The sequence below is a fragment of the Piscinibacter sp. PDB1-1 genome (genome assembly GCF_056675995.1).
This window is the reverse complement of record NZ_JBWVZJ010000003.1, coordinates 1-57,211: the sequence shown is the minus strand read 5'-3', so window position 1 is coordinate 57,211 and position 57,211 is coordinate 1. Positions and strand designations below refer to the sequence as shown.

The following is a 57,211-nucleotide window of genomic DNA, read 5'->3' as shown; positions in this document are numbered from 1 at the left end:
CACAGGCGAGGCTGCGGACAACGCGCTCAGCCTGTCGCAGGATCAGTTGCAGGCCTTCATCGGCCTGACGGATGTGCTGCTTCAGGGCGCCGAGGAATTGCGTCGATGCCAGATGGAAGCCGCACACCAGGCGCACGAGCGGCACGAGCAAGTCCAGGCGCTGGTGGCCAAGGCGCGCAAGCCCGCCGATTTGTACGATTTGCAAGTTGAGCTGTTGCGCTTCGATCTCGACGCATCGGGGCGGTATTGGCAGCGCGTTGCAGCGATCTGCGCCGAGACGCAGAGCAACACCATGACCCTTCTCAACCAGGCCGCGAACACGCTGGGCGGTGACGTGGCCAAGCTGCTTCCTTCCGCTGCAAAGGTGTCAGCCCCACCCCGATCGGCCGAAAGGGCCGCCGCGGATGCACCGCCGATTGGCGATGTGAACCAGCTCTGGAACCAGTGGATCAATGTCAGCAAGGACCTGGGCAAGCAGTGGACGGACATGATGTATCGCGCCGAAGGTTCGCTCCACTGAGCTGAAGGCGCGGCCACGGATGCTGCAGCGCAGCGCACCTGAGAACCTTGACAGGTGTGCGGCGCGCTGCCTGCTGTTTGAATGGCGGTGAGGACCCTCACCGCATGGCCCGCATCCTGATCATCGAAGACGACGCTTCCAACCTGGAGATCGCGCAAGTCCTGCTCGAACACAGCGGGCACCGCGTATCGGTCGCGACCGACGGCCGCGCCGGGCTCATTGCGGCCCGGCGTGAGCGGCCAGATCTCATCATCTGTGACCTGCACGCTCCCGCTCTCGAGGGCTTCGGCATGCTTGAGCAACTCAAGCTCGATGCTGCGTGCGAACGCACCCCGATCGTCGCGGTGATGACGGCCGAGGTGCGGCAGACAGAACGCGCCGCCGCCATGTCGGGCTTCGACGCCTACTTGGCGATGCCGATCCCGCCGGAAGCCTTCGTGGCGCAGATTGAATCGCTGCTGCCCCTCGGGCGGGAGGGGGCCGCGTAGGGTGCGTGTCCCCCCGGGGGCGGTTCTCCGGAACGCCGACTCAGCGGGGTGCTGACGCGGCAAGCGGTGCCAAGGCGGGCGGGCCAGCAGCCGGTGCGCTCGCCGCGCCGGAAGACGCGGACGAAGCAGACGACGCATCGAGCCCGAGCGTGGCGTCGATGGTGGCGCCGCCGCTCTCCTTGGCCTGCGCCTCTTCGATTCGAACGACCGCGGGCGACAGCCCGCGCGTCACCAACTCCGCCTGGATCGCCTGCCCGCGTTGCGCACCGAGCGCACGCAGCTGGGCATCGTCTACCGCATCGGCTTCCAGAAGCCGCTGCGCCATCAGCGAGTAGATGTCGGCACCGCGCAGCCGGGCCGCATCGGCCTCGCTCAGCGGAGGGGAGTCCTCTTTGAACATCGACTTGAACCTGGACAGCATGCGGCCGCCCGCACCGGCCGGCTCGGCCTGAGGGTTGGCCTGCGCGTGCTGCTGTCGAAGCGAGGCGAGAGCGTCGGCGCCGAATCGTTGGCTGTAGAGCTTCTCGAGTGCTTCGCGCGTGGCGGGCTGAGCGGTACTCACCGGGCCTGGGTCTTCATCGGGACCCATCTGGCGGCCACTTTGCTGGGCGATGGCACGGCGCAGGCGCAGCTCCTTGATGGCCTTGCTGTCCTTGTTAGGGTCGTAGGCACCTCGAACCGTCACCACCAACCCGGGCCGCTTGGCAAGCGCCGGCGGCAGTTTGGCGAGCTTCTCGCGCTCTGGTGGCAGCAGCGCGGACCGGCCGGGTTCGAAGGCGATGCTGTCCATCGTCTCTGCGCTGCCGCCGAGCAGGGAGCCCAATGCGCGGAAGGGCGCGGTGACGACCTTGGTGATCACATTGACGATTACCTTCCAGATGAGTGCGCCGTAGCTGAACTTCGGGTCATCCAGGCTGCCCGAGACCGGCAGGCCCAGGTCGATCACGCCATCGGAGTCGCGCAGGAGTGCCAGCGCCAGATCGAGCGGCAGCTTGGTGGCAGTGGGGCTGTCCACGTTGTCGCCCAGCACCAGCTTGTCCATGATCACCTGGTTGTTGCCGTCAAGCTGGCGATCCTTGATCTTGTATTCGAGATCGAGCGAGAGCTTGCCCGACTGGATCTTGCGACCGGCGAAGGTGGCCGAGTAGGGCGTGAGCGAGGTCATCTCGACGTTGCGGAATACCACGCGCAGGTCGGTGTAGCCGGTCGGGTCGAACACGTTGATCTGCCCGGCCGCGCGTGCGAGGCCGTACTTGTCGACCTGACCGTCGAGTTCCACCTGCGCGGCACCGCCCGGCTTGCTCGACAGGCCGTTCACATGCCCGTTCAGTTCGTGGATGAGCGCGCCGAAAGGCAGGGCCAGCGAGAGGTCGGCAAAGTCCATCTTGCCCTTGGCGACCTTGATGCGATCGATGTCGACCTGGAACGCCGGCGCCTGCCCCCCCGAAGCCTTGGCGGGGGGCGCGCTTGCCGCCGCCGCCGGCCCGGCCAGTGGCGAGCTGGGCTTGAGGAGCTTGGCGACGTTGATGGAGCGGTCTTTGTAGATCACGAGCTTGGCGTCGACGCCGTCGAGCAGCAGTTCGCCGATCCGCACCCGATCCTGTGTGAGGCTGAGCGAATTGCTCGACAACGACTTCCATGCGAGGAAGCGCTCCTTGCTCGTCTCTTCGTTGAGCAGGAGGTCGCGGATCGCAAAGTTGCCGTCGTAGCGCAGCTTGCTGTCCTGGTAGCGCAGGCGCCCCTGCGTGCTCGCCTGACCGCCCGCAAGCACCACGTGGGTCCGCTGCGCCACATAGGGCTGAGCGGGCGTGAAGGCCAGATTGCTGAGCTTGATCTGCAGGTCGGCCGCCGGCGCCGCCGGTGCGACCTTGCCCACCGCCTCGAACTGGCCGCCGTGATGCAGCTTCGTCTTGAGCTGCATCGGCACCATCGCCTTCGGGTCGTCGCTCAGGCCTTCGGCGCTGGCGCTCAAGTCATCCAGCGCCATGCTGGCCGCGGGCTTGATCGATTCGTCTGTCATACCGACGTTGAAGTCGCTCAGCTCGAACTTGGCTACCTTGTAGTGCAGCGGCTTCTTGGGTGGTGGGCTCGGTGGCCCGGCACGCCCCATGGCCTTGGCCAGCGGCAGTTCGCCTTGGGCGTCGTGCACCAGTTGGATTCGGCCACCGGACAAGGCCACGCGGCCCAGCGCGAGGTCGTTCCTGGCAAGCGAGAAGCGCCCGTCTTCCACCTTGACGCTGCCGAGCTCGAACCACGCCGGATCGATGCCTGCGCTTGCCAGCCGCACCGGGCCGACGCTCGCGCCCAGCGCATCGACATTCAATTCCAGCGGGCCGGCGCCCGATTGGCCTTCGAGCTTGAAGCCTATCTGCGCCTGGTCGATCTCGGCGGTGAGTGGGGCGGTGAACTGGCGCGTGACCACGCGCACGGCGAGCTTGTCGACGCCGGCGTTGTTGACCGCAAAGCGCCAGGGTGCCCCGGTGTCAGCGCCGCTTGCGGCCGGCGCAGGAGAGGGGGGCGGTATGGGTGGCGATGCAGGTGCGGCCGATGCAGGTGCGGCCGATGCAGGTGATGAGGCCGGACCGCCGGGCGGTGTGGCTGCAGGAGGCTCGGAAGCAACAGCAGGCGCAGCCGCGGCAGATGTCGGCAGCCAGGCCATCACATTCGGGTTGCCCTGTTCGTCGAGTTCGAGCGCGAGCTTGCCGCCATCGATGGCAAAGCTTTCGAGCGTCGCCTCGCGCTTGCCCAGGTCGAGCCGCCCACCCTTGAGTCGGATGGCATCGAGCGCGATGGAAGGCTGGCTCTCCTTGGCGCCTTGCAGCACCAGCTTTTCCAGGCTGGCATCCACGCCATCGAGCTTCAAGTCGAACACCTTGTTCTCGTAGGTGGCGCGGTAGCTCAGCTTGGAGGCGAGCTTGCCTTGCGGCGGCGCGATGCGCAGGCGTTGCCGCATGTAGGGCCAGAGGCGGTCCAGGAACACGTCGTCGAGCGACACGTCTCCACTCGCCACCACGGGGTTCAAGCCGAGTTCGCCCTTCCACTTGACCTTGGCCCCAATGCCGGTGACGGCTGTCAGGCTGTGTTCACCTCGGTCTTCGGGCAGGGTGGACAGGTGAGACAGGTCCAGGTTGAGCGGGTTGATCTGGGTACGGAAACCGCCCTCGACCAGTTCGTCGATCAGGTCGATCCGGCCGGCTTCGATCAGCAGCCGGCGCAACAGCAAGCGTGTGGGCTCCGAGGGCTTGGGTGGCCCGGGCTCGGCCTTGGCGGCGAACGCATCGGCCACGTCGAGCCAGTTGAGCCGCCCGTTCTTCTGCAGCTCGACCGTCACTGTGGGCTGGCTGATGCGCAGCTCGTCGAACACGAAGGCGCGCTTGAAGATGCTGCCGGTGCTGTCGAAATCCGCCAGCACGTGCTGGACGCGCACGAGTGGCTTGCCGCCGGGGTCGGTGAAGGCAATCCCTTCAAGATTGACCGCCAGCAAGAAGGGGTTGAAGCGCGCCCGCTCGATGCTCAGGTGATGCCCGCTCTTGTCTTGAACGATCTTCGGCGCCAGCCATCTCACGAGGGGCTCGAAGCCGAGCCAGGCAAACAGCAGATAGAAAGCGACGAGGCCGAAGACGATGAGGGCCGGTACGCTGAGCGCGAACTTGCGAAGTGAGGCGAGCATGGTGCGAGGTGCTGTGGTTCTTGTGCCGCGCAAGCGTGGAGTGTGCAGCGCGCTCACGATTCTGTCTGCGTCACCGCCTGCATGCTGCGAGGGCTTGACGATGCATGACCCGTCGTGTCAACTTCGCCGGCGATAAAACAACCCCAGAAACTTTTGGAGCCATTGATGAACAAGTTCCCTCGCGCTACCCAGGTCTTCGGTGCATTGATCTGCGGTCTTGGGCTGTTGTCCGCTGGCGCGACCATGGCTCAGAAGGCCACCGTGGCGGTGGCCCAAGGCTCGGCCGATGGTGGCAAGACGCAGGCCAAGGCCGGCGAAGTCGAGGTGCGCGCCAAGGTGGTCGAGTTGGATCAAACCCAGCGGATCGTCACCCTGCGCAAGCCGAATGGCGAACTGGTGTCGCTCGATGTGCCCGCGGATGTGAAGAACCTGTCTGTCGTGCGCGTGGGCGACGACCTGGTGCTTCGCTATGCAGTGGCCGCCGTAGTGGCGCTGGAGCCCACCTCCACCAAGTCGGGCATCCGCGAGCGGGTTGAATCCACGTCGGCAGCGTCGGCCGCAAGCGGAAACATGCCGGCCGTGGCAGCGCGCCGCCGGGTCGACGTGCTGGCCGTGATTCAGTCGCTCGACAAGAAGGCTCGCAAGGCCACGCTGCGCGGCCCGAAGCGCTCGATCGAGGTCGATATCCCGGCCGACGTGGACCTGAGCAAGGTGAAGGTCGGCAGCGAAGTCCGGGCCACGCTGCTCGAAGGCGCGGTGCTCAGCGTCGAGCACGCCGCCGACAAGGGCAGCAAGAAGTGATGCGCACCCCCACGCGGCTCCTGGCCGCCGTGTTGGCGCTCGGCTTCGCGTGGCCGCTGGGTGCGTCTGCGCAAAGCGGCCTGGGTTACCTGAAGAACTCGCCCATCAGCTACTTCAACAGCGAAGACGTGAAGCTGATGAAGTCGACCGCCGACAAGTTGCTGAATTCGGGCGACGAAGGTGCCAAGTCGGAATGGAGCAACCCCAAGACCGGGCACTCCGGCGAGGTCGAGGTGCTCAAGAGCTACACCGCCGGTGGCATGCCCTGCAAGCGCATGCGCGTGGAGAACCACGCCAAGGGACTGTCGAGCGACGCGACCTACCCGCTGTGCAAGTACCCCGGCAAGGGGTGGCGAATCCACCAGGAGTAGAGCTCCCGGTGACTGATCGGGAGCCGCTCCCGCCGGGAGGCTGCGGCGGCTCTCTCTCAACCGTGTGACCTTCGGTCAGGGTTGCGGGCGCGCCGCCCTGCCTTTGTCCCGATAACGGCCCCCAGCTTCCCGAAACCCTAGGCACAGGGGCCCGCCCGCAGCCTAGATTTGAAGGGCGAGGGCGCCCTTCGGGCGTGATCGCGGCGGCCTCGATCCAGCAGGCCGCCCAGGCAGCGACACGGGGGCACATGGGTGAGCTTCTGAGGCAGCACGTCTTGATCGTCGACGACGACCAGGGCATGCGGCGGGCGATGAGCCGGTTGCTTGGCGCGGCAGGCTATGCCACGCACGCTTGCGGCCGCGCGGAAGACGCCACGCTCGATGAGATCACCCGCGCCGATTGCCTGGTGATCGACGAGCATCTGCCGGGGCAGTTCGGCTCTGACTGGTACGAGGCGATGAGCGAGCCACGCACGCCGGCCGTGTTCGTGACGGCGTTCGACGGGGAGCACGTGCATGCTGCATCGCGCCATGGGGGCGCGCTCATCGTGTTGACCAAGCCCTTCGAGGGGCGTGATCTCATCGGTGCGGTCGAGGCTGCCATCCGCAGCGTCATTTGAGTCGACATGCCCGAAGGGGCAATTGAAACACCCCGATCGGGGGCATATGCTGGCCCGACCACAAAGGGGGCAAGGCCCCGGGGGCGCGGATGTCACCGCTGTTCTTGTTGCTCGGCGTGTTCGTGTTGCTGTTCGGGGCGGCGTTGGTTCATGTCGTGCGCCTGAATGGCGCGCTGCGCCAGGCGCGGCAAGCACTGCGGGAGCGTGGTGCCGAGTTGGCCCACGCCGGGCGCCTTGTGGCCGCGGGCCAGTTGAGCGCTTCCATCGCGCATGAGATCAACCAGCCACTCGGCGCGATCCTCAGCAACGCCGACGCGGCAGAGATCCTCTTGCAGCGCCCTGATCCGCCGCTGGCCGAACTGCGATCGATCCTCGCCGACATCCGCGCGGACGACCTGCGTGCCCACGAGGTCATCCGGCGCCTGCGTTTGCTGCTGGAGCGCCGCGAACTCGAACTGCTCGACATCGACCTGCGCAGTGTGCTGAACGACGTGGCGCATGTGCTGTCGGCCGAGGCGCAGCGCCGGCAGGTCGACCTGCAGGTGCGCACGGGGCATCTCCCGCTCATGGTTCGGGGCGACGCGGTGCAGATCGAGCAGGTGCTGCTGAACCTCGTGCTCAATGCGATGGATGCGATGGCCGGCGAGCCGGCTGGCGCGCGCAAGGTGGTCGTCACCGCGCAGCCGGCGGGAGCGTGGGTGGAGGTCGGCGTGGCCGACACCGGCAGCGGCCTGAGTGAGCACGCGGCGCAGCACATGTTCGATTCGTTCTACACCACCAAGAAGAACGGCCTGGGCCTGGGCCTGTCGATTGCGAAGTCGATCGTCGACGCGCACCGCGGCGTGATCACGGCCAAGCCGGGGCCGGACGGGGGCGCGGTGCTCACCGTGCGCGTGCCGCGGATCGGTGTCGCTTTGACCGGTGCGGGCGGATGCGAGTCGAGCCTGGACGAAGCGGCTGCCGGCGCGATATCGGGTACCCAGGTGGCGCACCATGTCTGAGGCCCAGAGCGCCGTGGTGCATGTGATCGACGACGATGCGTCGATGCGGGCAGCATTGGCTCGCCTGCTGGGTGCTTCGGGCTACATGGCCCGGACCTACGACAGCCCGGCCGACTATCTGCTCAGCCCACCCGACGCCCGCCCCGGTTGCCTGCTGCTCGACCTGAACATGCCCGGCCAGAGTGGCCTCGCACTGCAAGAGGCGCTCAGGTGGCACCCGCTGTACGCCAAGCCGGTGATCTTCCTGAGCGGGCAGGCTGATGTGCGCTCCAGCGTGCAGGCGATCAAGGCGGGAGCGTGCGACTTTCTCACCAAGCCGGTTGACTGCGTGGCCCTGCTCTCGGCGGTGGCCTCGGCCCTGGAGCGTGGGGCTGCGGCACGTGCGCGGCAGGCCTGGCAATCCGCGATACGGGAGCACATGAACGAACTAAGCCCGCGCGAGCGCAGCGTTCTCGACGGCGTGGTTGCCGGCAAACTCAACAAGCAGCTGGCGCATGAACTCGGCGTGACCGAGCGCACCGTCAAGGCCGACCGCTCCCGCGTGTTCCACCTCTTCGGCGTGCGCCGGGTGGCAGAGTTGGTGCCGCTCATGGCCGAAACAGATGCGGCCGCGTCGTTTCCCCAGCAATTCCCCTCAATCGTTCCACTCCCACCATAAGGAAAACACCATGAACTTCCGTCTGTTTGCTGCCGTTGCCACCGTGGCGCTCACCACCGTCGCGTGCTCGAGCACCCAGTACATCATCAGCACCAAGGACGGCCGCATGCTCGAGGCCTACGGCAAGCCTTCGCTGGACGACAAGACCGGCATGTACATCTACGAAGACGCCGCGGGCAAGAAAGCCTCCGTCTTGAAGAGCGATGTGGTGCAGGTGCTGGAGCGCTGAGCGGGCGCGGGCTGAGCGCTGAGCAGCTGTCCTACAGGCGGCTGCAGCGCCGGCCGATAGCCGGCGTTACGGCACAGGGGCACATTGGAGTCACACCCCAACCCGCCGTGCCGAGGCTGTCATGAAGCACCACATCTTTTCCGCAGTTGCATTCACCCTCACCGTGGGTGGCTTGGCGGTTTCCTCGGCGAGTTGGCTCGCCGGGAGTTCGGTATCGGCGCCCGATACACACGAGTTCGGCGAGGTGATCAGCTGGCCTGATCGGGGAGAGATCCCCTGGCCGTCGCACTCGTACCGGACTGCGGCAGCGCGGAGCGAATCTCAGCCAGCAATTGCTCGGGAGACGTCGGCTTGGGCAGGACCCGAAAGCCGCCCTCAGTCGCTTCGTGCAGTTGCTCTGCGTAACCCGTCGTGAGCAGCACGGGCAGGTCGGGTGACCTGCGCCGCAACTCGAACGCCAAGCCGATGCCGTTGATCGAGCCAGGCATGGCGATGTCGCTCAGCACCACATCCGGCCGTTCAGCAGCCGCGCTCAGGTAGGCGAGGGCGGCATCGGCGCTGGCAGCGCGGTGCACGTCCAGCCCAGCCGTTCGCAGCAGCACCTCGGTGGTGCTCGCGAGTTCTTCGTTGTCTTCGACCAGCAGCACCCGGCCCGTGAGGCGAACCGCACTCTGCGGTGGCTCGGCTTCGGCGTTGGTGGCGCGTGCGTCTGACGCGGGGAGACGCATGCACACCGTGGTGCCCCGGCTCTCTTCGCTTTCGATGTCCATCATGCCGCCGGCCTGTGCGCAAAAGCCATGGACCTGGCTCAGCCCGAGGCCCGACCCGGCCCCCTTGTGGCGAGTCGTGAAGAAGGGCTCCATCACCCGATTCAGCAGGTGCGCCGGGATCCCGACACCGGTGTCGACCACGGACAGCAGCACCGCCCGTACTTGGCCCGGCAGCCGCTTCTCGGCATTGCCGGCCTTCACCGACACGGTGCCGCCTCCTGGCATGGCGTGACCGGCGTTCACGACGAGGTTGATGAGGGCCAGTTCCAGCTCGCCCGGGTCGACCATGACGGCGTCGGTATCGGGCGCCACGCGCACCTCGAGGTTGACCCCCGCCGGCAGCGCCACCTTCAGCAGGCTCTCGATGGCTGGAAGCCAGCTTTGCAGGCTGACGAGCTCGGGGCGAAGCGCCTGCTTTCGTGAGAACGACAGCAACTGGCGGGTGAGCCGCACGCCGGTCTGGATGGCGCGCGTCATGGCGGTCACCTGCTTCTGGTCTGCCAATTCGGGGTTCTGGCGCTTGAGCACGTGCAGGCTGGTGCTGACGATGGCCAGCAGGTTGTTGAAGTCGTGTGCCACGCCGCCCGTCACCACCGCCAGGGTTTCGAGCTTCTGGGCTTCGAGCATGCTCTTCTCGGCCTTGGCCCGCAGGCGGCTTTGCTCTTGCAACTCGAGCATGGTGCCTTGTTCACGGCGCGTCTTCTGAAGCGCAACCCACGACACGTACACCAATCCCGCGGTGACGGGCGCCACGATGGCTGCCAGCAGCCCCACGAAACGGATCCAGCCGGCCAGCATGCTCTGCCCGTCGAATGCGGCCATCACGTAGACCGGGTAGCCGTCGACCCGCTTGAAGGCGACGATGCGGGCATCGGTCTGGCCGGTCGCCGGGAGCCAGAGCGTGCCGGCGTAGACGCCGTTGTTGAGCCGCTGCTGCACCGGGTCGTCGGATGCTGTGCGCGATGGAGCGCCTTCGTCACCCTTGGGCCACCGTGCGACTGTCTCGCCGTCGAGGCGCACCAGCGCAAACTCGCCCAAGTGAGGCCCTTCGGCCGACAAGGACCGGTAGTAGTCGCGGAAGTAATCCGGCTTCATCGACACGGCAATCACGCCGCGGAATTCGCCCTGCTCGGACGACCTGCGAACAGTCGCATTGACCAGTTCGACGCCGGTCTGGCGGCCAATCAGCACTTCGCTGATGCCCAATGAAACCGGTGTCTCCTGCTGCTCCCGGAAGTAGCGCCGGTCGGCGACAGCGGCCTCGCGGTTGACGGGGTAGGCGTCGCTACGAGCCAGGGGGCGGCCGGTGCGATCCCACACGTTGACATTGACCACCGACGCCTGACCGGTGGCGATGTCGGCCAGCCGCTGATGGATGCCGCGCTCCTGCTCGCGGGCGAGCGCGTCGGGCATGGCGGTGATGGCATCGACTCGCCGCGCGATCTCGGCTGCGGTGCCCAGGGTGCGCCCGGCGTGCTCGTAGGCCAGGTCGACCGAATGGGACGCGGCGGCGGCCGCCTCGCGTTCGGCATTCTCGAAGCCCCACCACGCGGCGATCACGAAGGCGGTGATCGGGATCAGGAAGGCACCCCACAGCACCGCGCGCAGCCAGGCCGTGAGAGGGGTCTCGATGCGCGCCGCAGTGCCGCCCGAGCCGTCCAGGCCGATCGAATGTGCCCGCCCGAACTGGCCGCAGAGCAGGGCGATCACGATCGACGCGAGCATGAAGGCGCCGACCTCTAGCGGGCGAGCATCGTCGTCGATGTCCGGCGGGATCGAGGGTACCGCTGCGGCAATCGCGCACAGCACGGCGGTCAGCAGGCCCGGCCCCGTGCCCCACATCACCGAGGCGAGCACGATCAGCGGGAAGGCGATGACGAACGGAAGGCGGTCGTCCAGGAAGGGCATGGCCATCACCCGCAGCCCGACCGCAAGCAAACCCACCAGGGCGGCCCACGCCCAGTTGCGGATCAAGGAAGGTCTCACTGTGGGCATGCAGGCCTTGGGCTTGGTCGATGGGCGGGCTGGTCGATGGGTACGGGCGAAGGGTGCCCTATGGCGAGCGTGCCAGGCCGACGGATTCGGCATTCATTCATCTTAGCGGCCGGCACCCGAGGCAGGGAGGGCTGCGCCGTGCCTGCAAGTCTGCCCCAGAGGGCAGCCCCAAGCGCTTGTATGCCGAGTCTTTCGTGACAAGAATGCACCGCGCCCTCGGGAGACTTCAAACCATACAGGAGGAGGCAGCCGTGATTGCCGAAGCGATCGACATCCTAAGAAGGCACCCGGAGATCACCTTGTTCCTGGTGCTTGCCATCGGCTATGCGGTCGGGCAGATCAGGTTCGGCCCCATTCAGCTGGGCGGCATCTGCGGCACCTTGATCGCCGCCTTGGTCGTGGGCCAGTTGAACATCCAGATCGAGGCCAGCGTGAAGAACACGTTCTTCATGCTGTTCATATTCGCGTTGGGTTATGCCGGTGGGCCGCAGTTCTTTGCCAACCTCAATGCCAAGGGTTTGAGGATTGGCCTGCTTTGCCTGATCGAAGTGGTGGTGGTGCTGACGCTGGTACTCGGCGCCACGCATTTCATGAGCCTCGATCCCGGCACCGCAGCGGGCCTGATGGCCGGTGCGGCCACCGAGTCTGCCGTGGTCGGCACGGCCACCGATGCCATCTCCAAGCTGGCCCTTCCACCCGATCAGCTCAAGCAACTCCAGGCCAATGTGGTCACGGCGTACTCGATCACCTACATCTTCGGCCTCATCACCATCGTGGTGGTGACCAGCCAGATCTTCCCGCTGATCCTGCGCGTGAACCTGCGTGAGGAAGCGCAGCGCCTGTGGCAATCGATGGGTGGGCAGGACGACGACCCCGGCCGCCTGGGTGCGGTGCCCGAACTCGTGGGCCGCGCCTACGAGGTCACCGGCGGCGGCAGAGCCTTGGCAGACCTGACGGCCGAGCTGAAGCATGGCGGCAGCGTTCTGGGCCTTCGCCGCAATGGACAGGCGCTCCCGCTCAAGCCCGACACCGTATTCGCCCCCGGTGATCGGGTGCTGATCGTGGGCTACCGCCAGACGGTCCTGGACGTGGCTCAGGTATTCGCCGGCCGTGGCCGTGAAGTCGGTGACGCGGCCGAGTTTGGCGTGGTGCTCGAGGGGAGCGATCTCGTGCTGCGCAACAAGGCGGCGCACGGGCTGACGTTGCGCCAGCTTGCCACGCCGCAAGGCAATGGCGGCGCGCCGCTGGCGCCCGAGGGTGTTCTGGTGGCCCGCGTGGAGCGCGGCGGCCAGAGCATGCCGGTGCTGCCCGACCTGAAGCTGCAGATGGGCGACAAGCTGCGCCTCTTCGGGCCGGCCGAAGCGCTGGGTGCGGCGCAGAAGAGCCTGGGCGAAGTGGCACTCAAGTCGACCAAGAGCAACCTCGCGCTGGCGTCGTTCGGCATCGCGTTGGGGGTGTGGATCGGCATGTTCAGCGTCTCGGCCGGTGGCGTTGCGCTGTCGCTGGGCACGGGTGGCGGCGCGCTGCTGACCGGCCTGGTGTTCGGCTGGTACCAGGCCAAGCACCCGAGCCGCCTGAGCCTGCCGCACGACGCACTCGATCTGCTCAAGGACCTGGGCCTGGCCACCTTCATTGCCTGCGTCGGGCTGGCGTCGGGGCCCCAGGCGCTGGAGCTGGTTCAACGCTACGGCATCTCGCTGCCTCTCATGGGAGTGGCCATCGCCGTCTTGCCCGCCACCGTCTCGCTGATCGTCGGGCGTTACTTCCTGAAGATCGAGACACCGGTGTTGCTCGGCGCCATTGCCGGGCAGCAGTGCAGTACACCGGCCTTGAGCGCCATCCAGAGTGCCGCCGGCAACACCACGCCCCTGCTGGGCTACACGATCACCTACGCCATCTCCAACGTGATCCTGCCCCTCATGGGCCCGGTGATCGTGGCGATGGCGGCCGCCGTAACCGCGCACTGACGCAAGGGATTCGGATTCATTCCGATTGCTCGACAACCAAGGAGGCAGACGATGGAATTGCTACATGACATATTCAAGCGATCGCCAGAGATCGCACTGTTCTTGTCGCTGGCGCTGGGCTACCTGATCGGCAAGATCAAGTTCGGCAAGTTCCAGCTCGGTGGCGTGGCCGGCTCGCTGCTGGTCGCATGCATCGTCAGCCAGGTCGGCGTACAGATCGATTCAGGCGTGAAGTCGGTCCTGTTCGCGCTCTTCATCTACGCAGTGGGCTACGAAAGCGGGCCGGATTTCTTCCGCTCGCTCGGCAAGCAGTCGCTCAAGGAGATCCTGCTGGCCTTCGTGCTAGCAGCCTCCGGCCTGCTCACGGTCGTCGTCTGCGCCAAGCTGTTCGGGCTCGACAAGGGGCTGGCGGCGGGCGTGGCCGCCGGCGGCCTGACCCAGTCGGCCATCATCGGTACGGCTGGCGATGCCATCACGCGGCTGGGGCTGACGGCTGACGAAACACAGCGGCTGCAGGCCAACGTCGCCATCGGCTACGCGGTGACCTACGTGTTCGGCTCGTTCGGCGCCATCCTCGTGTGCGTCAACGTGCTGCCATGGCTGATGCGGCGGGGCATCCGTGACGACGCCATCGCCGCGCAGGCGGCCATGGAGACTGGCGCGCAAGTGCTGGGGCCGGATCAGCAGGCTGCCGCACCCGATCTGGTGGGCCGCCTGTTCGAGGCTGGCCCGGCCCAGGGCCGCACGGTGAACCAGATCGAACTGGCCGACCCGGCATCGCCGGTCACCATCGAGCGGGTCAAGCGAGGCGGCAGCTTTGTCGAACTGGCGCCTGATCTGGTGCTGGCGGCCAGTGATGTCGTGCTGCTCGTGGGCCGCCGCGCCGCGGTGTTGCGCACCGCCGGGTCGCTGGGCAAGGAGGTCTATGGCATTGATGGCATGGAGCTCACCTTGCAGCGCCGCGAAGCCGTGGTCACCAGCAAGGAGCTGGACGGCAAGACGGTCGACGAAATCCGCCGCAGCACCGCACACGAGGTGCGCCACGGCGTCTACGTGCTGGAGCTGCGCCGCGGCGGGCATGTGATGCCGATGACGCCGCAGCAGGTGGTCAAGGCAGGCGACACCCTCACGCTCTTCGGCGCCGAGAACGATGTGCAGCGAGTCGCCGCGCATGTCGGCCCGGTGCTGGTGCCCAGTACCAAGACCGACTTCGTCTTTCTCGGCGCTGGCCTGGTCGTCGGTCTGCTGGTGGGCCTGCTCACGGCCAAGATCGGCGGCATCCCGCTCACCTTGGGCAGCGGCGGCGGTGCACTGCTCGCGGGCCTTGTCTTCGGTTGGTGGCGTTCACGCAAGCAGACCTTCGGCAACCTGCCGCCCGGGGCCGTTCAGATCCTCAAGGACCTGGGTTTGGCCGGCTTCGTGGCCGTGGTGGGCCTGCAGTCGGGCCTGCAAGCGGTGACCACGGTGCGCGACCAGGGCGTCACGCTCTTCCTGGTGGGCGTGATCGTGACCATCGTGCCCTTGCTCATTGCCATGCTGATCGGGCGCTACGTGCTGCGCTACGACAACGCGGCCATCTTTGCCGGCGCCTTGTCTGGCTCGCGAAGCGCCAACCCGGCCTTCGGTGAAGTGCTCGACAAGGCCGGCAACTCCGTGCCCACGGTGCCGTTCGCCGTGACATATGCGCTGGCCAACGTGCTGCTCACGCTGCTCGGCCCCCTGATCGTGGCGTTTGCCTGACGCCACGGCTCTCACAGTCCCTTCTACACAGCAGACATAACGAGGAGAATTCCATGGACTTCAGCGATGTTGAAAAGCTCGGCTCCCTCAGCCCCTTCGAACTCAAGGACGCCCTGATCCAGGTCGCCAAGGAGAGCAGCCGCTCGATGCTCAACGCCGGGCGCGGCAACCCGAACTTCCTGGCGACGCTGCCGCGGCACGGGTTCTTCCAGCTCGGCCTGTTCGCGATGACCGAGGCGGAGCGTTCCTACCAGTACATGAAGAACGTCGGCGGTTTCCCGCAGCGCGACGGCATCGAGGAGCGCTTTGCGATCTACCTGCACCGCCATAAGGGGGTCGAGGGCGTGGAGTTCCTGGGCGCAGCCGTCTCATACGTGCGCGACCAACTCGGGCTGTCGGCCGGCGACTTCCTCTACGAGATGTGCGAGGCCATCCTGGCCTGCAACTACCCGGTGCCCGACCGCTTCCTGCGTTTGTCGGAGGTCGTGGTGGGCAAGTACATCCATCGCGAGATGATCGGCACGCACCCCTTCGTGGGCAAGTTCGACATGTACGCGGTCGAGGGTGGCACCGCGGCGATGACCTACCTCTTCAACAGCCTGAAGGAGAACCACCTCATCAAGGCGGGCGACACCATCGCGCTAGGCATGCCGATCTTCACGCCTTACATCGAGATCCCGCACCTCAACGACTACCAACTGGTCGAGCTCGAGATCGATGCGCCGGCGGAAAACAACTGGCAGTTCACGAAAAAGGAGCTCGACAAGCTGCTCGACCCGAAGGTCAAGGCGTTCTTCTTGTGCAACCCGAGCAACCCGCCGTCGGTGCGACTGTCTGACGAGGTGCTCGAACACATCGTGGGCATCGTCAAGAAGCGGCCCGACCTGATCATCCTGACGGACGACGTGTACGGCACCTTTGCCGACAACTTCGTATCACTTTTCGCCATGTGCCCGTACAACACCATCCTGGTGTATTCGTACTCCAAGTACTTCGGCGCGACCGGTTGGCGCATGGGCGTGGTGGGCACGCACGAAAACAACGTGCTCGACGACAAGATTGCCCGGTTGCCAGAACCCGTGCGCAAGGAGCTGGACGAGCGCTATTCATCGATCACCACCGAGCCGCGCAAGCTGAAGTTCATCGACCGCCTGGTGGCCGACAGCCGCACCGTGGCGCTCAATCACACCGCGGGCCTGTCCACGCCGGTGCAGGTGCAGATGGTGTTGTTCTCGTTGTTCTGCCTCATGGATGAGCGTGACGACTACAAGAACGCCATGAAGCAGATCGTGCGCCGCCGCAAGGAGGCGCTGTACCGCGAACTGGGCCTGCCCGCGGAGGATGACGCCAACTCTGTCGACTACTACCACCTCATCGACGGCGAGAAGATCTCCTCGAAGTTGTTCGGGCCGGAGTTCGGCAAATGGATGGCCGGGCGCTTCAGGCCCAACGAGTTGCTGTTCCGCATCGCGCAGAAGAGCGGCGTGGTGATGTTGCCGGGCAAGGGCTTTGGTACCCAGCACCCGTCCGGGCGCGTGTCGCTTGCCAACCTCAACGAGTACGACTACGCCAACATCGGGCGTGCGGTGCGCGAACTCGCGACCGAGTACTACGACGAGTACGTGAAGTCGGGCAAGGCAGGCGGCAAGACGGCCGCGCCCAAGGCGAAGAGCGGCAAGGCCGGCAAAAAGAAGTAGCAGCCGCCGGCGCGCAGCGGCGCGGCGTCAGAACGGCTGACCGAAGCGGAGATAGAAGCCTCGGTTGCCGTCCTTCCCTTGGGCGAACTCGGCGCTCACGAGCATGTTCTGCTTCGGCTTGAGGATGTAGAACGCGCCCACGCCGCCCATTGGAAAGAGCTGATCGCTGTCGCCGCAGCTCAAGCCATCACCAAACAGGCAGGTCACACCGGCGAACACCTTGCCACCCCACTTGGGGCGGAACATGTAGCGGTCTTCGGCCTCGATGGTGAACGAATTGGGGGCGAAGTACTGGCCGCGCGTGTAGCCGCGCATGCGAATCGAGCTTTGCTGAGACGGTGGGGCGTCGTGCGTCCAACGCGCAAAGCTGTGCCCGACGAACACGTTCTTTGGCGAGGTGCTGTGATACCACGCGACGCTGGCGACGATCGTGTCGAAGCTGTCATCGCCACCGAGACCCGTTCGGAAGGCCAGGTTGCTGAGTTGTGCCTTCAATCCCTGGCTGGGGTTGTTGACGTTGTCGCGGGTGTCGTAGAGCACGGTCAGGCCGAGGCCCGCCTCCGTGTTGCCGACGATGCCGAACTGGTCGAGGATGGCGTCGGACAGATCGTCTTCGCCCTCCACGCTGTAGTTGGACCACACGCCCTGGCCGCCCACGTACCAGGCCGGGGCCACCTGGTGCAGGTAGCGGAGGAAGACGGCCTTGGCGGTTTCTTCGTCGCTCACCGTCTGGCCGCTGGCGTTGAAGTCTGCGTAGTCGTTGTTGATCCTCGCGCCGACCAGGCCACCGAGCACGCGGTCGCGGTCTTCGTTGAAGTAGAGGCGCCCGCCGAGGCCAACCACCGTGGAGTGTGTGTTCGACCGCTTGGCCTGCAGGCCCACCATCGAAGGCTGCGACGCCTCGTCGAACTGCATGATGTAGCCGACCATGCCACCGACCGAGGTGCCGAGCTTGGGGCTGCTGCTCACCAGCGGCACGAGCAGCCAGGGCGAGCGCTCCTGCCGCTCCATCAGGCCCTCTCCGGCCGATGTGGCCGATTCGGCTGGCGCTTCAGTCGCAACCTGGGGTGCAGGTTCGGGGGCAGGGGCGGGTTCCGCGGCCAGGCTGGCCGATGCGGCGAGGCTCAGCGTCGCCATCTGGCACCAGTGGAAGAGGTGGCTTGGGTGCATCGTCAGTGCGCTCCGTGAACATGGGCCCGGGCCTTTCGCCGCTTGGGTGCGGGGGTCTCGGACAGACCCTGGAGGATGCCGCAGTCTCGCGTGGTGTGCGGCGATGTGCATTGATCGCGCAGGTGCTTGAGTTGCTTTTCGAGAGATCGCAACTCCTGAATCCGGCGCGCCACATGCGCGATGTGCTCGCTCAGGAGCGCGTCTACCCCGCAGCAGTCGGCCGCGGGCGTGTCCTTGAAGCGCAGCAGGGCCTGAATCTCCTCCAACGTCATGTCGAGCGATCGGCAGCGCCGGATGAAACCCAGCCGCTCGGCATGCTCGGCGCCGTAGATGCGGTAGTTGCCCGAAGTGCGGGCCGGCGCGGCGAGAAGCTGCTTGCGCTCGTAGTAGCGGATCGTCTCGATCGCCGTGCTCGTCAATTGCGCCAGTTCACCGATTTTCATGGGGTCTCCAGGGGGCGGGCAGGTTGCGCTTGACTCTACACCTGCTACAGGGTTTGTAATGCCGGCATGACACAGCGCCACGAACCCACCGGCACACCCACGCGCACGCGGATCCCCATCGCGAGCCAGCCATCGAGCGCGTGCTGTGCGCCCCCCAGCACCTGCTGCGACCCGGTCGAGTCGCGCGGCCAGGCAGTGCATTCACCCGCTGGCGCCGCAACTGTCTTGCGCATCCCGACGATGTGCTGCCCGGTCGAAGAGAACGAGATTCGCCAGGCGCTCGAACCCGTGACCGGCATCCACGGTCTGCGATTCCAGCTGGGCGCACGCACGCTCACGATCAACGCTCCGGTGGATGCGATCGAGCCGGCGCTCCACGCCATCCGCCGCGCGGGTTTCTCGCCGCAGGTTCTGCACGGCGACAAAGGAGCGACACCAGACGCCGATCGCGGCCAAGGGCATGGTGATGGGCATGACCATGCGGATGCAGGTGGGCACAGCCATGGGGAGGGGCACCCCGGCGTCCACGATCACGACCACGGGGCCGGCCCGAGCCGCTGGAGGCTCGCCGCAGCAGTGGTGCTGGCCTTGGGCGCCGAATGCCTGCATCTGTTCGCCGCCGAAACCTTGTTCACGCAGTCACTGAGCCTCGCGCTGGCCGTGGCGGCGATTGCGTTGTCGGGCATCGAGACATACACGAACGGGCTGGCCGCGCTGAGGCGAGGGCGCCTGAACATCAGCGCCTTGATGAGCGTGGCCGTGACGGGCGCGATGCTGATCGGCCAGTGGCCTGAGGCGGCGATGGTGATGGCGCTGTACGCCGTCGCCGAGATGATCGAGGCGCAGGCCGCCGACCGCGCACGCAACGCCATCGAAGGCTTGCTCGCCCTCGCGCCCGAACAGGCCGAGGTGCGGCAGGGCGATGGCAGCTGGAGCCTCATGGCGTCTGACTCGGTGCCCATGCAGGCCATCGTTCGCATCCGACCGGGCGAACGCCTGCCGCTCGACGGCGTGGTCACGGCCGGCAGCAGTTCGGTCAATCAGGCGCCGGTCACCGGGGAAAGCCTGCCGGTGGACAAGACGGCGGGCGATGTGGTCTATGCCGGCAGCATCAACGAGAGCGGCGAGCTCGAGTTCCGCGTCACGGCGCCTGCCTCGCAGACGACGCTGGCGCGGATCATTCACGCCGTCGAAGAGGCGCAGGGCAGCCGCGCGCCGACGCAGCGTTTCGTGGATCGCTTCGCGGCCATCTACACGCCGGCGGTGTTCGCCTTCGCCCTGGCCGTTGCGTTGCTGACGCCCTGGCTGCTGGGGTGGGCCTGGCTCGATGCGATCTACAAGGCGCTGGTTCTTCTCGTGGTGGCGTGCCCCTGCGCGCTGGTGATCTCCACGCCCGTGACGGTCGTGAGCGCGCTGGCCGCTGCGGCGAGGCGCGGCATTCTGATCAAGGGGGGCACCTACCTTGAAGGCGCGCGCAACCTGCGAGCCATCGCCCTGGACAAGACCGGCACCCTCACCGAAGGGAAGCCGAAGCTGGTCGAGTGGAATGTCGTGAGCCAGGCGTTGGAGAAGCCTGAGGCCGCAGGGCTGGCAGCCGCGCTGTCGTCACGTTCGGATCACCCTGTCTCGAAGGCCATTGCACAGGGGCTCGCGCTCGAAGGCAGCGCCGTCAACGAACTCAAAGCCCTGCCCGGGCGAGGCGTGCAAGGCCGCGTGGGAGGGCGCGCCCTGGTGCTGGGCAACCACCGCCTGATCGAAGAGCGAGACCAGTGCAGCCCCGAGATCGAGGCCCAACTGAAGTCGCACGAAACGCAGGGCCGCACCGTGACGCTCCTGGCCGACGACACCGGCGTGCTCGCGATCTTTGCAGTGGCCGACACCATCAAGCCGTCGTCACGCGAGGCGGTGGCCGAGCTGATTTCGCTCGGTGTCACGCCCGTCATGCTCACCGGGGACAACGCCGCCACGGCGCGCACCATCGCCCACCAGGCCGGCGTGCCCGAGGCGCGCGGCAACCTGCTGCCAGACGACAAGCTCTCGGCCATCAAGGAGCTGCAGCAGCGCCACGGCGGCACCGCCATGACGGGCGACGGCATCAACGACGCCCCGGCGCTGGCCCAGGCCGACATCGGTTTCGCCATGGGCGGCGCCGGCAGCGACACGGCCATGGAGGCGGCCGACGTGGTCATCATGAACGACGACCTGCGGCGCATCCCCGAGACGATCCGGCTTTCGCGCCGGGCGCATGCGGTGCTGTGGCAGAACATCAGCCTGGCGCTGGGCATCAAGGCCGTCTTCATGGTGCTGGCCTTGTTCGACCACGCGACCATGTGGATGGCCGTGTTTGCCGACATGGGGGCCACCTTGATCGTGGTGGCCAACGGGTTGCGGATGCTCCGGGCCGGGCCGCGCTGACAGGGGCCTGCCGGGGCGGCGGCTGCGCGGCCGCGGGCGGCGTCAGGCGGTGATCGATCCCGCCATGCGGTCGATGCGCACGAAATCCACGCCACCCTCGCTCGTGCGCGCCACCTGCGCCTCGACCTGGAAGGCCTCGCGCAGCAGGTCGCTGCGCAGCACGTCCGCAACCGGTCCCTCGGCCACCAGCCCACGTTCGCCCAGCAGCAGCAATCGGTCGCAATGGTGTGCGGCCAGGTTGAGATCGTGCAGGGCGATGAGGGCGATCGCACCGTGCTCGTCGGCCGCTTGCCGCAGGGCGTTCAAGGTGTGCAACTGCCAGCGCAGGTCGAGCGCGCTCGTGGGTTCGTCGAGCAGCATCAGGGGCGCGCGCCGCACGAGCAACTGCGCCACACCCACGCGCTGGCGTTGCCCGCCCGAGAGCTCGTCGAGCCGGCGCAGCGCGAGTGGTGCCAGCTCCAAGCGGTGCAACACGGCGTGCAGGCGCTGCTCGCGCTCGGGCGGCGAGAGATCGGGCCGCGTGGCGCGCAGGGTGCCCTCGATCACTTCGAGGACGCGCAGCGACGACGCCTGCGGCAGTGTCTGCGGCAGGTAGGCCACGCGGCGCAGGTGTTCAGCGTGGCGGCAGTGAAGCAGATCGAGCGGGCCGAGCCGGATCTCTCCCGTTGCCTTCACGAGCCGCGCCGCGGCGCGCAGCAGGGTCGACTTGCCCGCGCCGTTGGGGCCGAGCACGCCGACGATCGTGCCGGGGCGGACCTCGGCGAGGCGCAGGCCCGAGATCACGCGACGTGCGCCGTAGGCCACGTTCAGATCGCCGATGTGAAAGCTGCCTGCGTTTCTCACAGCACGACCCGCCGGCGCATGAGCAACAGGATGAACGCCGGCACGCCGATGAGCGCGGTGATGATGCCGATCGGCAGCACCACGCCGGGGATGAGGTTCTTGCTCAGCACTGCCGCACCCGACACCATCAAGGCGCCACACAGTGCCGATGCCGGCAGGAAGTGGCGGTGGTCTTCGCCGACCAGCAGGCGCGCAATGTGGGGCCCCACGAGTCCGACGAAACCGATGGTGCCCACGAACGAGAGCGCAGTCGCCGTGAGCAGGCTGATGCGCAGCAGCACGAGCAAGCGCAACCGCTCGACGGCCAAGCCAAGGCTGCGCGCCTGGTCTTCTCCCACGCGCAACGCGGTGAGCGTCCAGACGTCGCGGGCCGACCAGGCGGCGCAGGCGGCGAAGACCAGGCCGAGCAGCGCCACCTTGGGCCAGGTGGCGCGACCCAGGCTGCCCATGGTCCAGAACACGATCTGCTGCAAGGCGTTGTTGTCGGCGAGGTATTGCAGCAGCCACAGCAGTGCCTCGAAGCTGAACAGCAGCGCAATCCCGAACAACACCACCGTCTCGCTCGACGCCCCCTGGCGCCAAGCCAGCCAGACGATCAGCGCGGTGGCGACCATCGCGCCGCCGAAAGCGCCCGCCGTGAGCGCAAGGTTCTCGGACCACAGCGTGAGCGTCCATTGGCCGAGCACGACCAGCGATGCCCCCACGCTCGCACCGGCCGACATGCCCAGCGTGAACGGGCTGGCCAGCGGGTTGTTGAGCACGGTCTGCATCTCGGCCCCGGCCATGCCCAGCGCAGCGCCCACCAGCAGGGCGAGCAGGGCGGCAGGCAGGCGCACGTCCCACAAGATGATGCGCTGCGAGAGCGAGAGGCTGTCGCGGTCCCACAAGCCGCGCAGCAGATCGGCCAGCGGCAGGCCGGCGGGGCCGGTGGCGATGTCGGTCAGCAGCACGGCCAGCAGCGCGAGCGCGAGTGCGGCGATCAGCCACAGGCGACGCTGCACGACGCGGCGGTACTGCGCGTGCAGGTTGGGCGCCGCCCCGGCGTGATCCTGTGGCCAGAGCAGCGCGCTCACGGGCTGGCCTCGGTGGACAGCTTGAGTGCAAGCACCGCGCTCGGCGCCACGAGGCTGCCGTGGTCCTCGCCTTCGAGCAGTCGGAAGCCGGCCCGCAGACCCGGTGCGCCTTGCAGGCTTTGCACCATCTCACGCGCGGCGCTCACCTGCCGCCGCTCCTGCTGGCGGCGCAGCCGCTCTGCGCTGGCGCCGGGCTGGCTTTCTTCGAGGCTGCCCACGGTCACGAGCAGGCGGCGCTCGCCCTTCGTCGCGCGTGACTGGCGCAGGTAGGCATCTCGGTACGGAAGGATCGCTCGCTCGCCCCACCAGATCGACGGGCTGGCGGCCAGGTAGCTTGCAAACAAGGTAGGGCGCGTGAAGAGCGTGTACAGGGTGAGCAGGCCGCCGAACGAATGCCCGAAGAGGGTCTGCCGCGCGGCGTCAACCGGTAGCTGGCGTGCAAGCCACGGTTGAAGCTGCTGCTCGATCATGTCGAGGAACTCGTCGGAGCGCGCTCGCTGACCGTTCGTCGCCGCGGTGGGGATCGTGTAGTCGTCCGCCCGGGCGGTCTGGTCGTAGCTGGCATCGCCGGGCAGGCCCAGGCCCACGATGACCGTCGCGGCGGCGCGCAGATCACCGGGCCGTGCCTCTTGCTGGCGCATCAGTGCGGCCAGCAAAGGGAAGGCGGTGTTGCCGTCGAGCGCCCAGAGCACCGGGTAACCCTGTGCGGGCACGGGGCCCTCTGGCACTGCCACGAACACCCGGCGCTCGCGGCCGGCCAGGGTGAGGTCGACCTGGTACGTGCGCGGCAGCGTCACCGCCGGGCTGGATGGCAGGGAGGGCAGGGGCGCCGTCACGGAGCGCGCCGCACAGGCCGGCAGGGCGAGCGGCAGGCCGCACGCGAGCCCGGCGCAAAGGAGCTGGCGGCGGCGAGGGAGCGCCGCGGTTGGCGCGTCATGGTGCGGGCGCATGCGTGGCCCCGATCCAGTATTCGCCTTGCATCTCGAACGGCTGGAAGCGGCGGTGCATCTCCTGCAGCGTGTGGCGCGGGTCCAGGTCGGCGAAGAGCTTCGGATGCAGCCACTTGGCCATGGCCTGCACGGCGGCCACGTTGAAGGGCGAGTTGTAGAAGTGATGCCAGATCGCGAAGGCGCGGCCCTGCTGCACGGCAGTCAGCGCACGCATGGTGGGGCGCTGCAGGCTGTGTTGCAGTGATTGCCGGGCAAGTTGTGCGTCCACGCCCGCGCCGAGTGCGATCTGTTGCTGTGCCTGGGCCTGCGTGATCGCCGACCCGATGGCGGTGCCGATGTACACGTCGGGCTGCGACGCGAGCAGCAACTCGGGGTTGAGCGTGCCGTGTTCGCCGGGGAGCAGCCCGCGCGCGACGTTGCGCCCCCCAGCGGCATCGAGCAAGAGGCCCATCAGGCCGATCATGGTGTCGCAGCAGCCTTCCGACAGGCCCACGCGGTTTTCCAGGAACACCGTCGGCTGCTTCGGCTTGGCGTCGGCCAGGCGCTTCTGCACGGTCTGCAACTGCGCCTGCCAGTAGCTGTTGAATGCCGCGGCGCGTTCCGGCTGGCCGAGCACCTGGCCCAGCACGCTGATGCTGCGGGTGGTGTGGCCGAGCGGGTCGTGGCGGAAGTCGACGAACACGATCGCGACGCCCGCCGCTTCCATGCGGGCGAGGGTTTCGCGGTCGCGCTCTCCGGGGCCATGGCCGCCGCCCAGACCGAAGATCGCCACCTGAGGGCGCAGGCTCAGGGCCAGTTCGTCGCTGAAGGTGCCGGCCTGCGAGCGGCCGATGCGCGTGACCTTGTCCAGGTTGGGATAGCGAGCGCGCCAGGGGGCGTAGCCGGCGGGGTCGAGCTTCTCGAAGTCGCCCATCATCCCGACGATCTTCTTGCTGGGGTCGCCGGGTTCGAGCACGCCGAACGCGGGCAGCAGGCGACCTTCGCCCAGCAGGACGCGCTCCACCTTGGCCGGTACGCGCACGGTGCGACCCGCCAGGTCGGTGATCGTCACTGTGGCTGGCGCCGGCGCCTGGGCAAGGGCCGGCGTGCCAGGGCCTGCGAGGCACAAGGCGGCCAGCAGCCATGCGCAGGCGAGGGCGGCGCGGCGTTTGGTCGACACATCAATGAGGTTGAACTTGGGCATGGGCGGGCTTCGATCTAAGATGAGAACAATTCTTATTCAAATCGAGGCCCACTCGTTGGGAGGCGCGCAGATTTCTGTTTGCGCGAGCCTTGTCGTGGTTTGCCAGATCACCACGGCAGTCGGGGAGCCCGCAGGAAAGAGCGGTGAACGTGCAATCGACTTCGTTGAGCCCCGGCCTGGTGCCGGGACCGGCCCCGGTGCCCATGCACCCGCGCCTGGCCGCCCATGCGGCCCGTGTGCGCGAGCTCCAGCCCGGCTTGCGCATGCATTCGGACGACGCCGTCGACCCCGTCGACGCCACCGTGCAGGGCCAGTGCGTGCCCGGCCTGCATTTGGTGTTTCTGCTCGAAGGCGACCTCGACGTCGCCTACGGGCAACGCCGGATGATGATCAGCACGGCCGCTGGCGGTCGGCGCGTGCCGGTGCTCGGCGGGCGCAGTGAAGCGCGCTGCGTGATGGTGAACGTGACCGAAGCCGAGGCCTTCACGCGGCGGGTGCGGCAAGGTGGCTATGCGCGCCGGCTGAGCCTGTGCGTCTCGCACGAGTGGCTGCGCCAGCTGCAGTCGGGCACCGGGCGCGCCATGCCCGAGGCGCTCGATTCCTTCTTGACGGGGCACCTGGCTGTGCGCAACTGGGAGCCCTCGGCGCGTGCCATCGCCCTGGCTGAACAGTTGGTGCGCCCACCTGCCTGTGCGCCGATGCTGGAGCGGCTGTACCAGAACGGTCGGCTGCTCGATCTGCTGGCAGAAGCGCTCACACCGTGGGTGGCTGGCGAACCCGAGCCCGAATCGCAGGCCCTGAGCGCACCGGTGGCGCGCCGGCTGCGCGACCTGCGCGAGTTTCTGAACAGCGAAGCGGCGCACGAACTGTCGCTGGACGACATCGCGCGCCACGCGGGCATGAACGTGAATACCTTGCAAGCGCACTTTCGCCGCGCCTACGGCACCACGGTGATCGGCTTCGTGCGCGAGAGCCGGCTGCAACGAGCGCGCGCTGCACTGGAGCGCGACGGCATCAGCATCAAGCGCGCGGCTGCCATTGCGGGCTACGGCAGTGCGGCCAACTTCGCCACCGCTTTCGGCCGGCGCTTTGGCCTGACGCCGAAAGAGGCGCGTAGCGCGGCGCAGCGCTGAGGACCGCCGCGGGCGAGCCTCAGGGTTGCCTGGTACCGTTGTCCGGCTTCGCCTGGGCTTGCTCAGCGGGTGCTTGCTCGAAGCTGCCGCCCAGTGCCAGGTGCAGGTTGACGCGCTGTACGAGGCGATCGGTGCGTACGTGGATGTGCGTGGACTGCGCGCTGTACAGCGCCAGGGTCTGCTGCAAGAACGCGCGCATGTCGGTCGATCCGACCTTGAAGCGCTCACCCGCGAGCGAGACGGCGCGCTCGTTCTCCTGCACGCTGCGCTTCAGGATCTCGTCGCGCTCGTCGAGCGTGGCCACTGCGGTCAGCGCGTTCTCCACTTCGCCGAAGGCTCGCGCGCCGGTGCGCCCGTAATTGGCCACGGCCTGCTTCTGCTCGGCCGTGCGCAACTCAACCTGCCCCTGGAGCTGGCCACCGGCAAAGATCGGTGCCGCCAGCGAGCCCCCGACGCTCCAGAGCGGGTTGTCGATGTCCTTGAGCACGAAGAGTTCGCTGCTGACGGTACCGAACATTCCGGTCAGCGACAGCTTGGGCAAACGCGCGGCCTTGGCTTCTTCGGTGCGGTAGAGCGCCGATGCCACGCGGCGCTCGGCGGCCACGACATCGGGCCGCCGTTCGAGCAGGGCCGATGGCAGGCCGGCGGGGATGGGCGGAGGCACGGGCGTCAGCTCGGCCGGCACCGAGAGTTGCGCACTCGGATAGCGGCCAATCAGGATTTCGAGCGAGCGCAGCGCCTGCTTCAATGCCTGGTCGAGGCCGCGCTCGGTGTCCCTGAGCCGCTCTTGGTCGGCACGCGCCTGCGCCACGTCGTACTCGTCACCGACCCCGACACGAAAGCGGTCCTGTGCGATCGAGGTGAGCTGAGTCGAGTCGCGCAAGGTGCGCTCGGCCAGATCGCGTTGCATGCGCGCCTCGGTCGCGAGGAACCAGCCCTTGGCGACCTGGGCCGCAATCGACTGGCGAGCGTAGTAGGCGTCGAGCGCGGCCGAATCGAATTGGGCATCGGCCGCCGCCGCGCCGGATCGCACTCGGCCCCAGATGTCGAGCTCCCAGTTGATGAACAAGCCAAGGCCCTGGAGGCCCGAGCTGTCGCCGCCCATCCTGCCGCCGGCGCGGCCCAGGACGTTGACCTGCGGGTAGAGCAGGCCACCGGCCATGCGCTGCGCCGCGGCCGCCTGCTCGACACGCGCGGCCGCGGCTTGAAGGTCGTAGTTGTAGGCGAGCGCCTCCAGCACCAGCGCGTTCAGCTGCGCGTCCTTGAAATTGGCGAGCCAGTTGTCGGCGACATCGCCCGCCACCGCACCGGTCGACTGCCATTGGCCGGGCAGCTTCAGGTTGGCTGCCGCCTCGGCCACCAGGTCTTCGCGCGAGGGCGGTGATTTCAGGGCGCAAGCGCTCAGCAAGGCGACCATCGCAAGGGCGGCCGCCAGCGAAGGCCCGGGCTTGAATCGGGCCGGGGGCGTGTTGTGGCTGGCCATCAATGCAGCTTCAACACAAGGTAGTTGACGTAGGAGCCCACACGCAGGATCACCTTACGGATGATGTGAATGTGGTGCCCGCTGGCCGTGTAGATGGCTGCATCGCCCGCAGCACCCTGGGCCATGAACAGGTCCTGGTCGGCGGCGGCAATATTGAACTTGACCGCGAAGCGCCCTGGCGGCAGCGCAGCCAGGGCCGCGGGCGGCAGCGTCCCCGTGGCTTGCAACTGGCCCTGCGGCTGGGCCCAGATGATGGAGTCGACTTCGGCCTTGATGATCCGGCCAGGGACCGTCTTCAGCGTGAACTCGGCCTTGTTGCCCGTTTCGACCTGGTGCAACTCGTTCTGATTGTAGAGGGCGACCACGTGGCCTTCGGCCTCCACCAGCGTCATCACCGGGTTGACCGGCAGGCCTGCCACGAAGCCGCCCGGGCGAAGCTGCAGGTTGACGACGTAGCAATCGCATGGCGAGCGGGTGGTGGTCTCCCGCAGGTTCCACTGGGCGCTTTCAAGCTGCGCGCGGATCTGCGCGACCTGCGCGAACTCGCCGTTCACCTGCGCGCTCAGGCGCTGGCTCACGCCTTGTTCGCTGGCGGCGGCCTGGAGCTCGCCGCTCTGGGCCTGGGCCAAGAAGCTGCGTGCCCCGGCGAGGTTGCTCTCTTGCGAGCGCAGGTCGGTCTCGGCCTTTTCGAGATCGAACTTGCTGCCGGCGCCGGTGCGCACGAGCTCGCGGTATTGCTCGACGCGCCGCTTCGCCAGCTCGTACGTGGCGGTGGCCGCGCGGACCTGGCTGTTGGCCTGGTCGATCGCGCTGCGCGTCTCGGTCACCTTGGCGCGGGCGGCCTTCAGGCTTTCCTTGGTTTCGCGTTGGCCCGCCTGGGCGGTGGCCAGCTGCGCGGTCAGGGTGTTGACTTCGAGCTGATAGGGCGTGGGGTCGATGCGGAACAGCACGTCGCCCTTCTTGACCAGCCGGTTGCCTTCTTCGACCGGCACCTCGATCACCCGGCCACGCACCTGAGAAACGATCGGGATCGTGTACTTGTAGACGCGCACCTCGGACGACGAGGGCGCGAACACGTTCAATGACAGCAGCAAGGTGGCCATCCCGACGATCGGGATGATGACCACGATCACCTGGCTCGTGATGTTCCACGGCAGCCACTTCAGCTTGATGAAGATCAGCCAGACAAGGAACGAATAGACACCAAGAATCAGGATGTCCATTCAGGCGCTGCCTTTCTGCACGGCCGCCGGGGCTGCGTCAGCGGGCGTGGACTGGCCTCGCAGTTCGTCATCGTCGATCTGGTCGAGCTGGGCTTTCAAGGCCTGCAGGCGCGCAGGCAGGGCACCGCGAGAGGCCATGGCAGCCAGGTCGTGCTTGAGCGTCAGCAGATCTGCACCGAGCAACTCGCCGGCGCGGTGCTGCGACGCCATCTTGTCGTAGTACTCGGGTGACTTGTCGGTGCCGTAGGCCATACGGTAGCCGACGGGCTTGGTATATGCCCACAGCCAAGCCAGTGGCCACAGCAGGCCTCCGAACACCAGCGAGAGCAGGCACAGCGTGGTGATGGCTTCGATCTGCGGGTGGTGGCGCTTGTGCGCGATCTTCTCGGGAAGCACATGGACCATCCAGAAGAGCACGATCACGACCACCGGCACGATGATCAGCACGAGCACCGCCATCACGTCAGCCACGCTGTCGACGAACGACGTATCGGAGGCGGCTGAGGCGGGCAGGGTCGCGCCCAGGAAGGTCAGCAGGCCAACCAGGAGCGGCCTGGCCCGACGGGCCGCGGGCCCGAAGGTGTGCCTTGGAGCGTGGCAATGGCACGCGGGAGACTCATTCATTCTTCCGATCCTCCTCCGGACACGACGCCGGGCTGAATGCGGGGGAGCATAGCTTGGCGTTGTGGAAAAGAACACGAAATGTTGCGCGGCCCGGGCCCCGGTTCAGGCGCGGGGTTGCGGTTGATCGAAGCTGATGCGGCGAGCCGAGTTTGCAAACACCTTCGTGTGTCGCGCAAACCCGAAGGGGCTTCTGGTTGATCAAAATGAATGCGAATCATTCTTATCAACCAGCAGCACCATGATCACAACGAAGTTGCCACGGACAGCCCTGTCCGTGGCCTTGAGCACCGCGTTCACTCTTCTCAGCGCCCACGCGCAGACGACGCCCGAGACCCCGAGCACCCCCGACGCCTCGACCGCACCCGTGCCCGCACCTGCGCCGCAAGCGGTGGCGCAAGCTGCGTCCGACGCGGCTCAAGCCGCAACCCCGGCCGCGTCGGCGGTGGCAACCAGCGAAGCCGTCGCCGCACCGCAAGTGTCCCCCGCGGCACCTGCGCAGGTGACCTTGCAGCCCGTGGTCGTGACCGCCGTGAGCGGCCGTGAAGAAGCGGTGCGCACGGCACCCGCCAGCATCACCGTCATCACCCGCAAGGAGATCGAGGCCCGCACCGAAACCAGCGTGCCCGAGCTGCTGCGAACGGTCGAAGGCGTGAGCGTCGTCGGCTCCAGCCCGAACGACTACGACATCTCGCTGCGCGGCATGCCCGGCGACAACACGCTGATCCTGATCGACGGGCAGCGCATGAACACCCGCGAGACCATGAACCGCGGCACCGGCGGGGTGCAGCCCAATCTGCTGCCGCCCCTGGCCGCCATCGAGCGGATCGAAGTCGTGCGCGGGCCGATGTCGTCGCTGTACGGCGCCGACGCGCTCGGCGGCGTGATCAACATCGTCACGCGCAAGCTGCCCGCCCAGTGGAGCGGCGCCCTCAATGCCTACGCCGTGAAGCAGACGCACGATGAGTTGGGCGACTCGCGCGGCGGAGACTTCTGGCTCGGCGGCCCACTTGTGGGCGAGTCGCTTGGCCTGCAGATCTGGGGTGGCGTAAGCCGCCGCGACGAAGACGACGTGTACTACCCGAGCAACGCCACCAGCGGCGCCAACGGCCAGCGCGACAAGAACCTGAACCTCAAGCTCAGCGCTGCGCTCACCGACTCGCAGCAACTGAGCTTCGACTACGGCAAGCAGTACTTCGAGTACATCACCACGCCCGGCATGAGCATTGCCGATGTCGCCACCGCCAACACGATTCTCGAGACCCGGCACGGCCGCGAGAACTGGGGCCTGACCCACGACGGCCGCTGGGGCTGGGGCCGCAGTGCGTTGATGCTGTACAGCGAGACCGGCACGCAGGAGCAATGGGTCGGCTCGGGCCAGACCACCATCGAACCCGAGGTGAAGAACACCACGCTCGAAGGCCGTGCCGTGCTGCCGTGGGGCGGAGACACCAACACGCTGACAGTCGGTGCGCAGATGCGCCGCCAGGAGCTGCAAGGCGTGGCGCGCCAAGACGCGGTACCCACCGGCTTCGCGCCCAACCCCGACACGATCCAGCGCGACGCTTGGGCGGTCTACGGCGAGAACGACTTCCAGGCCACGCAGAACTTCGTTCTCACCGCCGGCCTGCGCATGGATCACGACGAGGCCTACGGCTCGCACTGGAGCCCGCGCCTGTACGGCGTGTACGAGCTCGATGCCAACTGGACATTGCGCGGAGGCGTCGGCACCGGCTTCAAGGCCCCCACGCTGCGCCAGAGCACCGGCGGCTACTGCATGACGACCGGGGGCGCTGCGGGCGCCAACCCCGGCACGCTGTGCGGCAACCCCGATCTCGAACCCGAGACCAGCGTCTCCGGCGAAGCGGGCGTGCGCTGGGATGGCAGCAACGGCGACTTCGCGAACCTGACTTTCTACGACAGCCGCATCAAGAACCGCGTGGCCAGCTACGACACCGGCGTGCCCGACCCGCGCACCACCGGCCGCACGGTCTACGTGTACGACAACATCTCGCGCGTCGACATCCGCGGCCTGGAGTTCGGCTTCTCCACGGCGTTCGCCGCCGCGTGGCGCCTGGCGGGCAACTACACCTACACCGACTCCAAGCGCAAGGGCGGCGGCGAGTCAGCGTTCAACGGCAGCTCGCTCGACGGCCTGCCGCTCGACAAGACACCCGAACACAAGGCCTACCTGCGCGTGGAGTGGCAGGCCATTCCAGCGCTCGGCTTCTTCGGTGCGCTCGACTACGAAGGCAAGCAGTACTGGGCGGCCTTCCGCAACGGAGCGATGGGTCCGCGTGAACGCGAGGCCACCACCACGCTCGACGTCGGCGGCACCTGGACCATCGTGCCGGGCATCGCCCTCAAGCTCGCGGTACTCAACGCCACCGATCAGCGTGTCGACGTCGACACCCGTGCCCGCACGGCCGGCCTCGACGGCAACTGGATGGTCGACGAGGGGCGCCGCTATTCCCTGTCCCTGGCGGCGCAGTTCTGACGGCGCACCCTGCGCGAACGGCCGCCTCTGCCCTAGGAGAGATGCTCATGTACCAGTCCCTCGAGTTCCCGCGCGCTGACAGTGCGGCAGCCGACGAGCTCTTGCGGCGCGTGCGCCCCGACACGCCGCTCTTCATGGCCAGCCCGGAGCACACGCTGCTCGCGGCCGAGTCGATGGGTGACGTGCCCGACGGCAATGCGCCGCTTGCTCAGCGTGCGCAGAACGCCTTGAAGCGCGCGGCAGAGCAGGGCGCGCCCGCGCCAACCATCGTGGGTGCCGTGCCGTTCGACACCGCCGTGCCTGCTGCCCTGCACATCGCACCGTGGATCCGCCGCGCCGACCCGTTGTGCGTTTCGCTGCAGCCGGCGGGCCGCGCACGCCTGGCCTGCACTGCACGCGAGGTGCCCGAGGGCGCGGGCTATGCCGCGGCCGTGGCCGAAGCCTTGCGCCGCATCCGCCGCGGTGAGCTCGACAAGGTGGTCCTCGCGCGCACGCTGGAGTTGCAATGCGAACAGGCGGTCGACCTGCCGGCCTTGCTCGCAGGCCTGGGCGGGCGCAACCCGTTGGGCTACACGTTCTCCGCCTCGCTTGGCGCGGGGCGAACGCTCTTCGGCGCGAGCCCCGAGCTGCTGGTGCGCCGCCGAGGTGGCGTGCTGCACGCCAACCCCCTGGCCGGCTCGGTGCCGCGCTCGCGCGACCCGGAAGAAGACCGCCGCCGCGCGCACGCGCTGCTCGAATCGCCGAAGGACCTGCAGGAGCACCGCTTCGTCGTCGACGCCGTGGCCGCCGCCCTGCGCCCGCTGTGCCCGCGCCTTTCGGTGCCGGCGCGGCCCTCGCTGCTGCACACGCCGGCCATGTGGCACCTCTCGACGGAAATCACCGGTGCCACGCAGGCCGATGCGCTCACGCTTGCGCTCGCGCTGCATCCGACGCCGGCAGTGTGCGGATTCCCCCGCGGCCAGGCGCACGAACTGATCAACGAACTCGAGCCTTTCGAGCGCGGCCACTACGCTGGCGCATTCGGATGGACCGATGCGCAGGGCGATGGTGAATGGGTGGTATCGATCCGTTGCGCCGAACTGCAGGGCCGCCACATGCGCCTCTTTGCCGGCGCCGGCATCGTGGCCGACTCGACACCCGACGCCGAGCTGGCCGAGACCGCGGCCAAGCTGCGCACCATGCTCGACGCGCTAGGCCTGTCGCATCACCTCGTGGCGGGTGCACCAACCGAGGTTGCGGGCTGATGCGGGCGCATGGCACACCGTGGCCGGTGGCGGATGCTGAACGCTACCGCGCGCTCGGTTACTGGCAGGGTCAGTCTTTCGCGGGCTTCCTGAGCGAGATCGCCGAGCGCCACCGGGAGCGCCTCGCACTGGTGGCGGGTGACGTGCGTTGGACCTACGCGCAGCTCGAACACGAAGCGCTGCGCACGGCACGCCGATTCGTGGCGCTGGGCATCCGGGCCGGTGACCGCGTGGTGGTTCAGTTGCCCAACTGCGCCGAGTTCGTGTCGGTGATCTCTGGGCTGTGGCGCATCGGTGCCTTGCCGGTGTTCGCGTTGCCGGCGCATCGTCGGCTGGAGATCAGCTACTTCTGCCAGCATGCCGAGGCGGTGGCGTACATCACGACCGGTGTGCATGCCGGTTTCGATCACCGTGATCTGGCGACGCAGGTGAAGGCCGAGGCTGCGAGCCTGCGCCATGTGCTGATCGTGGGCGAGCCTGGGCCCCATCTGGCGCTCCATGCGCTGGCAGAAGCGGCGGTGCTACCCGAGCCACCCGGCGCTGAGGAGGTGGCCTTCCTGCAGCTCTCCGGTGGCAGCACCGGTACGCCCAAGCTCATCCCGCGTACCGCCGACGACTATCTCTACAGCGTGCGCGAGAGTGCCCGCATCTGCCAACTCTCCACCGAGACCGTGTCGCTGTGCGTGCTGCCTGCGGCGCACAACTTCGCGATGAGTTCACCCGGCACGCTCGGCGTGTTGCACGCCGGTGGCACGGTCGTCATGTCCGACAGTGCCGCCCCCGAGATCGCTTTTCCGTTGATTGCACGAGAGGGCGTCAACATGGTGGCGCTCGTGCCGCCGCTGGTGCCGGTGTGGCTCGCGGCCGCGGCCACGCGCCGCGAGGAGCTCGCCACACTGCGCGTGGTGCAGGTGGGCGGCGCGCGCTTCGACGACACGCTCGCCAAGCGCATCGAGCCCGAACTTGGCGCGCGCCTGCAACAGGTGTTCGGCATGGCCGAGGGCCTGGTCAATTACACGCGGCACGACGACCCGGCCGAACTCGTGATGCACACGCAAGGCCGGCCGATCTCGCCGGCTGACGAGATCCGCATCGTGGATGAAGACGACCTTCCGGTGCCTCCTGGCGAGGTGGGGCAGTTGCTGACGCGCGGGCCGTACACGATCCGCGGCTACTACAAGGCCGAGGCGCACAACGCGCGTGCGTTCACGCCGGACGGCTTCTACCGCACGGGCGACTGCGTGCGCCAGTTGCCGAGCGGCCATCTGGTGGTGGAAGGGCGCATCAAGGATCAGATCAACCGCGGCGGCGAGAAGGTGCCCGCCGAGGAGATCGAACACCTGCTGATGGCGCACACCGACGTCGTCGATGCCGCACTCGTCGCGATGCCGTGCGAGCACCTGGGCGAACGCAGTTGCGCCTTCGTGATCCGCCGCAACCCCGGCCTGCGCGTTCCTGCGCTGATGCAGTTCGTTCGCGCGCAGGGCGTGGCCGCCTTCAAGGTGCCCGACCGCATCGAGTTCGTCGATCACCTGCCCAAGACGGCAGTCGGGAAGATCGACAAGAAGCTGCTTCGCGCGCGCATCGCCGAGACGCTGGCCACCGCCTGACCCGTTGTTCACGCTGTCATCGCACCGGGCGCGCCAGGCCCGGTGGCCGACTGCTTTCCAAACAAGGTTCCAAGCAAAAGGGAGCACAAGACCATGAGCATTCCACGCATCTCCTCGTACGCGATGCCCAGGCAGTTGCCCGCAGGGCGTGTCGATTGGCAGCTCGAGAGCCGCCATGCCGCGCTGCTGGTGCACGACATGCAGGACTACTTTCTCGACTTCTACGACCGCGCCGCAGCCCCCGTGCCGCAGCTGATCGCCAACACCCGTCGGCTGATCGCCATGGCGCGCGAGAAGGGCATGCCTATCTTCTACACGGCGCAGCCCCCGCAGCAAAGCGCCGCCGAGCGCGGCCTGCTCAACGCGATGTGGGGCCCGGGTGTTACCGCCCGGCCCGATTCGGCCACGGTATGCGCCGAACTCGCCCCGCGCGAGGGCGATGTGGTGCTCACCAAGTGGCGCTACAGCGCCTTTCAGCGCAGCGATTTCGAGACCCGCCTGCGCGAGGCCGGGCGCGACCAGTTGGTGATCTGCGGCGTCTACGCCCATATCGGCTGCCTCATGAGCGCCTGCGAAGCCTTCATGAAGGACATCCAGCCCTTCGTGGTGGCCGATGCACTGGCCGACTTCTCCGAAGACGAACACCAGATGGCGCTCGACTACGTGGCCCAGCGCTGCGGCCGCGTGGTGTGGACCGACGATCTGGCCGGCGCGGCTGTCGCTGAGGCTGCGTCTGCGTCCGCATGTGCATCTACCAAGACTGCCACCCAAGGCAGCCGCCTCCCCGCATCGCTCACTGCGCTGATCGACGAGATCTCGCGCAGCCTGAAGCTCGCGCCCGGCGAACTGGCCGAGCACGATGCGTTGCTCGATTGGGGGCTTGATTCGATCCGCCTCATGTCATTCGTCGAGAGCTGGCGCGCTGCCGGCCGCGATGTCAACTTCGTCCAGCTCGCCCAGGCGCCCAGCCCTGCGGCGTGGTGGGCCGTACTCGAAACCGCACCCGCGCTGCCGCGCTGATGCCCGACCGGATCACCAACCCATGCCCGCCAGTTCTTCCGCCGTCACCGTTCCGCAAGCAGAACGCGTGCTCTTCAAGATGTGCAAGCACTTTGCGATCAAGGTCCCGGTGGACTTCGACAGCGAGAAGGCCGACATCGACTTCCGCTTCGGACGTTGCCGCATCCAGCGTGCCAGCGACACGCTGAGCATTCAGTGCGAGGCCGAGAGTGCCGAACTGCTGCAACGCGTGCAGTACGTGATCGACGAACACCTCGCCCTGATGGCCCGCGACAAGGGCCTGGCCGTCGCGTGGGCACCCGCCTGAGGAGCACGCCATGCAGATTCAAGCCACGCAGGTGCCGCGCCTGCGCACGACCACCGCGCAATATGGCATCTGGGTTGCGCAGCAGGTCGATCCCGGCAGCCCCGGTTACCTGACGGCCGAGAGCATCGAGTTCTCCGGTGCGCTCGATGCCGAACTCCTGCGCCGCGTGGCCGCCGAGGTGCTCGGGCGCTGCCACACGCTGCACATGCGCTTCGAGTGGGACGCCGACACCCTGTGGCAACACCCGCAGCCACCCACCGTCGAGGTGCCGCTGATCGACTTCAGCACCGAGCCCGACGCCCCCGAGGCGGCCGATGCCTGGATGCAGGCCTCGCTCGCCCAGGCCTGCGACGTGACTTCGCAGGCGCTGTACCGCAGCGCCTTGCTCAAGACCGCCGCCGACCACCATGCCTGGTACCTGCAGGTGCATCACATTGCGCTCGATGGCTTTGGCTACAGCCTCGTGCAGCAGGCGGTGGCGCAGCGCTACAACGCGTTGGTGGCTGGTCGCACGCCGCCGCCATTGCCCGAGTGGCAGCTCGACGGGGTGATCGAGGCCGAAGCGGCGTACAAGCGCAACGGCGGCATCGAGGCCGACCGCGCGTTCTGGCGCGAGCACCTGCGCCATGTGCCCGCGCCCGCGCAGATCACCCCAGCGCAGGAGCCGAGTGACACGCCCCTGCGCCATGCGATCGAGATCCCGCCGGCGCAGGTGGCTGCGCTTCACGCCGCTGCGCAGGTAGCGGGCAGTGACTGGGCCGCCTGGATGCTGGCTGCCACCGGGCTGTGGTTCGCGCAGCAGTCGGGCCAGCGCGCGCTGTGCTTCGGCATCCCGGTGATGAACCGGCTGGGCACGCCCGCGCTCGGCGTGCCATGCATGGCGATGAACATCGTGCCGTTCTCCGTGCGCCTGCGGCCCGAGGCCACGCTGCGCGAGTCGGCCGCCGAGGCCTCGGCGCAGCTGCGCGCCATCCGGCCGCATCTGTTCTACCGCTACGGCTGGATCCGTGGCGACCTGGGCCTGCTGCAAAGCGGCAAGTTCCTGTTCAACCAGGCGGTCAACCTGATGCCCTTCGAGCGCCACGTGGCGTTTGCCGGTGTGGATAGCGCCCCCAGGGCCGAGCTTGCGCCCAGCCCGCCCCCCGAGGGGGTCAAGGAACTTGGGGCGGCCCGGCGTTCCCTTGAAAGCCGCATGCGAGGCCTGGCCGGCGGGCCGGTCAAGGACCTCAACTTCACTCTGGTGGTGGAGCAAGGCGTATGGCGCCTCACGCTAGAGGCCAACCCGCAGGCCTACAGCGCCGAGCGCGTGCAGGTGCTGGCCGAGGGCTTCCGCAGCCTGCTCGACGAACTCGCGCAGGCCGCGCCCGATACGCCGCTCGCGCGGTGGATGGGCGGCATGCCCGAGCCCTCGGTCTGCCTGGGTGAGCCGCTCAACGACGCTCCTGCTGGTGGCGCAATGGCGCTGCTGCGCCAAGCCGCTGAGGCGGCGCCGGGGCACAGCGCCATCGAATGGCAGGGCGGTCGACTCACCTACGCGGGTCTCATCTCGCGCACGTCGCGCCTGGCCGCGCAGTTGTCGACGCAAGGCGTCGCACCGGGCGATACGGTGGCTGTACTGCTGCCGCGCTCGGTCGATGCAATCGTGGCGGCCCTGGCCGTGTTGTGGGTGGGTGCCGTCTACGCACCCATCGACGCTGGCGGCCCGTCGCTTCGGAGCAAGGCACTGCTGGCCAGCCTGCGCCCGCGGATCGTGCTGAGCGCCCAGCCTTGGCTCGTGCCGGCTGAAGCCTGGCCGGTCTTGCGCACCGATGAGCCGCATCAAGGCGATGCTGCACCCGTGCCCTGCCACGAACCCGAGGGCGACGAGCCGGCGTACCTGCTTCACACCTCCGGTTCTACTGGCACGCCCAAGGCCGTGCAGGTGGGGCAGGGCGCGCTGGCGCAGTTCGTGGCCAGCACGCGAAGCCTGTACCGCATCACGCCGGCAGACCGCGTGCTGCAATTCGCGCCGCTGCACTTCGATGCGAGCCTGGAGGAGATCTTCACCACGCTGTGCCACGGCGCCACGCTGGTGCTGCGCGACGACGCCATGCTCGACTCGGCCGAGACCTTCGCGGCCGAGGCCGAACGCCTGCGCGTCACGGTGCTCGACCTGCCCACCGCCTACTGGCACGCCCTCACACACGGGCTCGATGCAGATTCGGGCCATCGCCTGCGAGGAGTGCGGCTGGTGATCGTGGGCGGCGAGGCGGTGCTGGCCGAGCGCGCCACGCGCTGGGCCGAGCTGCTGCCGCAGGCCGAACTGCTCAACACCTACGGCCCGACCGAAACCACCATCATTGCCACCACCGCCGCGTTGAGCGGCGGGCAGGCCGTGTGGCGCGCTGGCGAACCGGTGCCCATCGGCCGGCCCCGGCCCGGTCTGCAGGTGCGCGTGGCCGACGAGCGCCTCTACCCGGTGCCAGCGGGCCGCTCCGGTGAATTGCTCATCAGCGGCCCGGCACTCGCGCTCGGCTACCGTGGCGACGAGGGGCTCACGGCACAGCGTTTCGTCACGCTGCCCGACAGCGGCGAGCGCGCCTACCGCACCGGCGACCTGGCGCAGTTGAGCGACGGGCAGCTGCGCTTCATCGGTCGCATCGACCGCGAGATCAAGATCAGCGGCCTGCGCATCGACCCGCTGGAGATCGAGAACGCGCTGCTGGCCGTGCCCGAGGTGAAAGAAGCCGCGGTGCTGCCGCGCCGCCATGCAGGCGATGTGTGCACGCTTGAGGCCTACGTGGTCGGCACGGCCGAGCCTGCCGACTTGCGCGCGGCCTTGCTGCAAAGCCTTCCTTCTCCCGCCGTGCCCGACCAATGGCACGTGCTGGCCGAATTGCCGCGCAACGCCAACGGCAAGATCGACCGTGCTGCCCTGGCCTCGCTGCGGCCCATCGCACCGGCCGGTGACTACGCGCAAAAGGGGTCGGCCGACCCGATCGAGCAGGCCGTGATGCAGGCGTGGCGTGATGTGCTGGGCGAGCTGCCGCTCGCGCCGGCCTCCAACTTCTTCGACCTGGGCGGCAAGTCGCTGCAGGCAATCCAGGTGGCGAGCCGGCTGGCACAGACGCTTCAGCGCGATGTGGCGGTATCGCTCCTGTTCCGACACGCCACGGTGCAGGCGTTCGCCCGCGCGCTCGAAGCGCCGGCCGCACACCGCCCACCAGGCCAGCAGGACCCGTTCGCGCCGCTGCTGAACATCCAGCACGGCCAGCCGGCGGCGCCGCAGGTCTTCTGCCTGCACCCGGCCGAGGGGCTCGCCTGGAGCTACTTGCGCCTGGCGCGGCATCTGCCCGACGTGACACTGCTCGGCCTGCAGATGGACGTGATCGAGTCGGCCACGGCCACGAGCTTCGACGATCTGGCCGACGCCTATGTGCGGCGCGTACTGGCCCTGCAGCCCCGCGGGCCGTACCACCTGCTGGGCTGGTCTCTCGGTGGCTCCTACGCGCAGGCCATTGCGGCGCGCTTGCAGGCGCGGGGCGCCGAAGTGGCGTGCCTGGCCTTGCTCGATTGCTACCCCGCCGAGGCGTGGTCGGCGCACCCGGTGCCTGTGCGTGAAGACGCGTTGCGTACGCTGCTGGGCGTCAATGGCGAGTTCGACACCACCGGTGTCGCGGCCGACGCGCTCACGCAGCGGCTGCTTCGCGCTGGCAGTCCATTTGCCGGGCTCGGTGCAGACCGCCTCGCGCAATGGTCCGGTGAATCACTGCGCCACGCGCAGCTGTTCCGGCGCAGCAGCACGCCGCGCTTTACCGGCCGCACCGTGTTCTACCGCGCGGCGCGCAACCCCTCGCACATGCCCAGGCCTGAGGCCTGGCAGGCCCATGTGCCCGGCTTCGAGGCGCTGGTGGAGGTCGATTGCACGCACGACGGCATGTCCGACCCACGGCCCATGGCGCAGATCGGCGCCGATCTGGCACGGCGGCTGGGCACAGCCAAGGGGCACTCCGCATGACGCGCGCCGACTTTCCGCAGGGTGTGGCCCTGGTCTCGGGTGCGGCCCAGGGCATCGGCGCTGCCGTCGCGCTCGGGCTCGCACGTTGCGGTGTGCGCGTGGCGGCGCTCGATGTGCAGGCGGGCGCTCTCAAGGTGCTGGCCTCGGGCGCCGAAGCGGCGGGACTGTCCGTCCAGCCGGTGGTGGCCGATGTGTCGCGCGCCGCGGAGGTACGCGCTGCGGTCGAGGACGTCGAAGCGAGCCTTGGCCCCATCGGCATGCTCGCCAACGTGGCCGGCGTGCTGCGGCTGGGGTCGTCCTTCGACCTGTCGGAAGACGACTGGCTGCATTGCTTCGCAGTCAACACGCATGGGGTGTTCCACCTCTCGCGGGCCGTGGCGGCGCGAATGAAGGCGCGAGGCGCGGGCAGCATCGTCACCGTAGGCTCCAACGCGGCGTCGGTGCCGCGGGTTCAGATGTCGGCGTATGCGGCTTCCAAGGCGGCCTCGCACCAGTTCACCCGATGCCTCGCGCTGGAGCTCGCCCCGCACGGCGTGCGCTGCAACATCGTCGCGCCGGGTTCGACCGACACACCGATGCAGCGGCAACTCTGGACCGACGACCATGCCGCCGAGCGTGTGCTGCACGGGTCGCTGGAGAGCTTTCGCAACGGCATCCCGCTCGGGCGCATCGCCCAGCCGGCCGACGTGGCCGAGGCGGTGCTCTTCCTGCTGTCCAACGCGGCCCGCCACATCACGATGCACACCCTGCTCGTGGACGGCGGCGCCACGCTGGGCGTGTGACCCCCGTTCTCTTCCTGACTGACCCGATCGATATGAGCACGACTGCCATCGACGCCGCGCACAGCGCCCCATCCACCGCCGTACCCACCCAGCGGCAGATGACGCCGCTGATGGCGGCGAACTTTGCGGCGCTGGCCTCCAACTACGCCTTCATCGCACTGGTGGGGGCGCTGGCCACCGTGCTCAGCCTGAAGGCCTGGCACCTCGGCGCCATCATCGGTGTGGTGGGGCTGTTGTGGATGGCCAGCACCGGCCGCTGGGCGGGCAGCGCGCAGCGCGTCGGGCACGCGAGCGCGCTGCGGCACGCCTTGCTGGGCATTGCGGCAAGCTTTGCGCTGCTGGCCGGCTACGTGCATTGGGCGTTGGCGCAAGAGGCGCTGCCATCGGCCGCACTCAGCTTTGCGCTGCTGCTCGCCACCCGAGCGGCGGCTGGCGCCTGCACCGCGGGGGTGCCGGTGCTGTCCATCGGCTGGATCGCATCGCGCACGGCGCCGTCGTCGCGCGCAGCGGTCATGGCCCGCTACGGCGCCGCCGGTGCCGTGGGCATGGTGATCGCGCCGCCCGCCGTGGGCTGGATGAGCCATCTCGGCCTGCCGCTCACGCTGTGGCTGGTGGCCTTGCTGCCGCTGGTGCCCTTGCTGCTCTTGAGCACGCGGGGTCCGCTGGAAAAGGGCGCCGCTTTGGCCGGGTCGGCACCGCCACCGAAGCGGGGTGCGTTGCCGATCACCGACCCGCGCATCCGCCGCCCCTGGCTGAGCGCGCTCGCGCTGTACAGCGTGGTCATCATTGCCAACGTGTGCATCGGCTTCCTGCTGATCGAGCGCATGCGCCTGTCGCCAGCCGAGGCGGCCGCGGCTGCAGGCACGGCGCTCGGTGCGGCAGGGCTGGCGCTGATGCTGTCGCAAACCGTGGTGTCGCGATTGCCGTCCGTCCAGCCTTTCCACTGGCTGCGCTCCGGGGCGGTGCTGGCTGCGCTCGGTTTCGGCTCGGTGCTCTTCATCACCGAGCCCTGGATGGTGGCGCTGAGCTTCTTCGTCGCCGGCTGCGGCATGGGCCTCAACTTCCCGTCGATCGCCGCGCTCGCCGCCAACAGCGTCGAAGCACCGGAGCAGGGCGCCTGTGCCGCGGCCATGGGCAAGGCGCAAGGCGCGAGCATGGTGATCGCACCGATCGTTGGCGCAGCGCTCTACGAACTCGACACGGGCCTGCCCTTCGTGCTGATGGTGGCCCTGCTCGGGCTCGTGCTGGTGGGGGCTTGTGTCAACCGCAGGGCGTAGTTCAAGGCTCAGCCGGGCCAGCGCAGCGGGTTAGGGCAACGCTGAACAAGTCCCTCGCGAACGGCGCATCCTCGTTTTGGGCGGTCTGCGGCGTTGCAAATGCTCGCGATACCTGCGGGTATCGCTGTGCTTTGCGCCTTGCAGCCCATCCCAAACCGAGGCGCGCCGCCTCGCGGGGACTTATTCAGCGTTGCCTTAGCGCCTGGCCCAGAAGCTGCGCTGCAGTTCGACCACCTCGGGCACGATCTCGGGCACTGGCCCGATCAGCTCGACCGGCTTCTGGCAGTGGTCGAACACGTAGCGCGAGGGCACGCTCATCGTCGGGTTCTCGGCATGGTTGCCGGTCTCGCGCAAGAGCATCTCTTCGGTCATGCCGAACACCACGCGTCCGATATTGGCCCAGTAGGCCGTGCCTGCGCACATGCAACACGGCTCGACCGAGGTGTACAGCGTGCAGCCCCACAGCATCTCGGGCGTGAAGTTGGTGGCGGCCACCCGGGCCAGCGTCGATTCGGCGTGGTTGACCGTGTCGATGTTGCATTGCTCCAGCAGCACGGTCTCGTTGTCCGGGCCGACAAGGATGGCGCCGAAAGGGTGGTGACCCAGCCCAACGGCGCGACGGGCGACTTCGTTCGAGCGCCGCAGGTGGCGCACGATCTGCTCCAGCGTGGGCGACGGCCCGCGCGGCGGGAGGGGGTTGGGGGTCATGCGTGTTCCTTCATTGGCCGGCGGGCGGCTCCCACAGCTCGACCTTGTTGCCCTCGGGGTCGATGACCCAGGCGAACTTGCCGAACTCCGAATCGTCGATCTTGTCGAGCACGTCGCAGCCTTCGGCCTTGAGCACGGCGGCCAGGGCGCGCACGTCGGCGACTCGGTAATTGACCATGAACGGCGGCTTGCCCGGCGCGAACGAATCGCCGTCTTCGGGGCTCACCGACCAGATGGTCGTGCCGCCCGTGGGTCGGCCGTCTGCGTCAGCCCAACTGAAGGCCGTGCCGCCCCAGGGCTGTACGTCGATGCCGAGGTGGCGCTGGTACCAGGCCTGCAGGGCGGGCGCGTCCTGGGCCTTGAAGAAGATGCCGCCGATGCCGGTGACTCGCTTCATTCACATCCCCTCTCAAGAGCCGGCTTTGGGCCGGGAGCAATAGTGGTCGAAGTTCTCCATGGTGTTGGCGAAATCCTGCTTCATCGCCACCTCCCACGGCCGCTCGCACTGGTTGGTGCGGGCGCACCAGCGGTATCCCGCCGAGCCGATGCAGCCGTTCGCGTCGCGGTCGGAGCCGGTGGCCGTGCTCGTCGACGAGCATGACACCAGCAGCGGAAGGAAGCACGAGATTACGCAGAGGGTCGTTCGCAGGTTCTTTCTCACGGTGTCACCTTTCTTGCGCGCGGCTGGAGTGCGCGAGCGGCCATGCTAGGGGGCGTTCAATCCGCTGGCAACAGCAGCGCCTGCTGCTCCTGCGCCGTCTCGCGCAGCAGCGACCAGATGGCCTCGATGCGCGGCTGGTGCCGCAGCTCAACCGGCGTCGACATCCAGAAGGTGCGTGTGAACCGCGCCTGCTCCGGCAGCACGCGCACGAGCGTCGGGTCGCCGTCGGCCAGGAACGAGGGCAGCACGGCCAGCCCGGCGCCTGCGGTGACGGCACGGTACTGCGCGAACACGCTGGTGCTGCGCAGCGTGAAGCGCTCCGGCGCGTGCAGCTCCTGGAGAAGTTGCAGCTCCTTGCTGAACAAGAGGTCGTCCACATAGGCGACGAACGCGTGCGGTTGCAAGTCAGCCGGCGTGTGGATGTCGGGGTGGTTGGCGAGGTACTGCCGCGAGGCGTACAAGCGCAAGGTGTAGTCGGTGAGCTTCACCACCGAGAGCGGCCCGCGGGCCGGGCGTTCGAGCGAGATCACGATGTCTGCCTCGCGGCGCGAGAGGTTCACGAGCCGCGGCAGGGCCAGCAGGTCCATCACCAGCGAAGGGTGCTCCTGCGCAAACCGGGCGATCGCCGGGGCCACGATCAGGGTGCCGAAACCTTCGGTCGCACCGATGCGCACGGTGCCCGAGAGGCCCGTGGGCGAGCGCTCGGCGGCGGTCTCGATGTCCTGGAATGCGGCGGCCATGGCCTCCACCCGCGGCAGAAGCTGCCGGCCGGCCTCGGTGAGCCGGTGACCCGAGGGCTCGCGCACGAAGAGCGGCGTGCCGAGCTGCTTCTCGAGCGCCTGGATGCGGCGCGCCACCGTGGTGTGGTCCACCCCCAGGCCGCGCGCGGCGCTGAGCAGCGTGCCGCAGCGAGACACTTCGAGAAAGTGGCGCAAGTGGTCCCAGTCCATGGGGGTTCTCCGGGGGGTGTGCGTTTTTGCAAGGCCTGCCTGCGGTTTTGGCCATTGTGTGAGCAAATCTGCACAGCTAGGATCGTCCATCGCCCCCCGGCCACAGAAGGAGCATCACCATGCCTGCCACCCCCACCGTCAAGCTGCTGATCGGCGGCAAGTTCGTCGAATCCACCACCACCGAATGGCGCGACGTGACCAACCCCGCCACGCAACAGGTGCTGGCCCGGGTGCCGTTCGCCACGCCGGCGGAGGTGAATGCGGCTGTCGCCTCGGCCAAGGAGGCGTTCAAGACCTGGCGCAAGACGCCCATCGGCACGCGCGCACGCATCTTCCTGAAGTACCAGCAGCTCATCCGCGACAACATGGCCGAGCTGGCCGCCATCCTCACCGCCGAGCAGGGCAAGACGCTGCCCGATGCCGAGGGCGATGTGTTCCGCGGGCTCGAAGTGGTGGAGCACGCCGCCGCCATCGGCAACCTGCAGCTCGGCGAGCTGGCCAACAACGTGGCGAGCGGCGTCGATACCTACACCGTGATGCAGCCGCTGGGCGTGTGCGCCGGCATCACGCCGTTCAACTTCCCCGCGATGATCCCGCTGTGGATGTTCCCGATGGCGATCGTCACCGGCAATACCTTCGTGCTCAAGCCTTCGGAGCAGGACCCGATGGTCACCATGCTCCTGTGCGAGCTGGCGCTGGAGGCGGGCATCCCGGCCGGTGTGCTCAACGTGGTGCACGGCGGCGAGGCGGTGGTCAACGCGATCTGCGACCACGCCGACATCAAGGCGATCAGCTTCGTCGGCTCGACCAAGGTCGGCACGCACGTCTACAACCGCGCCTCGCTCGCCGGCAAGCGCGTGCAATGCATGATGGGTGCGAAGAACCACGCCATCGTGATGCCCGACGCCAACAAGGAGCAGACGCTCAACGCGCTGGCCGGCGCGAGCTTCGGTGCGGCCGGCCAGCGCTGCATGGCCGTCTCGGTGGCGGTGCTGGTGGGCGAGGCGCGCAACTGGGTGCCTGATCTGGTCGCCAAGGCCAAGACCCTCAAGGTGGGCGCCGGCACCGAGAAGGGCGTGGACGTAGGCCCGCTGGTCTCGTGCGCCGCGCTCGACCGCGTGAGCACGCTCATCGACCGTGGCGTGGCCGATGGCGCCACGCTCGCGCTCGATGGCCGCAAGCCCACCGTGCCCGGCTTCGAGAAGGGCAACTTCGTCGGCCCGACGATCTTCAGCCACGTGAAGCCCGGCATGACGATCTATGACCAGGAGATCTTCGGCCCGGTGCTGTGCCTGGCCGATGCCGAGACGCTCGACGACGCGATCGCGATGATCAACGCCAACCCCAACGGCAACGGCACGGCGATCTTCACGCAATCGGGCGCGGCGGCGCGCCGCTTCCAGGAAGACATCGACGTGGGGCAGGTGGGCATCAACGTGCCCATCCCGGTGCCGGTGCCGATGTTCTCGTTCACCGGCTCGCGCGCCTCCAAGCTCGGCGACCTCGGCCCCTACGGCAAGCAGGTGGTGCTGTTCTACACGCAGACCAAGACCGTCACGGCGCGCTGGTTCGATGACGACACCGTCTCGCATGGCGTCAACACCACCATCAGCCTCAAGTAAAACGAGCGCATGGACTTTGAACTGTCGGAAGAACAGCGGGCCTTTGCGCACACGGCGCGCGAGTTTGCGCTGAGCGAGCTCGCGCCGCACGCGGCCGAGTGGGATCGGAACTCGGTGTTCCCCAAGGCCGCCATCGCCAAGGCCGGCGAGCTGGGCTTCTGCGGCCTGTACTCGCCCGAATCGATCGGCGGGCTGGCGCTGCCGAGGCTCGATGCGACGCTGGTGTTCGAGGAGCTGGCGGCGGTGGACCCTTCCACCACCGCCTTCATCACCATCCACAACATGGCGACCTGGATGCTCGGCACCTGGGGCACGCCGGCCGTGCGCGAGCACTGGGGTGCGGATCTCACCACCGGCCGCAAGCTCGCTTCGTACTGTCTCACCGAGCCAGGCGCCGGCTCGGATGCCGCCGCGCTGAAGACGCGCGCCGAGCGCAGCGCCGAGGGCTGGGTGATCAACGGCGGCAAGGCCTTCATCTCCGGCGCCGGCAGCACCGACGTGCTGGTCGTCATGGCGCGCAGCGGCGGCGCCGGCGCGAACGGCGTCTCGGCCTTCGTGGTGCCGGCAGATGCGCCGGGCGTGAGCTACGGCAAGAACGAAGACAAGATGGGCTGGCACAGCCAGCCCACGCGCACGGTGTCGTTCGACAACGTGGTGATCCCCGCCGACCACTTGCTGGGCTCGGAGGGCGAGGGCTTTCGCATCGCGATGAAGGGGCTCGACGGCGGGCGCATCAACATCGCCACCTGCTCGGTGGGCGCGGCGCAGGGCGCGCTCGACCACGCACGCCGCTACCTGCACGAACGCCAGCAGTTCGGAAAGCCGCTCGCCACGTTGCAGGCGCTGCAGTTCAAGCTGGCCGACATGGCGACCGAACTCGTCGCCGCACGACAGATGGTGCGGCTGGCCGCAGCCAAGCTCGACGGCGGCTCGCCCGACGCATCGACCTACTGCGCCATGGCCAAGCGCTTTGCCACCGATGCGGGCTTTGCCGTCTGCAACGACGCGCTGCAACTGCACGGCGGCTACGGCTACCTGAGCGAGTTCCCTCTGGAGCGGCTGCTGCGCGACACCCGTGTGCACCAGATCCTCGAAGGCACCAACGAAATCATGCGCGTGATCGTGTCGCGCCGCGTCCTGCAAGACGACGCGGGCGATGCGATCCGCTGAACGGCACTCTCCAACGAACACATGAGCGACAACTCCCCGGTTCTCTTCACCCGCATCCCCACGGCCGATGGCCGCGCCTTCGGCCGCGCCACGCTCAACGTGCCGGGCAGCCTCAATGCGCTCTCGCTGCCGATGGTCGAGCTGCTCGATCCGCAGCTCGCCGCCTGGGCAGCCGATGACGCCATCGTTGGCGTGGTGCTCGACGCCGCCGGCGACAAGGCCTTCTGCGCCGGTGGCGACGTGGTCGGCTTGCACCACGCCATCCGCGCCACACCCAAGGGTCAGATCGTGCAGGAGGCGGCCGATTTCTTCGAGCGCGAGTACCGGCTCGACCACCGCATCCATTGCTACCCCAAGCCGCTCCTCTGCTGGGGCCACGGCATCGTGATGGGCGGCGGCATCGGCCTCATGGCCGGCGCCAGCCACCGCGTCGTTACGCCGCGCACGCGCATGGCCATGCCGGAGATTGGCATCGGCCTCTACCCGGACGTGGGCGGCAGCTGGCTACTGCCGCGTCTGCCGGGAAAGGCGGGGCTCTTTCTCGCACTGACGGCTGCACCGCTCAACGCCGCCGATGCGCTCTACGCCGGCATGGCCGACGTGGCGCTGCGCCATGAAGACCGCGATGCGGTGCTCGCCGCCATCTCGCGCAGCAGCTGGAAAGGCGAGCGCGAAGCCGACGCCGCTCAGCTGACGCAACTGCTGGCCGAGCACGCGGTGGGCGTCGAGCTGCCCGCGTCCCTGTTGCGCGCGCACCAGGCGCGCATCGACTCGCTGCTGCCAGGCGATCGCCTCATCGACATGGCCCCCGGCCTCGTCGCGCTGGCTGGGGATGCCGACCCCTGGCTTGCCCATGCAGGCACCGCCTTCACCAGAGGCTCGCCCACCTCGGCCGCGCTCGGTTTCGAGCTGCAGAAGCGCACGAGCGGCATGCCGCTCGCCGATGTCTTCCGCCTCGAATGGCAGGCCTCGGTGGGCTGCTGCATGCACCACGACTTTGCCGAAGGCGTGCGCGCCTTGCTGGTCGACAAGGACAAGTCGCCGCGCTGGCAACCCGCCACCCTGGCCGAGGTGACGCCCGAGCTGATCGAAGCGCACCTGAAGGCACCGCACACCGGCCGCCACCCGCTGGCCGATCTCGCCTGAATCAAACAACCACGGAGACACACCATGACAGACGCAACGCGCGTGGCCTTCATCGGCCTGGGCAACATGGGCAGCCCGATGGCCATCAACCTGCACAAGGCGGGCTTTGTGGTGAGCGCCTTTGACCTCGCGGCCGGCGCGGTCGCGATGGTGAAGGACAAAGGCGTGCCGATCGCTGCCTCTGCGGGCGCGGCAGTGGAGGGCGCGCAGGTGGTGATCTCCATGCTGCCGGCCAGCAAGCACGTGGAAGGGCTGTACCTGGGCGAGAGCGGCCTGCTGCCCAAGCTGGCGGCCGGCACGCTCGTCATCGACTGCAGCACCATCGCACCGGCCTCGGCGCAGAAGGTCGCGCAGGCGGCCGCGGCACGCGGCGTGGCCATGCTCGATGCGCCCGTCTCCGGCGGCACGGCCGGCGCCGCAGCCGGCACGCTCACCTTCATCGTGGGCGGTGACGCGGCCCACCTGGAGCGCGCCCGCCCGGTGCTGCAGGCCATGGGCAAGAACATCTTCCACATGGGCGCAGCCGGTGCGGGGCAGGTGGCCAAGCTGTGCAACAACATGGCGCTCGGCGTCATCATGGCCGTGACCGGCGAGGCCATCGCGCTGGGCGTGTCCCACGGGCTCGACGCGAAGGTGCTCTCACAGATGATGGCCGTAAGCACCAGCCGCAGCTGGGCCACCGAGGTCTGCAACCCCTGGCCCGGCGTGCTGGAGAACGCACCGGCCACTCGCGGCTACACCGGTGGGTTCGGCAACGACCTGATGCTCAAAGACCTGGGCCTCGCCGTGGAAGCTGCGATGGGCGTGGGCGCCACGATCCCGCTGGGTGAGCTGGCGCGCAACCTCTACGCGCTCAACAAGCAGGCCGGGCGCGGCGGGCTGGATTTCTCGAGCGTGGTGAAACTGGTGTCGCCGCCGGCATGAGGACGCGACGGCAGCGCCGAGAGACGCTCGTACATCTAGAACTGATCGAAGGGGCTGAGCACCCCGCGACCGCCGCGGTTGAGCACGTGCGTATAGATCATGGTGGTCTTGACGTCGCTGTGGCCGAGAAGCTCCTGCACCGTGCGGATGTCGTAGCCGGCTTGCAGCATGTGCGTGGCGAACGAGTGCCGCAACACATGCGGTGAGCAGGGCTTGACGATCTGAGCGCGCCGCGCGGCACCCGCCACGGCCTTCTGGACCGAGGCCTCGTGAAGGTGATGGCGCCGCTCCTCGCCATCGCGCGGGTCGATCGACAGTCGCGCGCCCGGGAACACCCACTGCCATCCCCAGGCGCGATCGACCTGCGGGTACTTCACCGCCAGCGCATGCGGCAGCCAGACGGCGCCATACCCCGCGGCCAGATCGCGATCGTGCGTTGTCTTCGCGCGCGCCAGCTGCTCCTTCAGCGGCAAGATCAGGTTCTCGGGGAGCACGGTGGTGCGGTCTTTGCCACCCTTGCCGTCGCGAACAGTCAGTTCACGGCGCTCGAACTCGATGTCCTTGACCCGCAAACGCAGGCCCTCCATCAGCCGCAACCCAGTCCCGTACAGCAAGGCAGCCACCAGCCACCCCGTACCACTCAACTCGTGGAGGAGGGCGCGGACTTCGGATGGCGTCAACACCACCGGCAAGCGGTCGCGGCTCTTGGCGCCAACGATCTCATCGAGCCAGGGCAGCGTGACGCCAAGCACCTCTCGGTAAAGGAAGAGCAACGCCGACTTGGCCTGGTTCTGCGTGGAAGGCGCCACGCTGCGCTCGGTGGCCAGGTAAGTCAGGAACGCTTCAACGTGGCCGCCGCCCAGCGTGGTGGGGTGCTGCTTGCCATGGAAGAGGATGAAGCGGCGGATCCAGTCGACATAGACAGTCTCTGTGCGGATCGAATAATGCCGAAGACGAATGGCGTCCCGAACCTGATCGAGCAGCCGCCTCGGTTGTGGCGGATCGGATTCATCGCGGCGGTGATCGGCAGGTGAAGCGCCCTGGGTTACCGGCAGTGCCGCACGGCGCGCGGCAACTTTATGATCCCCACCGGCGGGCGCCGACTTGTATCGGGTCGGTCTGTTCATCCGCAGCAATTTAGGCGGCCTAAACCGCCGACACATCGCCTCGGAAGAGGGAATTTGAGTCCTGCCTATAGGGGCAACAAGGGGGAGCTAGATGGAGACAACGCCGGTGAATAGGTGGAATGCTGTTGGGTGGGCTAAACGGCCTATTTGACGTTAGGCCTCAAAGTTTCACCACGCGGTGTATGCCAAGTTTCTTTGATCTAGTACCAGACCGAATAATGTCGGTCGAAGCGTACGTTGACTCGATCACAAGCAAGATGCGGCGTCAAATGACGTCCGACCTGCTTTCCATTTCCGAAAGCGTCTTCCAGTCCATCAAAATTTCTTGGCGGTTGACGCACCAAATTCCAAGGCTTCGAATAGCGAAAAATCCCTTCCCTTCCGCAGAGGGGATGGACGGCCTCGTTGAAATCAGTACAGGCCTCATAGATCACTGTCTCGCGTTCAGGTATCCCTACCTGAATGAACTGTTGCCAGAGCGCCCTGGGTTCGAACGATTGAATCATCAGTTCATGCCTGGTTCGATGTTTGGCTGGGTGCTCGCCCACGAGTTCTTTCACATCGCCAGGTCTCACAACGAGGTGATCAGCGTCGTTGGCTCAGACTTATTGACACTCCGAGCCCTAGAACATGATGCTGATCTGTGCGCGGCAGCAGCTCTTTATCGTCAGTTCCAACTACGACATCAGCAGGCGCTCTCAGATCTCGAGCTTCGAGCTCTGACTTTCTTCTCGATTTACTGGCCTCTGCGCACACTAACAGCTCCTGGTAAACAGGTGACCCACTCTGATCTCACAGAGCGCCTGTGGCACATCCTCACGAAACTGTGCATTCTTTCCGAGGACGGCAAGGGCGTCCAAGAAGTCGATATCCACTTCACGGAACCTAGCTCAAAGGAAGCCCATTCGCTTCTTCTAAAACTACTGGTCGCTTGCGATAGGCATCCGCTAGTCAACGAGCTAGGAGTTCAGCCACTCGCTCCTGGACTGATTGAGTTAACAGAATCAGGTCGAGCTGGTGATGTGGTTGCAAGGTGGGGTGAGATTAAAGAGCATGTATCAAGAATCTCAGGAACGAGAACCTAGCGTGAGGCCTAACCCTTCCATCGAGAGGACTTGCCTCGGCAAGCCGGGGCAAGCCTCTCATGTCAAACGTTAGACGCCGTGTTACGCCCTTTCGCCTTGCAGCAGTTCCTACGAGAGTTCTTCGAGGCGCTTCGGTACGAAGTGAGAAGGTTCTTTGGCTACCCTCGGCCTCTCGAAGTGCTGGAGGAATCTCCGCGCCGCCTGGTCGTTGAAGCCGGCCGAGGAAAGCTAATCGTCGACAAAGACAAAAACTCAATCCAGCTGCATGGCCGCGCGATCTCGCCAGTACGCGCCGTCACGGCAATTGAAGTTCGCCACACTCAAAACGGCGACGGGCCAGAAATCTGGAAACTTAGTCTTGTCTTGCTACGTGAGCGAAAGGTAGAAGTAGCTCGCCTCTTCGATGACACTGAGGCATCCATCCTCGGCGCAAAGTTGGCCAGGCTTACGGAGAAGCAAGTTGTTGTCGCTCGGTAGAGTTCAGCCGTTACGTCAGCCGAGTATTCACAGGCCAACGGCGTCTAACCCTTCCATCGAGAGGACCCGCCCCGGCAAGCCGGGTCGGGCCTCTCATGTCAAACGTTAGGCGCCGAAATGCCCGCTCTCTCTGTATTCGTAGATGACGAATTGGCAGTCACCGTCAACTGCGACAAGTTCGACGTAATGTCAGTCCGCGTGTCCGGCACGCGCGTAGAGGAAGAATTTGCGTCGCTAGGTGTTTCTGGCGGCGCATATCCTGAGGCCGGCGAATCAGCAAGCCTTACTTGGGTCAATGAAGTGCCGCTAGAGCCCGGCCAAACTGTTCGCGTTCAGTTCTTAGAAAACGCCGCGTCAACCGCGCCCGGAAAGACAATTGAAGAGCTGTTTCCGGGAGAAGAGCCAAGCGAAGAATTCGATTTCACTCCAACAGAGCAGATGTTCGAAGAGCTCCGGGCAAAACCGAAACAACGAAACGGTTGGTCGTTCGAATACCAATCACCCGAAGGCCAAAAGACGGTTGCAAACACAACTCCAGCAGAGCACGGCTTTGGTTTTACCGTTCTATGGAACTCTCATCGCCCATCACGTGCTAGTGTTTCCTTGCACAGCTACACCATAGACAGCCTCCAACGCAGGGAGCCGGGAAATGATCATGCGCGTGAATACCTGCAATTCAGTCAGTCCGTTGTCATCCGTGTCGGCGCCTAACCCGTCATTGCAGCGGACTGCCTTCGGCAGCCGCTGAACTCCAACGTTAGGCGCTTGCGGAGCGAGAGCGGTGTCCATCGAATACACGGTTGCTCTTTCACCTTTCGAAGAAGGTCTGTTCCTGGTCGTATCGCGCTTGAGTGAACTGGCCTTCGGAGAGCCAATTAACGACATTCGCTGGCGCTTAGAGAACATGCCGTGCCCGAGTGTCATCTGCGCTCATACGACCAGTCAGCTGGTTGGCTTTAAGGCTGGTTATGCAATGAGCCAATCCAAGTACTACAGCTGGCTGGGTGGCGTGCATCCAAGTTCACAGCGGCAAGGGGTCGCGTCTCGTCTCATGGAGCTACAGCACAGGTTTCTTGGCGAGCAGGGGTTCAAGGTCATCGAAACAGCCGCAGACGAGGACAACATTGCCATGTCCCAAGCCAATCTGAAGCACGGCTTTGCTATCTGCGGTCTCCGAAACGAACCGCACCGCGTGCAAGTGCTCTATTCCAAGGCGCTGCTCGGTGCTACAAGCGCCTAACCCTTCCATCGAGAGGACGTCGCCCGGCAAGCCGGGCGCCGCCTCTCATGTCAAACGTTAGGCCTCACATGAAGCTTTTCGTGACTGCACTTCTCTTCTCCCTCGGAGCGTCAGCTATGGCTCAAGGCTTGTTTCTTGAATCACACAACGAGATATCGAAGCGAATCGCAGTATTCGAAGATGACGAGCGAGTTGCCTATCTCTATCTAACGAAGGCTGGAACACAGCAACCGGAAAGAGATGCAATCGCATATTCCCGCATCAATCCAATAGGTCGAGTTGAGTGGGAAGCCATCAAAAAGACAGGCGGCACACCACTGCTGCTGAAGGAACTTGCAAGCGAGACCGCCGTCGTCGAGAAGCCAGCCGAAACGGAGTTTTCATTCAAATGGTCACGCGACGGCAATGCCGTCGCGCTACTGCGCAACGGTGTGCCAGTCGCGTTCACTTCCGCGGCAGAGAAGTTTGGCTATTCGAAGGCAGTGGCTAAAGCCAGCCCACTCGCAAACACTTGGGATCAAGCCAAGTACGAGTCCGTATTCCCAAAGTGAGGCCTAACCCTTCCATCGAGAGGACTCGCCCCGGCAAGCCGGGTCGAGCCTCTCATGTCAAACGTTAGGCGTCTCAAATGTTCCCGCGAGTTCTGTTTGTTGATCAAGAGAAGTCACTGGAGCTGAACTGGTTCGGCTTGGGTGCGTTGCAAGTTCGGTACAGGCAAGGCGGCGTGCGGCGAGCTCATCCCGTACAGAAGCAAGTGTTTCTTCGTCTGCTTCAGCTATTCGCGTCCCTTGGTCAACCCGTCCACCCTTCAAATCCGAAGTGCTCCCGCCTAATGAAGGAATTCAGTGACTTGCTTGGGCAATCGCCGAATAGTCTTGCTTGGCAAGTCATGTACAGCGCGAATCCTGAAGAAGTCGCGAAGAGCTTCGCGGAAGACAGCTGAAATGGCGGTGCAAATGCAGACGCCTAACCCTTCCATCGAGAGGACGTCACAAGGGCTGCGCCCTTGCGCCGCCTCTCATGTCAAACGTTAGGCGTCGCGGGAGAGAATGCCGATCATGCAAATCCGAGAAGCCACAACGCAAGACCTCGCGCTTGTCGCAATGCTCGTCAGCGAATCAAACAAAGACGTCGCATTGAAGTTCGGTTTGAATTCAGTCAACTGCCCAAAGCACCCGTCCTTCTGTACAGAAGCATGGGTAAAGGCAGACCTGGCACGCGGTGAGAGGTACTTCCTTTTGCAAGACGGAGAGAGCGTCATTGGTTGCGTCGCATACGAACGGCCAAATGAAGAGGTCGCTTACCTGAATCGACTGTCCGTTTTGCCGGCGCACCGAACCAAAGGAATGGGCACTCACCTGGTTAAGTTTGTTCTTGAGTTGGCTCGCTCAGCTTCGGCCAAGGCCGTCAGCATCGGCATCATTGGTGAGCACACAGACTTGCAACGCTGGTACGAAGATCTTGGCTTCAAGAGTGGCGAACTAAAGCGGTTTCCTCACCTGCCGTTTTCAGTCCGGTACATGGTCCATGTCGTCAGCGCCGCCTAACCCTTCCATCGAGAGGACGTCACAAGGGCTGCGCCCTTGCGCCGCCTCTCATGTCAAACGTTAGGCGTTTGAAATGCAGCCTGTTGAAAGCCGTGCAGTGAATCAAGCAGCGAGCCACGCGGAGTCGTGCCGTGGCGAGTTCTTCGCGGGTTGCCATTCGGTGTCGTTCGCGCGGTGCTTCGCCAGCCTTCTGCCGTCCGCGCCCACCGGCGCGGGGTCAGTGGTGCCCAGTCATGCGAGCGCTGTTCGTGCGGGGTTCTGCGTTGGCCGTCCGTCCGCTGGCGGCCGGCGCACCGTCTGCGGCGTGCACGCGGGCGCCGCCATGCTTCGTAGTGGCGCCGCGCTGCGTGGCAACGCCACAAGCCGTCTCGTGGGGCAGTGCTTTCTCGGCAGAGCGGGGCGCTCGCGTTCCAGCCGGCCGAGTACGGCCTGCCTAACCCTGCGCTCTAGCGGACTGCCTCCGGCAGCCGCTAAGCACGAACGTTAGGCGCCTCGGGTCAGCACGGGTGATGTATGCGAAACAACGATTGGCTAATGTGGCCGCTAGCGGAGCAGGCGTTCGCCCTGACACTGCTTGTTTGCGTCGCGCCAGGTGTTTTGGCGTCGTGGGCCATAGCGCATGGTTGGGCACTCCCAGGAGTGCTTGTCGCCGCACTTTGGGTACTAGCGTTCGGGTGGCTCTTGCGCATCCTTCACGTTCGCCGGGCTGCACGACTGGCTATCACACTCCCATGCGTTGTTCTTCTGCTAGCAGCGGCGGCGCTAGTCTGAGGCTGGGTCCTCAGCGTGCAGCGCCTAACCCTTCCATCGAGCTGACGTGCCCCGGCAAGCCGGGTCGAGCCTCTCATGTCAAACGTTAGGCGTCTCAAATGTTCCCGCGAGTTCTGTTTGTTGATCAAGAGAAGTCACTGGAGCTGAACTGGTTCGGCTTGGGTGCGTTGCAAGTTCGGTACAGGCAAGGCGGCGTGCGGCGAGCTCATCCCGTACAGAAGCAAGTGTTTCTTCGTCTGCTTCAGCTATTCGCGTCCCTTGGTCAACCCGTCCACCCTTCAAATCCGAAGTGCTCCCGCCTAATGAAGGAATTCAGTGACTTGCTTGGGCAATCGCCGAATAGTCTTGCTTGGCAAGTCATGTACAGCGCGAATCCTGAAGAAGTCGCGAAGAGCTTCGCGGAAGACAGCTGAAATGGCGGTGCAAATGCAGACGCCTAACCCTTCCATCGAGAGGACGTCACAAGGGCTGCGCCCTTGCGCCGCCTCTCATGTCAAACGTTAGCCCTCACAGAAATGCTCGCCGAGTTTTCTTGTTGTCAGCGCTCTGCACTGCCATCTGGTGCTGCGCATCAACCGGCGCGGGCCGTCCGTCCGCTGGCGGCCGGCGCACGGTCTGTGGCGGGGCAAGAGGCACGGCCAGTCATGGTTCGTTGCATTGAGCTGCGAGCCATTGCCGCAAGCGGTCAAGTGGCGCCGCACGGTGAGGCGCGTGCAGCGCGTTCTGCTAGTCTGCTTTGCGATACGCCAAACCGGGTACGAAGGTTTGCTTCTGAGCTTGGCAGCCATAGTGGTGTCTTGGTTGGTCCTGCGCTGCATCGATGCGCAGTAAGCGCAGGCGAGCAGGCGAGGGCTAACCCTTCCATCGAGCTGACGTCCTCCGGCAGGCTTCGCCCGCCTACGGCCGCAGCTCATGTCAAACGTTAGGCGGCCACACAAAGTCGCACATTTCCTCCTGCCACTTCAACATGACCTCAACACTCGCTTGGCTCCTGCTCGCCCTTGGTATCGGGCATATCGGCTATGCCTTCGCAAAGTTTCGAGTTCCATTGCTCGAAGGGCTCTCCGCGGGTGTCGTTGGCAAATTCGGCTCTCCAGAAGTTAGGCGCACTGCGTTCTGGTTCACTATGTTTGGGCCGCTCCTCATGCTGGCAGGCCAGGTTGCCGCGCATGCAGCGGCAGTTGGCGATCTAAGTCTCTATCGCCTGGTCGGGCTGTACTTGCTTGTCGTATCAACTGTGGGCGTTCTGGTCATCCCGAAATCTCCCTTCTTGTTGGGGTTGCTCATCTCGGCACTCATCGTTGCTGCTGGCTACGGGTTCATATGAGAGTGTTTCAAGGTCAGCCGCCTAACCCTTCCATCGAGAGGACGTCGCCCGGCAAGCCGGGCGCCGCCTCTCATGTCAAACGTTAGGCGTCGCGGCTTGCGGAAGAGCCACATCAGAGAAGTGAACCCTCGTGAAACCCCTCGCCATCCTTGCGTAGTTGCCCGAAGTAACGCAGGGCAAATCACTCACTCAGAAGCGCAAATGTCAGACGAACAGACCTACTCAATCCAACTCCGCCTTCGCCGGATCACCGTCGAAGACGCTTACATCTCAGTGCCAATTACAGAGGCGCTGACAAAACAGCATGAGGATGGAACTCGCCGAGTCGATGGCGAAGCAGTCTTGGCCGCAGGCATGGAGCTCGGGAAAGGCCCAAGAGTTGAATGGCGAATCGAAGAACAGTCGATAGAGCCACACCCGCTTCAGGGCCCAAAGCCAGATGATCGTGTCAGTTTCGCCCCGGCGTTGCTTGGCGACGCCTAACCCTTCCATCGAGCTGACATGCCCCGGCAAGCCGGGTCATGCAGCTCATGTCAAACGTTAGGCGTACGAATGCAGCCTGTGGAAAGCCGTGCAGTGAATCAAGCAGCTAGCCACGCGGAGTCGTGCCGTGCTGAGTTCTTCGCGGGTTGCCACTCGGTGTTGTTCGCACAGTGCT

The 57,211-nt window shown here is 66.6% G+C and carries 47 protein-coding genes (1 of these 47 cut by a window edge); 31 read left to right on the top strand and 16 right to left on the bottom strand.

Going from position 1 to position 57,211, the window contains the following annotated elements:
* A protein-coding gene (locus AC1KAR_RS16230; protein WP_480319550.1) for a phasin family protein crosses the window boundary here: on the top strand, positions 1-520 show its 3' portion. 50 nt of this gene lie to the left of the window's left edge; only the last 520 of its 570 coding nucleotides appear in the window; the start codon falls outside the window, past its left edge; its stop codon occupies positions 518-520.
* 104 nt (positions 521-624) lie between these two features.
* Complete coding sequence (locus AC1KAR_RS16225; RefSeq protein WP_480319548.1) at positions 625-1,008, top strand: response regulator transcription factor; 384 nt, start codon at positions 625-627, stop codon at positions 1,006-1,008.
* 40 nt (positions 1,009-1,048) lie between these two features.
* Here the strand turns inward: AC1KAR_RS16225 and AC1KAR_RS16220 are convergent, their stop codons facing one another.
* Positions 1,049-4,678 carry a DUF748 domain-containing protein gene (locus AC1KAR_RS16220; RefSeq protein ID WP_480319546.1) on the bottom strand — a complete coding sequence of 1,210 codons (3,630 nt, stop codon included), beginning with the start codon at positions 4,676-4,678 and terminating at the stop codon, positions 1,049-1,051.
* Between the two features lie 165 nt (positions 4,679-4,843).
* Between AC1KAR_RS16220 and AC1KAR_RS16215 the strand changes: the two genes are divergently transcribed.
* The 6 genes from AC1KAR_RS16215 (at position 4,844) to AC1KAR_RS16190 (ending at position 8,358) form a co-directional block, all read left to right on the top strand.
* A complete protein-coding gene (locus AC1KAR_RS16215) occupies positions 4,844-5,479 on the top strand; it encodes a hypothetical protein (protein WP_480319544.1) in 636 nt (211 codons plus the stop codon).
* Entirely contained in the window at positions 5,479-5,850 is a 372-nt protein-coding gene (locus AC1KAR_RS16210; RefSeq protein WP_480319542.1) for a hypothetical protein, read from the top strand. The genes AC1KAR_RS16215 and AC1KAR_RS16210 overlap by 1 nt, the downstream gene beginning before the upstream one ends.
* Positions 5,851-6,098: 248 nt before the next feature.
* On the top strand, positions 6,099-6,470 hold the full coding sequence (locus tag AC1KAR_RS16205) for a response regulator (RefSeq protein WP_480319540.1): 372 nt from the start codon (positions 6,099-6,101) through the stop codon (positions 6,468-6,470).
* 89 nt (positions 6,471-6,559) lie between these two features.
* Entirely contained in the window at positions 6,560-7,471 is a 912-nt protein-coding gene (locus AC1KAR_RS16200; RefSeq protein ID WP_480319538.1) for a sensor histidine kinase, read from the top strand.
* Positions 7,464-8,129: a response regulator transcription factor gene (locus tag AC1KAR_RS16195; RefSeq protein WP_480319535.1), complete on the top strand. Its 666-nt coding sequence runs from the start codon at positions 7,464-7,466 to the stop codon at positions 8,127-8,129. The genes AC1KAR_RS16200 and AC1KAR_RS16195 overlap by 8 nt, the downstream gene beginning before the upstream one ends.
* A gap of 10 nt (positions 8,130-8,139) precedes the next feature.
* Positions 8,140-8,358 carry a YgdI/YgdR family lipoprotein gene (locus AC1KAR_RS16190; protein WP_480319533.1) on the top strand — a complete coding sequence of 73 codons (219 nt, stop codon included), beginning with the start codon at positions 8,140-8,142 and terminating at the stop codon, positions 8,356-8,358.
* 248 nt (positions 8,359-8,606) lie between these two features.
* On the opposite strand, the gene AC1KAR_RS16185 is transcribed toward AC1KAR_RS16190, so the two are convergent.
* Complete coding sequence (locus AC1KAR_RS16185; RefSeq protein ID WP_480319531.1) at positions 8,607-11,102, bottom strand: ATP-binding protein; 2,496 nt, start codon at positions 11,100-11,102, stop codon at positions 8,607-8,609.
* Positions 11,103-11,374: 272 nt separating this feature from the next.
* Here AC1KAR_RS16185 and aspT (AC1KAR_RS16180) point away from each other — a divergent pair, with 272 nt between their 5' ends.
* From aspT (AC1KAR_RS16180) to AC1KAR_RS16170, 3 genes are read left to right on the top strand one after another with little or no spacing between them, the layout of a single operon-like run.
* Positions 11,375-13,090, top strand: coding sequence for an aspartate-alanine antiporter (aspT, locus tag AC1KAR_RS16180; RefSeq protein WP_480319529.1), 1,716 nt, complete (start codon positions 11,375-11,377; stop codon positions 13,088-13,090).
* Positions 13,091-13,141: 51 nt separating this feature from the next.
* Positions 13,142-14,830, top strand: a complete 1,689-nt coding sequence (gene aspT / locus AC1KAR_RS16175) for an aspartate-alanine antiporter (RefSeq protein ID WP_480319527.1) — start codon at positions 13,142-13,144, stop codon at positions 14,828-14,830.
* 53 nt (positions 14,831-14,883) lie between these two features.
* Positions 14,884-16,527, top strand: coding sequence for a bifunctional aspartate transaminase/aspartate 4-decarboxylase (locus AC1KAR_RS16170; RefSeq protein WP_480319525.1), 1,644 nt, complete (start codon positions 14,884-14,886; stop codon positions 16,525-16,527).
* Between the two features lie 27 nt (positions 16,528-16,554).
* Here the strand turns inward: AC1KAR_RS16170 and AC1KAR_RS16165 are convergent, their stop codons facing one another.
* Both AC1KAR_RS16165 and cadR read right to left on the bottom strand, forming a co-directional pair.
* Positions 16,555-17,697 (bottom strand): BamA/TamA family outer membrane protein, encoded by a 1,143-nt coding sequence (locus tag AC1KAR_RS16165; protein ID WP_480319523.1) that lies wholly within the window; start codon positions 17,695-17,697, stop codon positions 16,555-16,557.
* A 2-nt stretch (positions 17,698-17,699) separates the two neighbouring features.
* Positions 17,700-18,140, bottom strand: a complete 441-nt coding sequence (gene cadR / locus AC1KAR_RS16160; protein WP_480319521.1) for a Cd(II)/Pb(II)-responsive transcriptional regulator — start codon at positions 18,138-18,140, stop codon at positions 17,700-17,702.
* A 240-nt stretch (positions 18,141-18,380) separates the two neighbouring features.
* Here cadR and AC1KAR_RS16155 point away from each other — a divergent pair, with 240 nt between their 5' ends.
* Complete coding sequence (locus AC1KAR_RS16155; protein ID WP_480320757.1) at positions 18,381-20,555, top strand: heavy metal translocating P-type ATPase; 2,175 nt, start codon at positions 18,381-18,383, stop codon at positions 20,553-20,555.
* Between the two features lie 42 nt (positions 20,556-20,597).
* Here AC1KAR_RS16155 and AC1KAR_RS16150 read toward each other — a convergent pair whose 3' ends face one another.
* The 4 genes from AC1KAR_RS16150 to AC1KAR_RS16135 are packed head-to-tail and all read right to left on the bottom strand — an operon-like array spanning position 20,598 to position 24,604.
* A complete protein-coding gene (locus AC1KAR_RS16150) occupies positions 20,598-21,398 on the bottom strand; it encodes an ABC transporter ATP-binding protein (RefSeq protein ID WP_480319518.1) in 801 nt (266 codons plus the stop codon).
* Positions 21,395-22,471 (bottom strand): FecCD family ABC transporter permease, encoded by a 1,077-nt coding sequence (locus AC1KAR_RS16145; RefSeq protein ID WP_480319516.1) that lies wholly within the window; start codon positions 22,469-22,471, stop codon positions 21,395-21,397. The genes AC1KAR_RS16150 and AC1KAR_RS16145 overlap by 4 nt, the downstream gene beginning before the upstream one ends.
* Complete coding sequence (locus tag AC1KAR_RS16140; protein WP_480319514.1) at positions 22,468-23,421, bottom strand: alpha/beta hydrolase; 954 nt, start codon at positions 23,419-23,421, stop codon at positions 22,468-22,470. The genes AC1KAR_RS16145 and AC1KAR_RS16140 overlap by 4 nt, the downstream gene beginning before the upstream one ends.
* Positions 23,405-24,604 carry an ABC transporter substrate-binding protein gene (locus AC1KAR_RS16135; protein WP_480319512.1) on the bottom strand — a complete coding sequence of 400 codons (1,200 nt, stop codon included), beginning with the start codon at positions 24,602-24,604 and terminating at the stop codon, positions 23,405-23,407. Before AC1KAR_RS16135 ends, AC1KAR_RS16140 begins: the two co-directional genes overlap by 17 nt.
* A gap of 149 nt (positions 24,605-24,753) precedes the next feature.
* Between AC1KAR_RS16135 and AC1KAR_RS16130 the strand changes: the two genes are divergently transcribed.
* Positions 24,754-25,737 carry a helix-turn-helix transcriptional regulator gene (locus tag AC1KAR_RS16130; RefSeq protein WP_480319510.1) on the top strand — a complete coding sequence of 328 codons (984 nt, stop codon included), beginning with the start codon at positions 24,754-24,756 and terminating at the stop codon, positions 25,735-25,737.
* 19 nt (positions 25,738-25,756) lie between these two features.
* Here the strand turns inward: AC1KAR_RS16130 and AC1KAR_RS16125 are convergent, their stop codons facing one another.
* The 3 genes from AC1KAR_RS16125 to AC1KAR_RS16115 are packed head-to-tail and all read right to left on the bottom strand — an operon-like array spanning position 25,757 to position 29,067.
* On the bottom strand, positions 25,757-27,220 hold the full coding sequence (locus AC1KAR_RS16125; RefSeq protein ID WP_480319508.1) for an efflux transporter outer membrane subunit: 1,464 nt from the start codon (positions 27,218-27,220) through the stop codon (positions 25,757-25,759).
* Positions 27,220-28,443, bottom strand: a complete 1,224-nt coding sequence (locus AC1KAR_RS16120; protein WP_480319506.1) for an HlyD family secretion protein — start codon at positions 28,441-28,443, stop codon at positions 27,220-27,222. Before AC1KAR_RS16120 ends, AC1KAR_RS16125 begins: the two co-directional genes overlap by 1 nt.
* Positions 28,444-29,067: a DUF3302 domain-containing protein gene (locus AC1KAR_RS16115; protein WP_480319504.1), complete on the bottom strand. Its 624-nt coding sequence runs from the start codon at positions 29,065-29,067 to the stop codon at positions 28,444-28,446.
* Between the two features lie 238 nt (positions 29,068-29,305).
* Here AC1KAR_RS16115 and AC1KAR_RS16110 point away from each other — a divergent pair, with 238 nt between their 5' ends.
* From AC1KAR_RS16110 to AC1KAR_RS16075, 8 genes are all read left to right on the top strand, one after another.
* Complete coding sequence (locus tag AC1KAR_RS16110) at positions 29,306-31,561, top strand: TonB-dependent receptor domain-containing protein (protein ID WP_480319502.1); 2,256 nt, start codon at positions 29,306-29,308, stop codon at positions 31,559-31,561.
* A gap of 47 nt (positions 31,562-31,608) precedes the next feature.
* Positions 31,609-32,805 carry an isochorismate synthase gene (locus tag AC1KAR_RS16105; protein ID WP_480319500.1) on the top strand — a complete coding sequence of 399 codons (1,197 nt, stop codon included), beginning with the start codon at positions 31,609-31,611 and terminating at the stop codon, positions 32,803-32,805.
* Positions 32,805-34,415, top strand: a complete 1,611-nt coding sequence (locus AC1KAR_RS16100) for a (2,3-dihydroxybenzoyl)adenylate synthase (RefSeq protein WP_480319498.1) — start codon at positions 32,805-32,807, stop codon at positions 34,413-34,415. Before AC1KAR_RS16105 ends, AC1KAR_RS16100 begins: the two co-directional genes overlap by 1 nt.
* Positions 34,416-34,508: 93 nt before the next feature.
* Positions 34,509-35,435 carry an isochorismatase gene (locus AC1KAR_RS16095; RefSeq protein ID WP_480319496.1) on the top strand — a complete coding sequence of 309 codons (927 nt, stop codon included), beginning with the start codon at positions 34,509-34,511 and terminating at the stop codon, positions 35,433-35,435.
* Positions 35,436-35,457: 22 nt separating this feature from the next.
* Positions 35,458-35,742, top strand: a complete 285-nt coding sequence (locus AC1KAR_RS16090; protein ID WP_480319494.1) for a DUF2218 domain-containing protein — start codon at positions 35,458-35,460, stop codon at positions 35,740-35,742.
* 10 nt (positions 35,743-35,752) lie between these two features.
* Positions 35,753-39,739 carry an amino acid adenylation domain-containing protein gene (locus AC1KAR_RS16085; RefSeq protein WP_480319492.1) on the top strand — a complete coding sequence of 1,329 codons (3,987 nt, stop codon included), beginning with the start codon at positions 35,753-35,755 and terminating at the stop codon, positions 39,737-39,739.
* Positions 39,736-40,521, top strand: a complete 786-nt coding sequence (locus AC1KAR_RS16080) for a 2,3-dihydro-2,3-dihydroxybenzoate dehydrogenase (protein WP_480319490.1) — start codon at positions 39,736-39,738, stop codon at positions 40,519-40,521. Before AC1KAR_RS16085 ends, AC1KAR_RS16080 begins: the two co-directional genes overlap by 4 nt.
* Before the next feature lie 32 nt (positions 40,522-40,553).
* Complete coding sequence (locus tag AC1KAR_RS16075; protein ID WP_480319488.1) at positions 40,554-41,798, top strand: MFS transporter; 1,245 nt, start codon at positions 40,554-40,556, stop codon at positions 41,796-41,798.
* Between the two features lie 195 nt (positions 41,799-41,993).
* Here AC1KAR_RS16075 and AC1KAR_RS16070 read toward each other — a convergent pair whose 3' ends face one another.
* The 4 genes from AC1KAR_RS16070 to AC1KAR_RS16055 are packed head-to-tail and all read right to left on the bottom strand — an operon-like array spanning position 41,994 to position 44,117.
* Positions 41,994-42,506 (bottom strand): nucleoside deaminase, encoded by a 513-nt coding sequence (locus AC1KAR_RS16070; RefSeq protein WP_480319486.1) that lies wholly within the window; start codon positions 42,504-42,506, stop codon positions 41,994-41,996.
* A 10-nt stretch (positions 42,507-42,516) separates the two neighbouring features.
* Positions 42,517-42,903 carry a VOC family protein gene (locus tag AC1KAR_RS16065; protein ID WP_480319485.1) on the bottom strand — a complete coding sequence of 129 codons (387 nt, stop codon included), beginning with the start codon at positions 42,901-42,903 and terminating at the stop codon, positions 42,517-42,519.
* Positions 42,904-42,915: 12 nt separating this feature from the next.
* The gene (locus AC1KAR_RS16060) at positions 42,916-43,167 is read right to left on the bottom strand and encodes a hypothetical protein (protein ID WP_480319484.1); all 252 of its coding nucleotides are present in this window, start codon (positions 43,165-43,167) and stop codon (positions 42,916-42,918) included.
* Positions 43,168-43,223: 56 nt separating this feature from the next.
* Positions 43,224-44,117, bottom strand: coding sequence for a LysR family transcriptional regulator (locus AC1KAR_RS16055; RefSeq protein WP_480319482.1), 894 nt, complete (start codon positions 44,115-44,117; stop codon positions 43,224-43,226).
* 119 nt (positions 44,118-44,236) lie between these two features.
* On the opposite strand from AC1KAR_RS16055, the gene AC1KAR_RS16050 reads away from it, so the two are divergent.
* The 4 genes from AC1KAR_RS16050 to mmsB are packed head-to-tail and all read left to right on the top strand — an operon-like array spanning position 44,237 to position 48,979.
* Positions 44,237-45,739, top strand: coding sequence for a CoA-acylating methylmalonate-semialdehyde dehydrogenase (locus AC1KAR_RS16050; protein WP_480319481.1), 1,503 nt, complete (start codon positions 44,237-44,239; stop codon positions 45,737-45,739).
* Between the two features lie 9 nt (positions 45,740-45,748).
* Complete coding sequence (locus AC1KAR_RS16045) at positions 45,749-46,909, top strand: acyl-CoA dehydrogenase family protein (protein WP_480319479.1); 1,161 nt, start codon at positions 45,749-45,751, stop codon at positions 46,907-46,909.
* A 21-nt stretch (positions 46,910-46,930) separates the two neighbouring features.
* Positions 46,931-48,055: an enoyl-CoA hydratase/isomerase family protein gene (locus AC1KAR_RS16040; RefSeq protein ID WP_480319477.1), complete on the top strand. Its 1,125-nt coding sequence runs from the start codon at positions 46,931-46,933 to the stop codon at positions 48,053-48,055.
* A 24-nt stretch (positions 48,056-48,079) separates the two neighbouring features.
* Positions 48,080-48,979 (top strand): 3-hydroxyisobutyrate dehydrogenase, encoded by a 900-nt coding sequence (gene mmsB, locus AC1KAR_RS16035; RefSeq protein ID WP_480319475.1) that lies wholly within the window; start codon positions 48,080-48,082, stop codon positions 48,977-48,979.
* 35 nt (positions 48,980-49,014) lie between these two features.
* Here mmsB and AC1KAR_RS16030 read toward each other — a convergent pair whose 3' ends face one another.
* Positions 49,015-50,106: an integron integrase gene (locus tag AC1KAR_RS16030; RefSeq protein WP_480319473.1), complete on the bottom strand. Its 1,092-nt coding sequence runs from the start codon at positions 50,104-50,106 to the stop codon at positions 49,015-49,017.
* Positions 50,107-50,375: 269 nt separating this feature from the next.
* Here AC1KAR_RS16030 and AC1KAR_RS16025 point away from each other — a divergent pair, with 269 nt between their 5' ends.
* The 6 genes from AC1KAR_RS16025 to AC1KAR_RS16000 all read left to right on the top strand — a co-directional run bounded on the left by AC1KAR_RS16025 (position 50,376) and on the right by AC1KAR_RS16000 (position 56,553).
* Positions 50,376-51,191, top strand: a complete 816-nt coding sequence (locus AC1KAR_RS16025) for a hypothetical protein (protein WP_480319471.1) — start codon at positions 50,376-50,378, stop codon at positions 51,189-51,191.
* 594 nt (positions 51,192-51,785) lie between these two features.
* A complete protein-coding gene (locus AC1KAR_RS16020) occupies positions 51,786-52,379 on the top strand; it encodes a cupredoxin domain-containing protein (RefSeq protein WP_480319469.1) in 594 nt (197 codons plus the stop codon).
* A gap of 70 nt (positions 52,380-52,449) precedes the next feature.
* Positions 52,450-52,908, top strand: coding sequence for a GNAT family N-acetyltransferase (locus tag AC1KAR_RS16015; protein ID WP_480319467.1), 459 nt, complete (start codon positions 52,450-52,452; stop codon positions 52,906-52,908).
* 68 nt (positions 52,909-52,976) lie between these two features.
* Positions 52,977-53,459: a hypothetical protein gene (locus AC1KAR_RS16010; RefSeq protein WP_480319466.1), complete on the top strand. Its 483-nt coding sequence runs from the start codon at positions 52,977-52,979 to the stop codon at positions 53,457-53,459.
* A gap of 507 nt (positions 53,460-53,966) precedes the next feature.
* Positions 53,967-54,455, top strand: coding sequence for a GNAT family N-acetyltransferase (locus AC1KAR_RS16005; protein ID WP_480319465.1), 489 nt, complete (start codon positions 53,967-53,969; stop codon positions 54,453-54,455).
* A 1,738-nt stretch (positions 54,456-56,193) separates the two neighbouring features.
* Positions 56,194-56,553 carry a DUF6463 family protein gene (locus AC1KAR_RS16000; protein ID WP_480319464.1) on the top strand — a complete coding sequence of 120 codons (360 nt, stop codon included), beginning with the start codon at positions 56,194-56,196 and terminating at the stop codon, positions 56,551-56,553.
* The last annotated feature ends 658 nt before the right edge of the window (positions 56,554-57,211 follow it).

Bases quoted from the DNA above. Each gene is read 5' to 3' on its own strand.
- AC1KAR_RS16225 (WP_480319548.1), top strand. From the start codon at position 625: ATGGCCCGCATCCTGATCATCGAAGACGACGCTTCCAACCTGGAGATC.
- AC1KAR_RS16220 (WP_480319546.1), bottom strand. From the start codon at position 4,678: ATGCTCGCCTCACTTCGCAAGTTCGCGCTCAGCGTACCGGCCCTCATC.
- AC1KAR_RS16215 (WP_480319544.1), top strand. From the start codon at position 4,844: ATGAACAAGTTCCCTCGCGCTACCCAGGTCTTCGGTGCATTGATCTGC.
- AC1KAR_RS16210 (WP_480319542.1), top strand. From the start codon at position 5,479: ATGCGCACCCCCACGCGGCTCCTGGCCGCCGTGTTGGCGCTCGGCTTC.
- AC1KAR_RS16205 (WP_480319540.1), top strand. From the start codon at position 6,099: ATGGGTGAGCTTCTGAGGCAGCACGTCTTGATCGTCGACGACGACCAG.
- AC1KAR_RS16200 (WP_480319538.1), top strand. From the start codon at position 6,560: ATGTCACCGCTGTTCTTGTTGCTCGGCGTGTTCGTGTTGCTGTTCGGG.
- AC1KAR_RS16195 (WP_480319535.1), top strand. From the start codon at position 7,464: ATGTCTGAGGCCCAGAGCGCCGTGGTGCATGTGATCGACGACGATGCG.
- AC1KAR_RS16190 (WP_480319533.1), top strand. From the start codon at position 8,140: ATGAACTTCCGTCTGTTTGCTGCCGTTGCCACCGTGGCGCTCACCACC.
- aspT (WP_480319527.1), top strand. From the start codon at position 13,142: ATGGAATTGCTACATGACATATTCAAGCGATCGCCAGAGATCGCACTG.
- AC1KAR_RS16170 (WP_480319525.1), top strand. From the start codon at position 14,884: ATGGACTTCAGCGATGTTGAAAAGCTCGGCTCCCTCAGCCCCTTCGAA.
- AC1KAR_RS16165 (WP_480319523.1), bottom strand. From the start codon at position 17,697: ATGCACCCAAGCCACCTCTTCCACTGGTGCCAGATGGCGACGCTGAGC.
- cadR (WP_480319521.1), bottom strand. From the start codon at position 18,140: ATGAAAATCGGTGAACTGGCGCAATTGACGAGCACGGCGATCGAGACG.
- AC1KAR_RS16155 (WP_480320757.1), top strand. From the start codon at position 18,381: ATGTGCTGCCCGGTCGAAGAGAACGAGATTCGCCAGGCGCTCGAACCC.
- AC1KAR_RS16140 (WP_480319514.1), bottom strand. From the start codon at position 23,421: ATGCGCCCGCACCATGACGCGCCAACCGCGGCGCTCCCTCGCCGCCGC.
- AC1KAR_RS16135 (WP_480319512.1), bottom strand. From the start codon at position 24,604: ATGCCCAAGTTCAACCTCATTGATGTGTCGACCAAACGCCGCGCCGCC.
- AC1KAR_RS16125 (WP_480319508.1), bottom strand. From the start codon at position 27,220: ATGGCCAGCCACAACACGCCCCCGGCCCGATTCAAGCCCGGGCCTTCG.
- AC1KAR_RS16120 (WP_480319506.1), bottom strand. From the start codon at position 28,443: ATGGACATCCTGATTCTTGGTGTCTATTCGTTCCTTGTCTGGCTGATC.
- AC1KAR_RS16115 (WP_480319504.1), bottom strand. From the start codon at position 29,067: ATGAATGAGTCTCCCGCGTGCCATTGCCACGCTCCAAGGCACACCTTC.
- AC1KAR_RS16110 (WP_480319502.1), top strand. From the start codon at position 29,306: ATGATCACAACGAAGTTGCCACGGACAGCCCTGTCCGTGGCCTTGAGC.
- AC1KAR_RS16105 (WP_480319500.1), top strand. From the start codon at position 31,609: ATGTACCAGTCCCTCGAGTTCCCGCGCGCTGACAGTGCGGCAGCCGAC.
- AC1KAR_RS16100 (WP_480319498.1), top strand. From the start codon at position 32,805: ATGCGGGCGCATGGCACACCGTGGCCGGTGGCGGATGCTGAACGCTAC.
- AC1KAR_RS16095 (WP_480319496.1), top strand. From the start codon at position 34,509: ATGAGCATTCCACGCATCTCCTCGTACGCGATGCCCAGGCAGTTGCCC.
- AC1KAR_RS16090 (WP_480319494.1), top strand. From the start codon at position 35,458: ATGCCCGCCAGTTCTTCCGCCGTCACCGTTCCGCAAGCAGAACGCGTG.
- AC1KAR_RS16085 (WP_480319492.1), top strand. From the start codon at position 35,753: ATGCAGATTCAAGCCACGCAGGTGCCGCGCCTGCGCACGACCACCGCG.
- AC1KAR_RS16080 (WP_480319490.1), top strand. From the start codon at position 39,736: ATGACGCGCGCCGACTTTCCGCAGGGTGTGGCCCTGGTCTCGGGTGCG.
- AC1KAR_RS16075 (WP_480319488.1), top strand. From the start codon at position 40,554: ATGAGCACGACTGCCATCGACGCCGCGCACAGCGCCCCATCCACCGCC.
- AC1KAR_RS16070 (WP_480319486.1), bottom strand. From the start codon at position 42,506: ATGACCCCCAACCCCCTCCCGCCGCGCGGGCCGTCGCCCACGCTGGAG.
- AC1KAR_RS16065 (WP_480319485.1), bottom strand. From the start codon at position 42,903: ATGAAGCGAGTCACCGGCATCGGCGGCATCTTCTTCAAGGCCCAGGAC.
- AC1KAR_RS16055 (WP_480319482.1), bottom strand. From the start codon at position 44,117: ATGGACTGGGACCACTTGCGCCACTTTCTCGAAGTGTCTCGCTGCGGC.
- AC1KAR_RS16050 (WP_480319481.1), top strand. From the start codon at position 44,237: ATGCCTGCCACCCCCACCGTCAAGCTGCTGATCGGCGGCAAGTTCGTC.
- AC1KAR_RS16045 (WP_480319479.1), top strand. From the start codon at position 45,749: ATGGACTTTGAACTGTCGGAAGAACAGCGGGCCTTTGCGCACACGGCG.
- AC1KAR_RS16040 (WP_480319477.1), top strand. From the start codon at position 46,931: ATGAGCGACAACTCCCCGGTTCTCTTCACCCGCATCCCCACGGCCGAT.
- mmsB (WP_480319475.1), top strand. From the start codon at position 48,080: ATGACAGACGCAACGCGCGTGGCCTTCATCGGCCTGGGCAACATGGGC.
- AC1KAR_RS16030 (WP_480319473.1), bottom strand. From the start codon at position 50,106: ATGAACAGACCGACCCGATACAAGTCGGCGCCCGCCGGTGGGGATCAT.
- AC1KAR_RS16025 (WP_480319471.1), top strand. From the start codon at position 50,376: ATGACGTCCGACCTGCTTTCCATTTCCGAAAGCGTCTTCCAGTCCATC.
- AC1KAR_RS16020 (WP_480319469.1), top strand. From the start codon at position 51,786: ATGCCCGCTCTCTCTGTATTCGTAGATGACGAATTGGCAGTCACCGTC.
- AC1KAR_RS16010 (WP_480319466.1), top strand. From the start codon at position 52,977: ATGAAGCTTTTCGTGACTGCACTTCTCTTCTCCCTCGGAGCGTCAGCT.
- AC1KAR_RS16005 (WP_480319465.1), top strand. From the start codon at position 53,967: ATGCAAATCCGAGAAGCCACAACGCAAGACCTCGCGCTTGTCGCAATG.
- AC1KAR_RS16000 (WP_480319464.1), top strand. From the start codon at position 56,194: ATGACCTCAACACTCGCTTGGCTCCTGCTCGCCCTTGGTATCGGGCAT.